The organism is Bartonella sp. ML70XJBT (genome assembly GCF_028618425.1).
Lineage (GTDB): Bacteria > Pseudomonadota > Alphaproteobacteria > Rhizobiales > Rhizobiaceae > Bartonella.
The window spans coordinates 1-57,671 of the sequence record NZ_JAQISX010000008.1 but is presented as its reverse complement, the minus strand read 5'-3'; the positions used below and the strand labels follow the sequence as shown (position 1 = coordinate 57,671).

Sequence of the window (57,671 nt, the reverse complement as noted above, 5' to 3'; positions counted from 1 at the left end):
CCTTCTAATTGCACTTCACGCAATATCATGCCTGCTTTTTTTATTTCATAAAGTCCTTTAACCTCTTCCACTCCCACATTTAGAAGTCCAACACTTGGTTTTTCCGTATGATATAAAGCGCGAAACATCCCCGCTCCCATAACCGCCAAATCGACCAATTGACGAGCAGATGCACCAATCGTTGCTCCAATATCTAAAACGATACTCTCGCTGCGAAGAGTTGGCCAGATACCCGCAATACCAGGACGTTCAGCCTCTGCCAACATTTTTAAACAAAAATAAGACATGGCCATAAGCGCCCCCGTATTACCAGCAGAAACGCAAGCATCAGCTTCACCATTTTTTACTGCTTCAATGGCATACCACATTGATGATTTACCACGTCCATTGCGAAGGGCTTGGCTTGGCTTTTCATCCATGCGCGTATAGCTTTCTGTAGGATAAAAGCACGATACAGAATCTAAACGGGGATATTTTTTTAAAACCGGCCGAACGACCTCTTCTATCCCATAAAATAAAAAATAAACATCTGATAAATATTTTTGGACAATTGCTGCTCCTGCAATAGCTGCTTCTGGACCGTAATCACCACCCATGACATCCACAGAAATTCTAATCACGCTTTCATATCCCACATCTTTTCATTTACATTTTTAAACACATATTATGATTTTGGGTGACTAAACACTCATAAAGCATATCTTGCGAAAAAAGCTCCACAGAAAATACCGTTTTTATCACAGCATACAATAGATAATTTTTTTATGTTTTTACAATCACTTCCAACTTTTCAAAACAGAAAATGGCGAAAACTTTTTCTCTGCTTCTTCTAAATTTTTAACCACATGCATTTTTATCCCCTCTTTACGTGGATAATGATTAATAGACAACTCAAAAAACTCTTCCATGATTACACCAATATCAATTCGATCATTATAAAATACTTCCGGTGTATCAAGCCCTTCCACATCTAAAAACAATTCTCGTGTATCTTCTGATATTTTGGGCTTCGTTAAATTTGAATCTTCGGGAACAAAAATAACCTCAATATTTTCACGAAGAATATTTTCTAATGGCTCTAATGTAACAACACATAACTGTACTATATGCGCTTGCAACAAACCTTTTATACGCACACCGCGTTTTTTCCACGGAAGAATATGGAATTTTCCCTCACAAGATTTTACTTCAACTAAATCATGGTTTTGAGCTAAATGTGTACATTCTTTTTTGTTTGCACAAAGATGAACTTTTATCCCTTTAGCTGGAAGAGAACGGACGGATATTGGATAGGCCAAAGCAAAAGCCATTTGAGAAACGTTTTGAACATCCATTGACAACTCCCAAATATGAAACTCCATAAAACACTGTGCTTTTATTTAGCTTAAGTATATTTCGTTCATTTTTTTCTTTTCTAAAGAAATTCTATATGGCATAATTTGCTTTATAACAGGGAAACTCAATGTAAGCTACGGTAGATTAAGCTAAAATTAGAAAAACTTGAGGTTGCCTTCTTGTCGTACATCTCAGTATAAAAAGGAGATATCATTGTTTCAAACGCCTCACATAATGATCTTAATCAAACGTAAATTGTTGGTTGGTCTATCAATAGCAAGCATCGTAACACTTGCGGGTTGTAGTCTTCTTGATTCTTCAGGCTCAAGCCAAATTTATAGAGAGGGCTATATTCTTGATAAAAATGCTCTAAGTTCTATTTCTATTGGCTCAAGTCAAGAGCAAGTTCTTTTAACTTTAGGAACACCTTCATTAAAAACAAAATATGATAATGAGGTTTTTTATTACATCTCACAAACACGTTATCGTGGGATGCAGTTTATGAAAACAACGATTATTGATCGCAAAGTTTTAGCTATTTACTTCAATAAAAACAATCAGGTTACAAAGGTTGCTCACTATGGTCTACAAGACGGTCAAGTGTTTGATTTCATTACGCAAACAACACCAACTATAACAAAAGAACACCCTTTCTTAATTCAAATTATAAAAGGTCCTGTAAATCCACCAGCTTCTAATTAAAGTATATTATCTATTTACTTTTGCAATCTTATTAGGTCTGATATTGTCAGATCTAATAAAGGAAGGAATTTTAACTCTTAAAAACGAACTTTTTTTGCCATACTGTCGAGAACTGCATTAACAAGTTTTGGCTCATCACCTTCAAAAAATGCTTTGGCTATATCAACATATTCATTCATGACGACCGCAACAGGAACATCTTTACGGTTGATCAGCTCCCATAAAGCGGCTCGTAAAATTGCTCGCAATATAGAATCAAGACGTGAAAGAGACCATTCTGCAGAAAGCTGTTGATGAATCAGAGGATCAAGCTGCTTTTGGTCTTTTACAACGCCCGTTATAATCGCCAAAAACCATTGAAAATCAGCTTCAAGATACTGGTCTCCATCAATGTCTTTTCCTAAACGATAAGCCTCATACTCAGCAGCCGTTTCCATCACTCCCGAACCCACAATATCCATTTGATAGAGAGCCTGAACTGCAGCCAGTCTTGCTGCACCACGTTTATTGGCTGAACGCGGAAAATCTCTGCTTTTTATATCAGCCATAGTTAACAATTATCTCCAAATCTCTTTTTTAGAGCGATCATGCATAAAGCAGCTTCAGCCGCAAAACCACCTTTATTTTTGTCATCTTGTTTTGCACGCACCCATGCTTGCTCTTTATTTTCAACTGTTAAAATACCATTTCCAATAGCTAAGTGCTTATGAACAGCTAAATCCATCAAGGCCCGACAAGAATCATTGGCAACAATTTCAAAATGATATGTTTCACCCCGAATAACACAACCCAGTGCAACATAACCGTCATAAGATATCTTATTTTGTTCAGCAAAAGCTATTGCAGCTGGTATTTCTAAGGCTCCTGGAACTGTTATAATATCATAACTTGCTTCAGCTTTTTGCAAAGCACTTATAGCACCTTTCAAAAGTGCATCAGAAATCTGTTCATAAAAACGTGCTTCAACAATCAATACGTGAGGATTTTTACGTATCTCTTTCATCATAATGGAATTCCACAAAAAACGAATCAAAAAAACTCAAAGCTATAGAGCATAAAATGCTAAAAACGATCAATAGAGTTATAGCTTATTCAACTTCTCTTTTAAAAGCAAAAAGCTTAGCAGCATAACGAGCAAGCTGGTCAATTTCCAAATTAACCCAATCTCCAATTTTAGCTTGTCCCCACGTTGTCATTTCAAGTGTATGGCGAATAATAAGAACATCAAAAACACAATCTTCAACACCATTAACAGTCAAAGATGTTCCATTAAGCGCAAGTGATCCCTTAAAAACAATAAAAGGCATAAATTTTCTTGAAGCTTTTAAATAAAAACGAATTGCATCCCCTTCATTTTTTTGTTCAACAATTTCAGCTAAGCCATCAATATGACCAGAAACAAAATGCCCTCCCATTTCATCACCCAATCTCAGCGAGCGTTCTAAATTAACAAAAGTTCCTTTTTTCCATTGGGCAAGATTTGTTAAACGTAATGTTTCTTCCCACGCCTCAACAATAAACCAATTGGAGTCTCCTTGTTTAAAGCCTCGTTCTACAACTGTCAGACAAATTCCTGAACACGCAATTGACGCACCAATTGCTAAGTTTTGTATAGCATAGCGTGTAGAAATCTTTACACGCATCCCCTGCTTTAAAGGTTGAACATCCTCAACACAACCGATATCCGTTATAATTCCTGTGAACATAATGTCTTACGTCTCCATTTATAAAAACGGTCATTTCCAAACATTTTTGTCTCAACCTCATGAAATTGCGAAAGATAATTTTCAAAATGAGGGGCTTCAATACGTTTTTTTCCTAAAATAACCGGACTATAAAAACATATCAAATGATCAACACAACCAGCATTCAAAAACTTTTCCCCTGTCTTTACACCTCCTTCCAGTAAAACACTATTAATTCCATGTTTATAAAGCATCTGTAAAAGAGCAAAGGGTTCTACAAAACCATTATTCATCTCTACCGAATAAACAGACACACCATATTGTTCCAACGCATTTTTTTTGTTTTTCTTTGAAAGATCCCCATTACAAATAACCCATGTAGGAATTTTAATGGCTGTTTGGATAACTTTCGCATCAAGGGGAATAGATAAATCTGAATCTAAAATAATACGAATTGGCGAACGCATTTCCATTCCTGGCAAGCGGCAATTGAGTTGTGGATCATCGGCTAATATAGTCCCAATACCAACAAGAATAGCGTTGTTTTGAGCCCGTAGAATATGCGTATGGGTATGGGAAAGGGGACCACTAATTTTTATTCCCCCCTCCTCTTTTTTTCCCACACTATTATCAGCAGAAATTGCCATTTTAAAAGTAACAGCACAACGCTGCATCTTCTTTATACACCAATGCGTCCATAAAGCTTCAAAAGCCTCTTCAACTAAAATGCCCTCAACGACTTCAATACCCGCCGCACGCAAAAGAGCAAGACCACGACCAGCCATACGCTTATCACAATCGGTCAGAGCAACAACAACTCGGGAAATACCTGAATCAATAAGTGCACTAACACACGGAGAAGTTTTTCCATAATGTGCGCAGGGTTCTAAAGTAACATAAGCGGTCGCTCCTTGAGCCAGAGAACCAGCCATACGTAAAGCTTGCACTTCCGCATGAGGTCTGCCATGAAGAGCTGTTACACCATAACCAACAATAAATGACCCAGCACCGCCATCATTTTGCACAATTAGCGCACCCACGGAAGGATTCTCACCTGTAAGTCCCACATGACGCTCTGCTAAACGGATAGCGGCAGCCATAAACCGTTCATCTTGCACTTTCTTATTCATCAAAACGAGATTCTGTATCCGCTACACCCTTTGACAACTCATCGATAATATCGTGAAAATCGCTTGCATTACGAAAATCTCGATACACAGAAGCAAAACGGATATAAGCAATATCATCAATCCTTTTTAATGCTTCCATCACAAGATGCCCAATTTTTTCTGAAGCAATCTCTGGTTCTCCCAAACTCTCAAGCTGGCGTACAATGCCAGAGATTGCTCGTTCAATACGATCAGGATCAATATTGCGCTTACGTACTGCCACATCAACTGATCGCATTAATTTATCACGATCAAATGGTTCATATCGTCCACTTTTTTTAGTAACCAAAAGCTCACGCAATTGAACACGTTCAAAAGTTGTAAAACGACCACCGCAGACAGAACACACACGGCGGCGCCGAATCACCGCCCCCTCTTCTGCTGGACGTGAATCTTTTACCTGTGTATCCTCATATTGGCAGTAAGGACAGCGCATCTCTTTTTTACCCTTAACGCGTGCTAAGATAAGAGTAAAGAGGATATTGATTCGTTATATCTTCCACCTTTTTCTTAACTGCCATTTCAACGGCATGATTATCTTCATCACTTTTTGCATTCCGAAGACCATCAAGAACTTCTGCAACCAGATGCGCAACTTGAACAAACTCCTTTTCTGAAAAACCACGCGTTGTGGCAGCAGGTGATCCCAAACGAACTCCCGATGTTATAGATGGTGTTTCAGGATCAAAAGGAATGCCATTTTTATTGCAGGTAATATGAGCACGTCCTAAAGCCAATTCGGCACGTTTTCCTGTAAGATTTTTCGAACGTAAATCAACCAACAATAAATGATTATCTGTACCGCCAGAAACAATATTAAAACCATGACTCTGTAATGTTTTTGCTAAAGCTTTCGCATTAGCGACAACATGAGCACTGTAACTCTTAAAAGATGGATGCAAAGCTTCCGCAAATGCAACAGCCTTTGCCGCAATCACATGCATTAAAGGTCCCCCTTGAAGACCAGGGAAAATAGCAGAATTGATTTTTCTGGATAAACTCTCATCATTTGTCAAGATCAACCCACCACGAGGTCCTCGAAGCGATTTATGTGTTGTTGTCGTTACGATATGCGCATGGGGGACTGGGGAAGGATGTACACCACCAGCAACAAGACCAGCAATATGAGACATATCTACAAGAAAATGAGCACCAATCTCATCTGCAATTTCACGGAAGCGTTCCCAATCCCAGAATCGAGGATAAGATGACCCCCCTGCTATAATAAGTTTTGGCTTACGTTCTTTTGCAAGCCGCTCAACCTCATCCATATCAATAATCTGATCTTCTTGACGTACACCATAGGAAACAACATCAAACCATTTTCCCGACATATTGACAGATGAACCATGTGTAAGGTGACCACCAGCATTTAAATCCAACCCCATAAATGTGTCACCAGGCTGAAGTAACGCCAGAAAGACAGCTTGATTCATTTGGCTACCAGAATTAGGCTGTACATTTGCAAAAGCAGCACCAAAAAGCTGTTTTGCTCTTTCAATAGCTAAATCTTCAACAACATCGACAAATTGACACCCGCCATAATAGCGCTTTCTTGGATAACCTTCTGCATATTTATTGGTTAAAACAGACCCTTGTGCTTCAAGAACCGCTCTTGAAACAATATTCTCTGAAGCAATCAGCTCAATCTCATTTTGTTGCCGCTCAAACTCCCCTCTAATGGCGTTAAAAATTGCACCATCAACTGTCTGTAAATTATCATTAAAAAAGCGCTTTTGTGCGTCATTTTCTTGCTGATTCATAAAACACATCCCTAACATTAAAAAATAAAGTCACTAGACGATAACACAGCAAACTATGCAAACCAAACATTTTAAATCACTTGCACTCAAAAATACTGATACAAATATCTATCTTATTCCTCGTCATGGAAACAGTAAAAAACTTCTCTCGTAAGAAGAATAAAAAATGAAGTTAAGTTTCTTCTTTTGTGTCCTTATTTACACCTTCTACAAAAAAAATCTATAATCTAAAGGAATTCAATAAGTTAATGATTATTATTTAAGTTGGTAATGATTTAAAATAATTTATAATAAAAGACTAGATATCGTAGGAAAAATTAATACAAGGCGTTTAAGAATGGTAACCAAAGTTTTTATTGATGGTGAACACGGTACAACCGGACTACAAATACAAAAACGCTTAGAGAAACGTACAGATTTAAAACTACTCTCTCTTGCTCATAAGGATCGCCATAATGTTCATCTGCGGCATGACTATCTTACTCAAACAGATATTGCTATTTTATGTCTTCCAGATGATGCAGCACGCAAAACTGTTCATTGGCTTAGAAAAAATAAAAACATTAGGGTTATTGATAGCTCAACAGCTCACCGTGTTGCCCCAAACTGGGTTTACGGTTTTCCTGAAATGACAGCAGGGCAAAAAAAACGCATTCAAGCAGCCCATTACGTCTCTAATCCTGGATGTTATCCTACTGGAGCCATTAGCTTGATTCGTCCCCTTCGTGAAGCAGGATTGTTAGACGCCGATTATCCCATCTCGATTCATGCAATCTCCGGCTATACCGGTGGAGGAAGACAACTGATTACACAAATGGAAAATCAATCTCAAGAAAATATTCAGGAAAATTATTTTATCTATGGCCTCAATCTTGAACACAAACATGTACCAGAAATTAAACTCCATGGACAAATTAATCAAACACCACTTTTTATACCCAGTGTTGGTCGTTTTCCTCAAGGAATGATTGTGAATCTTCCACTACACCGCCATTTATTCACAAAATCAGCAAACTGTTCTGATCTGCGCGAAATTCTTGCAAACCATTACGAAGGACAAAACATCATTTCAGTTGCATCACAAGATGAAACAGCTTCTCTTCAAAGACTAAATCCAGAATGTTTTGCCAATAAAGATGGTATGAAATTGCTCGTATTTGGAAATGATCGCGAAGGAATTTTTAATCTCTGTGCTCTCTTCGATAATTTAGGAAAAGGCGCATCAGCTGCCGCTATTCAAAACCTAGATTTAATGCTTTTAGCCAATTAAACGCCATCTGGATACATACTTTTATTCAACAACCTTTTATTCAACAACGTGATACGCCCCTTTTGTTGCTCGCCAGTGTGCAACCGCAAAACATAACACGGCCAATGCCATACTTTGATGAATGAGCCCTAAACTTATCGGAACCTCATGTAACAGTGTCAAGATACCTAAAAGTGCTTGGATAATGATCATAAAGCAGATAAAAAATGCCCGACGAGAATGGGTTGAATTGGGAACATTTTTTTGCACATAGAAAGCATGAATAACTGAGACAATAAATAAAAAATAAGCAAAAAACCGATGAATAAATTGAACAGTTAAGGAATTTTCGAATAAATTGAGCCAAACAGGACGTTGCTGCAACAATCCATCAGGAATGATCTGACCATCCATAAGGGGCCATGTATTATAGACTTTTCCAGCATGAAGCCCTGCAACCAAAGCGCCCAAATAAATCTCTATCAAAACGAAAATAACGAGCCAAGCCGCAAAATATTGCACCTTTTGATTGGCTGGTTTTTCTGAATATTCTGCAAGTCCTCGAGATAAATAAGTAACAAAAATAATAACCAAACATGCCGTTATAAGATGAAATGCTAAACGATATTGGCTCACGCTTGTTAGATTACTTTGGCCAATCCCTGAAGCGACCATCCACCAACCAATAAAGCCTTGAAAGGCGATAAGGATCGGCACAACAATAAGCGGGAGTAAAATATTTTTTTCAATACGCTTCGTCACCCAAAACCAAATTAACCCCAATAAAGCGACAAGACCAACAAGACGCCCGAGAACACGGTGCGCCCATTCCCACCAAAAAATGACCTTAAAAGCACTTAAAGTCATATCAGGATTAAGCAACTTATACTGTGTTATCTGTTGATATTTTAAAAATTCCTCTTGCCATTGCTCTACACCGATCGGTGGAATAACACCATGAATTGGCTTCCATTCCGTTATTGATAATCCTGATCCCGTCAAACGGGTTGCCCCCCCTACTAAAACAATTGCTAAACAAAGCAATAAAATAGAATAAAGCCACACCTGAATTTGCTTCCGATTTCTCTTTTGCACAGGTGTTAAAAGGTTATTGTTTAATCTTTTTACTGCCATCTCTGATTGCCCCACGCTTCTCTCCAACTACAATGCATTTTTAAATTTAAACACAAAATCTTCGTATTTGAGTATGTACTATAACTTTAGCAAAAAACAAGCATACCACTATAACATGCAATACATATTTCTTTTTTTACGAAATTCATAATGCAACAACACGATACACAGTCTTTGGAAAGCGACTGACCATTCGCATCATCCAGTCCTGTTTATTAAGAACAGTATTAGAAATATAATAGTCCGTTAGCTCTGCAAATTGCTCAAATCCATATTTAGGTTCGCTTGCCATCTCTAAAATGATAAAATCATACTCTTTTTTAAATTCTTGTAATATATGAGAAATATTATTTGAAAAATCTTGTGCAGAAACAGCGCTTGTTAATCCTTGAGGGAGAATATCAACCCCCGTATCATAATCACGGTAAATAACGTCATGCAACTGAGCATTACCGGTTAAAATATCACTCAGCCCCCGATGTGGACCAATAACTTTCTCTATTTGTTGGCCAGAGATATCAACCAACAAAATTGTTTTGTTCTCTTTTATAAGATGAAGTGAAAGTTTTGCCGCTGTCCGCGCTGCCTCTGGTCCAATGATTGAAATAACAGTTGAAGCACGCCATTTCAAAACATCAGATAATCCCTCTATCGTAATAAAGGCTTCAAGATTTTTCACTTCTTGAGAAACTAAAATATTCTCATTTTTCTTGAGGGCATTTTCTTTAGACTTCAAATCCTCTTCTGAGAGTTGATTTTTTTTGCTTCTAAAGCATGGATAAAATAATACTATTCCGAGCAAAAGAGTAAGGAAGCTCGCCAATGCACTCACAAGAATATTTTTTCCATAAAGAGCCATAAAAGAAATTGGCGCTAACGTTGTTGGCACAACCACTTGAATCTTTGTATTTTGCAAGAGAAGAGAATCATCATTCACCCCCCGATATAAACCAATAACTTTTTCCTTCCCTTGAGTAGACTTACTCATCGCTTTATTTTGTACATCAATCTCTGCTTTTATTTTATTTTCAAACGCGTTAAAGATTTGATCCAAAGAATGTGATTGATCTTTTACAAAAAAGCTCATCTTTTTTTTGAGCTGTTTTTCTAACTCCGTTGCAATAATTTCATCTGAATGAACTTGGTCAACGATCTGTGAAATTTTATTTTTTAATTGATAAGAAACCGCCTCTAACTCCGCAGTCATGGCCTTAATTTGAGGATGTGTCCACCCTAATTGTGCAGCCATGTGTGCTCTTTGTGCTTCCAAGAGATTACGTTTAGATTCCAGAGATACAATTGCTGAATTGCCTGCAATAAATGATAAAGACAGTAAAGACTGCCCTTTTTCACGCATCATGTTAATTGTTGAATTCAAACTTGTTAAATGAATACGCTTTAAAGTTGCTTGCGTTAATTGCAGTGAAAGATCATGAAGCTCTGTTTGTTTGACACCATGCTGAATAAAAGAATCAATAGAAGCACGAAATTCCTGCATAACATTAACGATCGCAGTATTATCATATCGCTTGTCTTTTAATTTCTCATTTAACAAAGATTGTTTTTGTTTTACGATTACTTGTGAAAATGTAGAAAACCAAGCTTCCACCCCCCATTGAGCTGCTTCAGGTGTTTCAGCTTCGAAAGTAAGATTAATAAGATCACCATGACGCGATAAACGAATATTTTCCTGTTTTTTTTTCTTATAAAAAGCACTTAAAGAAAAATGCGAATCATCTAAAAATATAGGCTGTGAAAACAAAAAGGTGATAATATTGTCTTGTTTTTCAATTGGAAGTGGCTTGCCTACAGAATCAGATAATGAAAATACTAAAGTTGCTTGGTAACCACGAGGTTGAATAAAATAATACAACAAAATAAAAGAGATAGACAGAATTTGTAACAGCAAAACAATCAAAATGTTTCGCCATACTGTGCGTACGAACAGTCTTTTATTGCATTTAAGACTCATCTTTATTTTAACCAGCAAAATACTTCTTCATATCGTTTTATTAAGAGAAAGTAGTAACTATCCTCTTAACTTGCAGCCATATTATTTTGAGATAAGAAAAACATAAAATTTGAGTAAAAAATTTCAACAATAGCTTTTAAAAACTTAATTCATATTTTTTTTGATGCTCTCTAGTTGTTTTTTTGCTTCAGAAGTAAGAACGGCTCTAATGGTAACAGAGCCATCATCATGTCCTTCCTGCTTTATTTCTGCAGAGTTTTCATAAAACCAATCAATAAGTGACATTTCATGAGGTTTTAAAAGATATTCAATGCTTTTCACCTCTCCAAAAATTTGCTTTTCAATAGTTCTTAATAATTGATCGAGTCCGTCCCCTTTAAGAGCTGATACCATGAGAGCAGGGTTTAATCGTGTTTTCGCGCTCGTTTGTAAAACATTCAATGCTTGCTCATCTAACATATCAATCTTATTCCAAACTTCTATGATATGCTCTGTATCATCAATATCGATATCAAGACTTGAAAGCACTTCTAAGACATCTTGGGCATGGGCTCGATGATCAAGATCTGACATATCTCTTACATGCAGAATAAGATCCGCCTCAACCACTTCTTCAAGGGTTGCTCTAAAAGCTGCAATCAAATTTGTTGGCAAATTAGAGATAAAACCTACAGTATCAGACAAAAGAATAGTTTTTCCATGGGGAAGAACAACTTTGCGCAAAGTCGGATCAAGCGTTGCAAATAACATATTCTTTGCTAAAACATCAGCACCGCTTAAACAGTTAAAAAGAGTTGATTTTCCTGTGTTCGTGTATCCAACCAAAGCAACAACAGGATAGGATGTTTTTTTTCTTTTTGCTCTATGAAGTGTACGTGTTTTAATAACCGTTTCCAATTCGCGGCGAATACGAATAATTTTTTCTTGTAAAAGACGCCTGTCTGCTTCAATTTGCGTTTCACCAGGTCCACCTAGGAACCCACGCCCTCCCCGTTGCCGTTCCAAGTGTGTCCAACTCCGCACAAGCCGCCCTTTTTGATAGGACAAATGCGCCAACTCTACTTGCAAAACCCCTTCTTTTGTTCGTGCACGATCACCAAAAATTTCAAGAATTAAAGCTGTTCTATCAATAACTTTACAATTCCATAATTTTTCCAAATTACGCTGCTGCACTGGCGTTAAAAAGTGATCTATAATCGCAAGCTCAATAGAATATTCATCGATATAATCGGCAAGCACATCTGCTTTACCTTTTCCAAAGAGAGTCGCAGGACGGGGTGTTGTAATATTAATTGTTTCATAACTAACAACTTCTAACCTTATAGCACGCGCTAAGCCCAATGCCTCTTGAACGCGAGAAGATATAGAACACTCCCTCAAAGAGTTTTCAATTCTATTCTCTTGAAAAATTGGTATCAAAACAAGTGCGCGCACTTGTTTTATAATTTGCGAAAATACTCCTCCTAATCTCTCATTTTTATTTACCATAGCAATCTAAGTACTTTATAAAATGGGATAAGAGGTTTATCTTAAAATGATGTGTTTATTCAGGACTTTCTCCTTCAAACATCTGTACAGGCTGTCCGGGCATAATTGTAGAAATAGCATGCTTATAAACCAATTGCGCGTGTCCATCTCGGCGCAAAAGGACACAAAAATTATCAAATGAAGTTACAATACCCGTGAGTTTAACGCCATTAACAAGAAAAATGGTAAGGGAAATTTTCTGCTTACGCACCGTATTTAAAAATACATCTTGCAGGTGTTGTGATCGCTCTGCCATTATTCTTACACCTTCATCTCGATTGCATAAAATATTCGTGCATGCATATCGACTGAAAAATATTCAATTGTCAACGTAGAAGCTTCAAATTTCAGCAACAAATAACTGAAATTAGAAAAAAAACGCTCTTTAAAGCAATAACAAAGTACAGCTTATGAAAATCTATCATTAAATTCAAAATTTTTTTCACGTTTACTTTTTTATGAAATTACAGTTAAGAAACAAATTTTTATACATCCTAATCTATTACAGATCTAAATCTATTACAAATGATGCACCCTTTCCTTTAGAATCAGTAAAAGTAAGCAGACAACAATTCGTTATCTAATAATATTTATTATCGAGCATCGATACTCAAAAATGCATTCGCACCGCATGATTTTTTGAACATTAATATATAACTGCCATTAAATTGTCTTTATCTCAAAGAAAATAAGTTAATAAAGTTTTTTATAAACACAAGTTGTAAACAGTATTTTTGTCTTTTTAAAAATCAAATAACAAATTGTTTTTATTATATTTTTTAACCTTCTTAAACGGACTAGAAGATACTGCGTTAACTTTATTTTGATAAGTTTTCAATTTTTTTTCCTGGGCATATTCCTTTCTAAATAATTAACAGCTAGTATGCGGAAATTATGTGGAAGAGCATGTATCCCTTTTTCCGTTTGTAAGAGTACGAGACGAGTATGGCACGCAGAACTAAATTGCAAACATTTGAAGTTGAAGTTGAAGAAGCCCTCACCAAAGCGATGAACTTTGATTTCGATGACACAGCATTTGAAACAATATCATCCAATAACTCTGAAAATATTGTTAATGTTGACGATTTGATTCAAAAAATTGCAATGGCAGAAGAAGAGTTTTTTGCTGAAAATGGTCCTTCAACTTTTGTTTCTAATATTCATGATGATGCTGTTATTGACAAATCCGTTGTTGGACAGCTTTTTGCTCCAAAACCTTCATCTGATATTTCAGGGGGAACGGTTCACAATACGTTATTGTCAACGAAACTTCTTCCTGCAAATGATGATATAACAAGCCCTGTAATTTCTGGACACTTAAGGCAACGTTCTTCCTCTCGAATCTATTGGTATACAACAGCGCTTAGTGCTTTATGGGCAACAGGAGGAGCTTTTATTGCGCATAAGCTCGCCCCTGCCGGACTCAGTTCCTTGTCTAATATCGGCACTTTTTTGACGTCCCCAACAGGACTTGCTGTAGCAGCCGGGACAGTAATTCCTATCCTTATATCTTGGGGCGTTGCTCAATTAACAAAACGTTCGAACGAACTGCATAATATTGCTCTTCTTATGACAAATGCTGCACAACGCCTTAGTGAGCCACAACAATTATCTGAAAAACAAGCTATTGCTATAGGGCAAACCATTCGCGAAGAAGTTGCGGCAATGAATGAAGGTATTGAACGTACCCTCGGACGTGCTGTTGAACTTGAAGCAATCATACAAGGTGAAGTTCACAACCTAGAACAAGCCTATGCTGAGAATGAATCACGCATTCATACACTCATCAAAGAATTGAGTAATGAACGCATAGCCATTTTGAATCACGCCGATCGTGTACAATCAACGATTAAAGGAACTCAAGAACAACTGAGCGATGAATTTGGCTTGGTTTCCTCTAAAATTGTAACCAATGTTGAAAAGCTTGCACAAACTCTTTCTCAAACTTTACAAAAACAAGGTGAAGACCTTGTTGAAAAACTTTCCTATGCTGGTGATAGTGTAACAAATCAACTTGTTGAAAAATTTAATAAAACAACAACACACATTCAGCAGAAAAATACAGAATTTTTCGATGAATTAGGAAAAAACTTTGATAGTTTTGCAAAACAATTTGACCATAATGAAAAACAAATAGAAAAAACCTTTAATGAAACAGCAACAAAAGCAGAAGTGCATGCTGCTAAAATTGCAACACATATACAAACAGTAGCAGATCAAACTTTGCACGTTGTCGATGAAAAGTTTAACGCTTTAGATAAAGCTCTTCTTGATCGCAATAATCAATCTCTACAGAATTTTGATGAGAAGATTTTAAAGCTTGAGGACCAAGCGCATAAACTCTCTTCTGAGTTTGATAATGTAACTTCGCAAGCAATTGGAGCCTTTGAACAACGTTTAGCAACTGTTGATCTTTCTCTTAAAAAACACAGTAACTCCATTATTGATTCCTTCATAGAACGTAGTCAAGCTTTAGAGGATAATGCGGAAGAACTTGGTAAGTTCTTGGAAGCTCATATTTTGAAAATAAATGAAAACCTCCAAGAAAAAACAGCAGACATTACCCATGCATTTATAAATGGACGTGAAACTATTTTATCTGCAATTGATAAAAGTAAAGAAAATCTGAGAGAGGAAATTCAATATGTCGACAATGCCATTGTTGATATTATACAAGAACGTTCACAAGATTTTAAATTGCAGCTTTCTGATCAACGAGCCGTCATGGCAGATATGCTTGATAATGAAAAGAATAAAATCGCTGATGCATTAAGAAATCAAATTGATATCTTGGTCCAAAATACTTCTCATATTGAAAAAGTTTTGACTGACAATGCTCAACTCGTTGATAAACAATCTGAAAATCACATTGAAAATATCCTTCAATGCACTAACAAACTGCAAAAAGTCATTGTACAAAGCTGCAATACAACGCAAGATGCTTTAGAAGCTCAAGCGAGAAATATTGATATCCGTGCCGATGCTCTGCGTGACTCTTTAGCAATTAATAGCTTTTCTCTCAATGAAGTTCTTGCTGATCAAGCACGCACACTCGAGCAACGCATGGAAACAATCCATAACCTTATCGCAAAAAGTGATATACGGGTCGATGTTGCGTTGAAACAACAAATAGATTTAGTTGAGAGTGCAATTATCGCCAATAATAAAAACATTACTGAAACCGTTCAAGGTCATATCAAAAGCCTTGAAAGCCATGCCGAAATTTTAAAGAATACTCTCTCTCAATCGAGTGGTGTTCTCTTTGAAACACTTGAAACACGCATGGAATCATTTGATACAAATTTAGAAGATTGTGCACATAAAATTTTTGAACGGACAACAACGCTAGAGGAAACATTATCTGAAAAATTTAGCCAAGTCTGTGAAGCTATTGATATACAAACATCTGTTATTGAGGAACGTTCTGACACGTTAAAAACGTCTCTCATGCTTAGTAATGAGCAAAGTCAGATAATTCAACAAGCGCTGGAAAGCAGTGTTGACAATTTGCGTGTTAGCTTAGAAGATTCTGTTAATACAGTCACGGATGGTCTGCATAATGAGATTATAAAAGCTTCTGATATTCTTTCTTCTACGGGGGAACAAATTCTCTCTTCTGTTACGAATGTTACCGCACAAGCTGAAAATATTCTTTCAGAGTCGGGCAATCGCATTGTATCAAACGTTAAGAAAACAGTTTATGATACCAGTGAAAAAGTTCTGTCTGTTTTGTCTGAACAAACAGCACATACTGTTGAAGCTTTCACAACAGCCAGCCATAATGCACAAGCATTATTGAATGAAGCAATTCACACATCAACAACCACAATAGAGCAAGTCCTTAATGAACGTTGTGATGTTCTTCATTATTCTATGCAAAGTCTTAAAGATAATTTAGGATATCAGCTTTCTGATGTAACAAGCCGTCTGGAAAATGCGAAGAATCAGACAGCAACACAAATTTCAGAACACGTTGGAAAAATAACAGATCTGACAAATCACTTAAATCAAGCAGCACAAAGCACGACAGAATCTATTGATTCTCTAACACAACATATCGGTGAACAACTCTCTCTCTCTACACAAGATGCAGAACAAAGAATTTATGCACATAATGAATCTTTAGTGAATAGCTTGAACAAAGCGAACTCTGAAACACTTCAAACAGTAACAGCTATGAAGGAAGAGCTTGTTAATAATGTCTCATCCATCTTACAGCAGTTGAATCAATCAATTTACAGCTTCCAAGAGAATAGTAATGTTTTATTATCAGCCGTTCAAAATATTGATGGTCAGTTTAATGAAACTACGAATAATTTTTTCCGCAATACAAATCAAGTAGCGGAACGTTTATCAGCCTCAAATCAAGCTCTTAATAATAATGTTGAAATTCTACAAGGACTTTCAAACAACACCTTTGAACAAATTAATCATATAACGAACAGTTTTGGTGAACATGCGAAAACACTTTCCCAAACTATTCATGTTCTTGAACAGTCTGAAAATTCACTCAGTGCAACACTTGAAGAAAAACATAATACACTTTCTACATTAAGTGATGCTCTTGTTTCAAAGTCTCATGAAATTAATCAAATGATTGAGCATTACGAAAAAATATTCAACTTAGCCCTTGAGCGCTCTGATAAAAATGCGCGTAACGCCACAGATTCATTTCAACAATCCCTTAATGGGCTTATTAGTGAAGCGTCAACGCGTTTTTCAGAAGCAGCAGAAGATATACGTCGCTCCGCGGATGAAGTTCGTTTAGAGCTTTCAAAGATTAATAATGATATTCATGAAAATGCTAAACAGCTTCCTGAAAAAACAAAAGAAACAACGCAAACAATTCGTACAGCTTTGAATGAGCAAATTACAGCATTAAAAGATCTCGTCAGTGTTATACAACATGATCAAAAGGGTGCAAAAGAACAGTTAATATCAGCATTTCCTCCATCATCAATGCTTAATAAGAGAAGTGAGAGTTCCCCTGAGCCTATTAAAAAAATCATACCCCCTAAACCTGTTTTGCAACAAGATCAAAACAAAAAAAGACCCAATAAATGGGTATCAAATCTCTTAGAAAGAGCTTCACGTGAAGAAACATTTTATGATGAAACCTCAAATGATGCTGTTTTAACATCAGTTCAAACAAAACCACGTCCTACAAACAGTTCTCTTAACGCGTTAGCATCAGGTATCGTGCAAGCGATTAATCATAATGCCATTGTTGATCTATGGGATCATTATCAACGTGGCCAAAAAAACATCGTAACAGAGTACCTTTATACCTTGAATGGAAAAACAATATTTGAAATGATTAAGAAAAAATATATGAGCGATTTTGAGTTTAAACGTTCAGTGAATCAATATGTTTCAGATTTCGAAAAGCTCTTACGTGATATATCACGCAGTTCTGGTTCTTCCAACTCAGTTCGCAAATACCTGATATCAGATACAGGAAAAGTTTATACCATGCTTGCTCATGCAAGTGGACGAATCCAATAGAAGATAAGAAGAGTGGAGAAAATATTTTTTTACTTTTCTTTTCCAGTTATCTTAATTGCTCATCATAGAGTGCTTTGCAATCAACTTAGAGCTTTGTACTTCAAAGATTGGTAATTAGCACGCGCGTTTTTCTTTGATAACCTAAGTGATAACACTAAAGAAAGTATAATAACTTATTAAACAGCCTATCATTCTTAAAAATGATAAAACATATTTTCTACTTCTTTATCCTCCATTTAATCCTTTTATTTTTTTATAATTTTATAAAGAAACAAAACCGATAACATTATTTTATTTGCTAATTCTCAAAATTTTTTGTGCTTTTTATTAAAACAGCTCATAAGAAATATCTCTATTTCTTTCTTAAAGGTTTTTTATCCACATATTATTCTCGTTTGAAATATATAAGTAAACATTTTTTATTATATAGACAAATTTGAAATGGATGAATCTTATTGTATCCAAATTTCCCATTCGACATATGAGATATTTCATTCTAAATTATAAAGTAACGTGCTAGACAGAATATATAAATCATGTATAAAATGCGCACCATCAGTTTTTTTAGTGACATCTCCGTTTATTATAACACATGACCTACCAGTATATAAAAAATACAGCTCTAAACGATTAATAATTCAATTGAACAATCAACAACACACTTCCATTTTTTAAGTTCCCATTTTCTTATAAAGAGCTGAACAAACAGTCTATAACTTTCAAATTTCTGTTTTAAAATTCTTCTAGATCCGTATAGAACTTTTTATAAAATATATATTTTATAAAAAGCAAATGAAATGAACAGTAAACACTCTTCTGTTCTTTCCTTATTTTGTGAGCATTGCAAAAACAATAATGGCTTGGTAGTGTAAGCATTATTAAATATTTTATTTGTTTGTAGACTCATCAATTTTTACGCACTTTATTAAGGAAAGAAAACAAACGTGCTGCTGTCGATAAAATTATTTATGCGCACAAATGAAAAAAAACATCAAACTGGTTTTACGATCTGGAAGAATTTTCTCATGCTCGTGCATTTTGGTATTCAGAGAAATGAGGATCTATTAGTGGACAAAACCTTATCGTAGATGGAACACTCATATAAACACACACTAACTTGGATATCATAAAAATGTCTAGAGAACGAAAGAGTAATTTCAGTTTACCAATAGCTGAACTTGACAGTGCTGCACTTTTTTATCACCAACACCCCAAACCTGGGAAATTGGAAATACAAGCAACAAAACCTCTTGATAATCAACGTGATTTAGCTCTTGCTTATTCTCCAGGCGTTGCAGCACCATGTCTTGCAATTCATAAAGATCCCAATCTTGCTGCTCAATATACATCTCGTTCTAATTTAGTCGCTGTTATATCAAATGGAACAGCTGTTCTTGGTTTAGGAAACATTGGCCCACTCGCTTCAAAGCCAGTTATGGAAGGTAAAGCCGTTTTATTCAAAAAATTTGCCAATATTGATGTTTTTGATATTGAAATTGATGCATCCGATATAGAACAAATGGTACAAACGGTATCTACCTTAGAACCTACATTTGGTGGTATTAATCTTGAAGATATTAAGGCTCCTGAATGTTTTGAAATTGAAGAAAAGCTGCGCACTAAGATGAATATTCCAGTTTTTCATGATGATCAACATGGGACGGCTATTATTGTTTCTGCGGCTGTATTAAATGCCTTAAATCTTTCAGGAAAAAAAATTGAAAATGCAAAAATAGTTACCTCAGGTGCAGGTGCTGCTGCCCTTGCTTGCCTTAACCTTTTGGTCCGTCTTGGGGCAAAAGCTGAAAACATTTGGCTTAGCGACTTAGAGGGTGTGGTTTATGAAGGGCGCAAGACTCTCATGGATCGTTGGAAAGTCAATTACGCACAAAAAACTAAAGCGCGAACTTTATCTGATATTATTGATGATGCAGATATTTTTCTAGGCTTATCGGCGGGGGGGGTTTTAAGGCCTGAATATCTTAAAAGAATGGCTAAAAATCCACTCATTTTAGCGCTGGCTAATCCAGTACCAGAAATTATGCCCGAAGAAGCACATTCTATAAGGCCCGATGCGATGATCTGTACAGGGCGCTCTGATTATCCCAATCAAGTTAATAATGTCCTTTGTTTTCCCTATATCTTCCGTGGTGCATTAGACGTAGGTGCGACTGCAATTAATGAAGAAATGAAAATGGCTGCTGTTCATGCGATAGCTGCCCTTGCTCGTGAAGAAACTTCAGATGTTGTAGCACGTGCATACGCAAAAGAATCGCCCAATTTTGGACCAGATTATCTGATCCCCTCTCCTTTTGATCCGCGTTTAATATTACGTATTGCTCCCGCTGTTGCTAAAGCAGCAATGGAAACGGGCATCGCGCTTCGTCCTATTGAAGATATGGAAGCCTACTATGATATCCTCAATCGATTTGTTTTTCTCTCTGGTTTAACAATGAAGCCTGTTTTTGCGGCAGCAAAAACAGCAAAACGTAAACGTGTCATCTATGCCAATGGTGAAGATGAACGCGTCCTTCGCGCAGCACAAGTTGTCATTGAAGAACAAACAGCAACACCTCTCCTTATCGGCCGTCCACATGTCGTAGAAGCAAGATTAAAACGCTTTGGTTTGAAAATTCGCCCTAATATAGATTTTGAATTAACAAACCCTGAGGATGATCCACGTTTTCGTGATTATGTTAATTTATTTTTTCATTATACAGGAAGACGTGGTGTTACGCCTGAAATGGCAAAAACAATAGTGAGAACATCAACAACCGCTATTGCTGCCCTTGCCGTCATGCGTGAAGAAGCAGATGCAATGATTTGCGGCTTAGAGGGGCGTTTTGAACGTCAACTTGAATTGATCGAACAAATTATCGGACTTGATCCTCATGTTCACCGTTTTTCTGCTATGAGTTTGCTGATCTCTCAACAGCGTACTCTTTTTCTCACAGATACTTACGTTAATGAGAATCCTTCTGCAGAAGAAATCGCTGAAATGACTGTATTGGCTGCTCAAGAAGTTGAAGCATTTGGAATAACACCTAAAGCAGCCTTACTATCACACTCAAATTTTGGTTCTAAAAACACAGAAAGTGCCCGTAAAATGCGCCGTGCAACAGAAATTCTTGCCAAAGAACACCCTAATTTAGAGGCAGATGGTGAAATGCATGGCGATGCTGCCCTTTCCAAAGTTTTTCGTGATCGTGTTTTTCCTGATTCTCGTCTCAAAAGTGAAGCAAATTTGCTTGTCTTTCCAACTCTTGATTCAGCCAACATCACGCTCAACACTGTTAAAAGCCTCACAAATGCACTCCATGTTGGTCCTATCTTAATAGGGGCCGCACGTCCCGCTCATATACTAACGCCTTCAGTAACTTCACGAGGTGTTGTTAATATAACAGCCCTTGCCGTCCTTGCAGCAAATAGAAAAAATAAGCTCGTAAAATAAATGTGCAATAAAACTTCAAAGTTTTTTAAATATTGAGATATAGTATTTCACATACTGTAAACGCTCTTTCTTTTCTAGAAAAGACAGTTATATTCTGGATTAAGGCTTTTTTTAAAAGAGAAAAAAGGCTAGAAGAATAATATTAAATATATTTTGAATTTGCTAACTCTATAATAAGGAATCCATACATTGCCTTCCACGTTTGATAAAGTTGCTGATATTATTGCAGAAATCAGTGAAATTGATCGCAATACAATCACACCTGAAAGTCATACAATTGATGATTTGGGAATCGACAGTCTTGATTTTCTTGATATTGTTTTTGCTATTGATAAAGCTTTCGGAATAAAAGTCCCCTTAGAACAATGGACACAAGAAGTTAATGAAGGTACAGTTGCTACAGAAGAATACTTTGTTCTCAAAAATCTTTGTGCAAAAATTGATGATCTCGTTGCCTTGAAAGAGGCGGAGTAATTTTTTCACTATGTATGATCAATCTGTATTCATCACTGGTATAGGTCTCATAAGCTCTCTGGGGGAAGGAACTGATCAACATTGGAAACTCTTAAATGATCCGATCTGTACACCAAACCTAGATTGTTCAACTTTTTCGCCCTACACAGTTCATAAATTGCCTGAAATTGATTGGAATTTACAAATTCCTAAAAAAAGTGATCAACGGCAAATGGGAATATGGCAACGTCTTGGTACCTATGCAGCTGGTCTTGCTCTTGATGATGCCGGCATGAAAAATAATGAACAATTCACGTCAACAATGGACATGATCGTAGCAGCAAGTGGAGGAGAACGCGATATCACTGTTGATACGCAGATTCTTTCTAAAGCACGTGCAGTCACAGATCATGCCTCTATGTTAAATATTGCACTTTCAACCGAACTTCGTCCAACATTATTTTTGGCACAACTTTCAAATCTTCTAGCGGGAAACATTTCAATCGTTCATAAAGTTACTGGATCATCTCGCACATTTATGGGAGAAGAAGGCAGTGGACTTTCTTCACTTCAAATTGCTGTAGCCCGTATTAAATCAGGACAAAGTACCCATGCTCTTGTAGGAAGTTCCTATAATGCACAAAGTTATGATATGTTGTTGGCCCATGAACTTGGTGGTCTTTTAACCCATAATGGATGGAGCTCGGTGTGGGATCGTAAAATTCGCCCAGGTGGTGGTATTATCACCGGTTCTGGCGGTGTCTTTCTAGTTCTTGAAAGTGGTGAACATGCAAAAAAACGTAACGCACGTGCTTATGCTGAAATTAGCCAAATTATTACAGACCAAACAGATAGAACCAAAACGCCGCTTAAGAAATCAATTGCAACAATGTTAAAAACAGTGGGCGCTAAAAGTTCCTTAGTCATTTCAGCAGCATCAGGTGCTCACGAAGCGACAAAAGCAGAGCAAAATGCTCTTGATGATGCCGATCTCTCTTACCGAGGTATTACAACATTATTCGGTTATATGCGAGAAGCACAGCTTCCTTTAGCACTTGCCCTTGCAGCACTTTCAATTGAAAAGAAACACTGTTTTCCAGCGTTAAGTCCTCATGAAAAACCTTTTTCTAAGGAAGTCCATGAAATATTTGTTACAACTATTGGTATAAAAAGAGCTGAAGGTGTTGTACGTCTTACGGCTGTTTGAAGGGGAATTTCTATTGTGAAATATCATGATCATTTTGGACGTCCACTTGTAGCCATAACTGGAACTGGCGTTGTTACATCACTAGGACAAGGAAAACATGAAAATTGGCAAAAATTAACAAATGGTGTAAGCGGCATCCATAAAATAACGCGTTTTCCTGTTGAAGGATTAAATACATATATTGCTGGGACAATTGATTTTCTCAAAGAAAGTACGCTTGGCGCTTCGGCTCTTTCTGAAAAGCTTGCACATCTTTCTGCTGAAGAGGCTTTAGAACAAGCTGCTCTTGATAAAACAAATTTTAATGGGCCACTCTTTTTAGCTGCACCTCCTGTTGAGCTTGAATGGCAAGCACGTTTTAGTCTTGATCAAGAGGAAGAATTCAATAATGAGCCTTCTTATGCACATCTTCTTAGAATTTGTAAGCATAAACAGCATGAAGCACTTTTTGAAACCACACAATTTGGTGCCATTGCAGAAAAACTGCAAAAAACGTTTGGCACAAAGGGACTTCCTGTTACACTTTCCACGGCTTGTGCATCTGGTGCGACAGCAATTCAATTAGGTGTTGAAGCTATTCGACGAGGCGAAACAAATCGGGCTCTTACCATTGCGACAGATGGATCCGTTTCAGCAGAATCTCTTATTCGCTTTTCATTACTTTCTGCTCTTTCCACTCAAAATGAACCTGCAGAAAAAGCAGCAAAACCCTTCAGCCGAGATCGAGACGGATTTGTTATGGCAGAAGGCTCAGGTGCTCTTGTTCTTGAATCTCTTCAAAGTGCACTAAACCGGAATGCTACAATTTTAGGAATTGTAGCAGGCTGTGGAGAAACGGCCGATGATTTTCACCGTACACGTTCAAAACCCGATGCATCACCAGCCATTGGATCCGTTCGCAAAGCCTTAAATGATGCACAAATAACCATCCATGAAATTGACTATATTAATGCTCATGGAACCTCAACACCTGAAAATGAAAAAATGGAATATCTTGCGTTATCGACAGTCTTCGGTGATATTCTAGAGCATATTCCAGTTTCTTCTAATAAATCAATGATTGGACATACTTTAACGGCTGCTGGAGCTATAGAAGCTGTTTTTTCGCTCTTAACCATTCAATCGGGGATACTTCCACCTACAATAAATTACGATAACCCTGACCCTTCTATCCCTTTAGACGTTGTTCCTCATCATAGCCGTAAAGCCAAGGTCAATGCGGTTTTGTCAAACTCATTTGGATTTGGTGGTCAAAATACGAGTCTTGTTCTCACAGCCTATAAAGGATAATCTTTTCCATACTGACCAAAGTCAATCATACTGAAGCAATAGCAATTATCAATTGAAGGGGAATAATAATGCGTGCGCTACAATTGCTAAATGAACGTCAGCTTGAAATCACCAATATTTCCTCACCACCTTCACCTAGACCAGATGAAGTAACAGTACGGATCAAAGCTGTTGCTCTTAATCATATTGATGTATGGGGCTGGCGTGGGATGGCTTTCGCGAAAAGAAAAATGCCCCTCATCATTGGTGCAGAAGCTTCCGGTGAGGTTATACAAGTAGGAGATAACATTGAAAATCTTCAACTTGGACAGATTGTCTCAATTTATGGAGCACAAACCTGTGGGGTATGTCAAGCTTGTCGTGAAGGACGGGATAATCTTTGCACGGATGTAAAAGGAGTCTATGGTTTTCATCTTGATGGATTTGCTTGTGAGCTTGTCAATTTACCCGCGCGTTTATTGGTTCCAGCACCTCCCCAATGTGATGAACTCCAAGCTGCTGTCGCTCCAATTACTTTTGGTACCGTAGAGCATATGCTTTTCGATAATGCAAAACTACAAGCAGGAGAAACAATCCTGATACAAGCTGGTGGTTCCGGTATTGGCTCTGCTGCCATTCAACTTGCAAAACATATGGGATGTACCATTATCACGACGGTAGGTTCAGATGAAAAAATTGCAAAAGCACAGTCTCTTGGAGCAGATCATGTGATTAATTATCGTAAAGATCGTTTTGAAGGTGTAGTGCGCAAATTAACCCAAAAAAAAGGTGTTGACGTCGTTTTTGAGCATGTTGGGGTCGATACATGGAACGGTTCTTTGTTGTGTATGAAAAAAGGAGCACGTTTAGTAACTTGCGGTTCTACCTCTGGTGTTTCAGCATCAATAAATCTCATGCAATTATTTCAACAACAACTGAAAATATTTGGTTCATTTGGCTGCCGTATGGAAAATATGAAAAATGCCATGCAAAAAATGGCACAAAAAGCTGTACACCCTGTCATTGATACAATTGTTGGTCTTGATGAAATTGATACAGCTTTAAAACGAATGGAGAGCCGTGATATTTTTGGTAAAATTATTCTTAAAATCAATTAAATCATGATGAAACTTTCTCTTAAAAATCTCATCTATAGTATTAAAGTTATAGCTAAAAAGATATCCTACTTGTTATGGGCTTATCTGCTTTTTGGTTCTTTATTTATTCTAAAATGCTTTCCAGCCAAAATGGGAATTTCTCTTTTTTCTTGGTTGGCAAAAAAAATTGGTCCCCTCGTACATCGTCATCAAATAACACTTGCAAACCTTAGGAAGGCATATCCAGAAAAAACAGAGCAAGAACGCTACGAGATTGCAATCGAAATGTGGGAAAATATAGGACGCTTCCTAGCCGAATATATTTTTCTTGATAAAATTTTTGATTTTGATCCTCATGCGGATGAGCCAGGTTTTATTGAAGTTAAAGGAGCTGAAATCTTTGAACGATTAAAAAATGAAAAAAGGCCACACATTTTTTTCACAGCGCATACTGGAAATTTTGAACTTCTGCCTATTTGTGCACAAAGTTTTGATCTGAATGTTACGGTCTTATTTAGACCACCCAATAATCCTTATGTTGCCAAACGAGTTCTTAAAGCCCGACAAACTTCTATGGGACATCTTGTTCCATCAAAAGCTGGTGCAGCATGGGCATTAGCAGGTAAATTAGCAGAAGGTGAAAATGTTGGTATGCTCGTTGATCAAAAATTTCACCGCGGTATCATGGGAACATTTTTTAACAGACCTCTTAAAACAAATCCCTTAATTATAAAGCTTGCACGACAATATAACTGTGATATTTACCCAGCACGTTGTATTCGTCTGCCTAGAGGACGTCATCGTTTAGAATTATATGAACGTGTAGAACTTCCATGTGATGAAAATAATGATATCGATATCGCTGCTTCTACGCAAAAATTAAATGATATTGTTGAAAATTGGGTTCGTGAATATCCCGGACAATGGATGTGGTTACATAGACGTTGGGACATCTAACATAAGCTCTATTGCTTACAGAGGAAGTACAAATGTTAGCCTCAAAAAATATAAAAGATCTCACCGCAATTATCACTGCTTTACGCAATCCTGATAATGGTTGTCTCTGGCATAAAAAACAAACTTCTAAATCTCTCATACCTTATATGCTGGAAGAAGTTTACGAAGTCATCGACGCCATTGAACGAAAAAACCAAAAAGATCTCTGTGAAGAACTTGGGGACCTTCTTTTACAGGTTGTTTATCATGCTACCATTGCACAAGAAGAAGGTAGCTTTACTTTTGAAGATGTTGTTTATGCAATTACGGAAAAAATGATTCGCCGCCATCCTCACGTTTTTGGAAATAACGAACAAAAAAAACGAGGGTTTATGAAAGAAGAGTGGGAATATATAAAAAAAGAAGAACGGGCTGAACGAGAGAAATTGAGCAAAGAAAAAAACAACAATTCAAGTATTCTTGCAAAAATAAAACCGATCCAGCCAGCAGACCAAGAGGCTTTTGCTTTACAAGAAGAAGCAGCTAGAGTGGGTTTTGATTGGCAAGAAAGTGATAAAGTTTTTGCAAAAATAGAAGAAGAACTGGAAGAACTCAAAGAAGCCATCAAAAATAAAAAAAAATTAGAAATAGAGGCAGAATTTGGAGATCTCTACTTTATTCTTGTTAATCTCGCACGTCACTTAGCAATTGATTCACAAAAAGCATTAAAAAAGACAAATACAAAATTCCGAAATCGTTTTGCCTATATTGAAGAAAAGTTATCCACTCAATCTAAAACACTCACTGACGCCTCCTTAAATGAAATGGAAGCACTTTGGAAGCAAGCTAAAAATGAACAATAAAAAAATATCAGATCTCTTATCTCCAAAAGAACAAGACACCTAAAATTTCTCAATAATAATTTCTTTAAGCTTGGATAATTTCATGAAGCTCGATTCGTTTTATATTGATCTTGAGGAACAGCACGGAGTTCTACCGACTCGCCACACCCACATGCTGAAACTTGATTAGGATTTTTAAAAACAAAACCAGAACGAAGTGTTGTTACTTCATAATCCATCTGTGTTCCTAACAAAAATAACACCGCATCATGCGCGATAAAAACACGAGCACCATTCACTTCAACAACATCCGCATCTATCCCCTCTTCTTTGACGAGAGTAATTGTATATTCCATCCCTGCACAACCGCCTTTTTTGATCCCAACAAGAATACCTCGTGCATCTTTTGCATCCATAATCGCTTTAATACGATTCACAGCGGCTTGTGTTAAACTTATTACCGAAAAACGACTCATCGTTTGCTCTTTTCTTGGCTCAATAGACATTTTAAACGTTTTTTTTCTACCATATTCTATCTGGTATTTTAGAAGAAAAACAACAAGACATAAATTAAAACACCCTACCCTTTTTATTGAGATAAAAATTTATTAGGATAGAAATACATCTTCATAAAATAAGATTTTTGATTGTATAATCTAGAATTTACAATTTTTTGTCCTCATAAAACACAAAAACACCTCTACCATAAAAACTTTAAACGAAAAAAAACGTTTCAATACCATACATTCAATTCCAACGTTTTAAAAATATTTATTTTTTTATGACCTATAAGATAAAAAAATAGATCTTCTGTACTTATGGGCGTTCCTTTCCTACCCCGATACCCCTAAAATTACAAATCTTCTCTCGTCTCAATCTGCAAAAAGAATTAAATGCATAAATCTATTAATTATAGAACTCCAATTTGAACAGTAACAAAAACTTTACAGATTTTTGACTTATCTTGAACGAATAACAATCTATTGGTAGGCGAAATTTTTTACTTTCAAAAATTGCAAGTGTAAGAGCATTTTAGATTTTGTTCTATTTATTTTTCTCTTGCCTTTAAAGAAACAGTCATTTAATCGTTTCACACGGATTCGGAGCGTAGCGCAGCTTGGTAGCGCACTTGACTGGGGGTCAAGGGGTCGTGGGTTCAAATCCCGCCGCTCCGACCATTTTTAAACGCTATAAAATAAGCTTATTTTAAAATCTTTTATTTCAATTACACAACCATGATTTTTTCTTCAACATGATAAGATATTGATTTATAATGATAATCTAGCGTTATTCATATTGAGTTAGACCTTCGAATAATCTAAGTTCTCTCATTTCAAATCTCTCTATCTTGAATCAATCAAAACCACTCATTTGCACATAACAAGCGGGATGAGTGTGTGGATCAAATTTGTATAAGAAAGGAGTAAAAATGCTCCTTATGAACCGTCTTAATGCAAGGTCTGTCGCAACATTGGGGGCTGGCAAATAGTGTGATGGTGCCGGCTTGCTTCTTCATAAGCGTAAAGATGGTGGTGCTCAATGGATTTATCCTTCATGGACGCCACCGCGAAATGGGCTTGGGTGCTTTAAGAGATGTTTCTTTAAAACAAGCCCGTGAATTGGCAACGGGGTGCCGTTCTATTCTTCGTGAGGATCGTGACCCCATTAAGGAACGTGAGAAACAAAAGCGTGAGGCAATAAGCAATCTTCATTATTTAAAAGATATTGCCATAGATGCTTTTGAAAGTCGTAAAACTGAATTAAAAGGTGATGGTAAAAATGGTAAATGGTTTACACCTTTACGCCTTTATATTCTTCCCAAATTAGGCTGTTTACCGGTTTCAGAAATTACGCAAACAGAGATACGCAATACCCTTGCCCCTATTTGGCATACAAAAGCTATAACAGCAGAAAAAGCACTCATCCGCCTTAATATTTTTCTCAAACATGCGGCGGCCTTGGGATTGGATGTTGACTTACAGGCAACACAAAAAGCACGCGCGCTCTTAGGTAAACAACTCCATAAAACACAAAATTTTCCAGCCATGGATTGGAAAAATGTTCCTGTTTTTATAAAACGCTTTGTCAAAAAACAACCATGACAAATTTAGCTTTACGTTTGCTTATTTTGACAGGTGTTCGTGCTTTTCCTTTATGTCATATTCGTGAAGATCAAATTGATGGGGATATATGGACTATTCCTGCTGAAAATATGAAAGGAAGGCGTGATGCTGCAACAGAATTTCGTATGCCTCTATCATCTGAAGCATTAGAAATTTTGAAACAAGCGCGCCTGCTTTCTCGTAATGATTTCTTCTTTTCTGCAACCGGTCACGGTCCCCTCGCTGAGAAATGTATGGCTCAATATATGAGAGATAATAAACTTGATGCCTGCCCCCATGGTTTTCGCTCTAGTTTACGCGATTGGCTTGCTGAAACAACCGATGCCCCCTATGAGGTCGCTGAAACTATTCTAAGTCATACAGTGGGGGGTAAAGTAGAACGTGCCTATCGTCGTACTGATTATTTAGAACAGCGCCGTGTCTATATGGATAAATGGGCGGCTTATGTTACAGGTCAAGCTTAAGATATGGGGTGTAATACCCCATTATCTGTGGATAACTTTCTCTCTCTCTTCTCTCATTCTTTCTCAATTAGATTCATAAATTATCACATCAGAAAAACTATTATAAAACACTGTTTTTTATAGACTAAATACCTTTCCAATGATTCAAAAATATGGTTAATAAATACTTATGATTTGTTCCCATTTTTTACTCTTGAAAGAAAATTATAATGACAGAAAACGATATTCTTTTAACAGACCGTGAAAGTGCAAAATTGCTTCATATGAGTGTCTCAACATAGAACGGTATGCAATAATATTTTTATCATCAATTTGAAGAGAACGTTTTTATGAGAATCATCTTCATTCTCACGAGAACATACAGGAAACGCGAGACCTTTGCCTCGCGTTACATTATTTTTAAAAACTTATAATTATTTATTTTTCATATTTTCTAAGTTTTCTTTATGCGACAATGCCGTTATTATCATTTTTTGTAATGGATGGTGACGTTTGCACAGTTATTTTTTTGGGTTTTAATTCAGCTGGCATTTCCCTTTTAAGCTGAATATGAAGGAGCCCATCCCCAAGCTCTGCCCCAATAACCTTTACATGATCAGCTAAATGAAAACGTCGTTCAAAAGCACGCGAAGCAATGCCTCGATAAAGAAATTCTCGTCCTTCATCATCCTTTTCATGTTTTTTATCTCCCTTAACGATCAGCTGATTACAATGCGTTTCAATATCAATTTCATCTTGAGAAAAACCTGCAACAGCCATAGAAATTCTATAAGAATCTTCGGTTAAACGTTCAATATTATAAGGGGGATAAGAAGAAACTTCTTCTGGTTGTGTTCTTGAATCAAACCAGTTAAAAAGATGATCAAAACCTACTGTGGAACGATAAAATGGTGAAAAGTCTACTTGACGCATGATACTGCCCTCCTCTAGAGCGACTACAATTTATAATTGATTCACAAAGTTCCCAAATGGCAAACTTAATTGTAAATCCGTGGACCCATCATGGCGACCACATTGTATTATTTGGTAATCGTTTTCTCTTATTTCAACTCTTTTATACCTGAATTGACAAAAACTATCTAAAAAACAACTTACCCCTTTCTTAATCCTTCTTCATCATTACATAAATATCACAAAGCCCTCTCATTATCTCATGTTGAACTCAGCGGCAAATACACTTAAAGGATTTCAATTGAAAACACCTCTTCATCCAATAGACTGGAGTTCCACTCCTCCTAATATCCATTATGGTACCCTTAAAATATCAATAGATCGCGAAATTCGTTTTGCAACAACATATCCTGAGGTAAAACAATCCAAGGGAACAATTGTTATTCTTGAAAACAATACAAATGCTTTAGAAACATATTTTTTACCCATAAATGAAATTTCTAAACGCGGTTTTCATACAGCAATATTTGACTGGTTTGATCAAAAAAAAATATCCCTCACAACAACAAAAAAAAGCCGTCATTATTACTTTGATATAAATAATGATATTAATGACTTATATGAATTTCTTAAAAATATTGTTTATCCTACTTGTCCCCCCCCTTACTCTATGCTCGCCTATGGTATGGGAGGATTGATAGCCCTTAGCGGCTTAGATCTCATTAATCATAAGTTTAGCAGATTGCTCTGTATTTCCCCCCTTTTTGCTCCATTCGGCAATAAAACGAATGGTTTACAACATAAATTAACACAATTTCTTTCTGATATAGGTCTTGGTTTTATACCATTGAAAGAAGGAAAAAAATTAAAAAAAACAAATATAAAAAATATACAGTTAAGGCATATACATCAAGGGCTATTCCATTCCATTAAGCCTCCAACATCCCAATGGATGGCTTCGGTATTTAATGCGATTGATTTTGTGAAGAAAAATATAGGCCACGGACATTTACAAATTCCAACACTCTTTATTCTCGCTAATCAAAACAATCTTGCCAACAACATTGAAGTACGGGAATTATGCCAACACACCCGTTTGACAGAGAGTATTACTATTACAGGCGCTGAACTTGATACAATTATGTATAACGAAGATTATAAAAAACAATTTTGGGCGGCATTTGATGCATTTATCTGCGATAATACATCAATGAAATAATACAAAACCTTAACTTCCATTTCTTTTCAACAAAAGCAAAAAATCCCATGAGCAACATCGTTCTATAATGGATTTCATTTTCTAACCACTTATATGATTCGTTTTATAGACTTTATAAGCAACCTATGAAATAAATATTCATCATAACTCATAACTCATAACTCATAACTCATAACTCATAACAAAAATAACAAATATACAAATTACGTTATCATATCAAACGATAATAATATTATTACCATTATAAGTAACTAAATAAAATAAACATAAAAAAATTATTTTAATACATCATTATAAATCTTTTATAAATAAGACATCAAAATACTATTCTTGATATATAAAAAATTTAAAAAATAAAAATTATTTATAACATTTATTTGCTAGTTTCTATAAAAACAAATAATTATAAGAATTATATTTTTTTAGAATAATCTTTTAAAAACAATAAATTAACATAAAATTCTTCTAATTTTCTAATATTAAAGAATCCCTACAGCAACGGTTTTTATAATTTTTTTTAATGGAGTTCTGGTAAAAAATAGATAATTTTAAAAAAATAGCAATGAATCATTTTAAAAGTTTTAAATCATCTCTTCTTTTTTTAATCACATATATTCTGAATTTAACCAACTCACAACGAATATGTTGTATTTTGAATAAGAATAAAGAATTAACCATTTTGCCATTCATTTCAATTATGAGTATTTTTCCATCTTTTTTATAAATACTCTATATTGTATAATCGGTGTGGCAAAAACTCTTACAAATGGAGCCATTGGAACACAATCATGAAACGAATCCTGCTCGCAGAAGATGATAACGATATGCGTCGCTTTCTCGTAAAAGCCCTAGAACGTGCAGGCTATGAAGTTGCCGATTTCGATAATGGTATTAGCGCATACGAACGTTTACAAGAAGAACCATTTTCTCTTCTCCTGACTGACATTGTGATGCCAGAAATGGATGGAATCGAACTGGCACGACGCGCTACTGAGATTGACCCTGATTTACGAGTCATGTTCATTACAGGTTTTGCAGCGGTTGCACTCAATTCAAATAGTGATGCTCCTCCCGATGCAAAAGTTCTCTCTAAGCCATTTCACTTACGTGAACTTGTCAATGAAGTTGAAAAGATCCTTATTGCTGCTTAAAAGACGTCTTTCTAAATTATTTGTATCTGTTTTTAAGAGAAAATGAAATTAAACATTGACGTTTGTCATTCTATATGGTGTATGCAACATCGATGAATGGGCGTGTAGCTCAGCGGGAGAGCACTACGTTGACATCGTAGGGGTCACAGGTTCAATCCCTGTCACGCCCACCATTCAGCCTTTATAACATCAATAACTCAGTGGTCTGTCGTATCCTCTTCAAGGTACGGGATGTGTGAATAAAAGTTTTAAGGAATAAGATTTTGCAACATGCCTCTCCAAAAAGCATACTTTACGGCGTATTTCTAATTTTTTTGAATTTTTACAATGCCTCAGATAAGTTGAAAGTATCATAAATACGACAGCAGTTTTAGTTGCTATAGATAGAAGGTTTTACTGTAAAATTCTTTCGATAAACTTCGACTACTTTTCTAAAGGGCGTTATTTATCTTCTGATCTATTATCTATTTTTTTGATTCTTTTTTCTCTATTAACAGAACACCTGTTATCAAAAATAGTTAGATATAACAATAGTCTCTTCAGTGCGTACAACACTTGCTTTTTAGAACAGCATTTTAAGCTTATCAATGACAAGTTATCATGAAATATTAATATTAAAAAGAGTAAAAAACACGATAAAAGCAATTTTTTATTTGTTCAACTCGTTATTTATAATCAATGATTTGACATGTTGAATAAGAAATCCAAATCTTACAAAGTTCTCTCATTTCAAGCTTCTCCCATACTCAATCAATCAAAACCGTTCCTCTTGTACATCACAAGGAGGATTGGCATGTAGATAAAAATCATACAGGAAAGCACTAAAATACCTATAACGATCTAAAAAGCTAAGATTTATAACAATATTGATAGCTAACAAACAGGCAAAATATACGATGTGCTAGCTTGTTATTTCATCAGCGTAAAGATGATAGTGCTTAATGGATTCAGCCATTACATTATTCGCGAGCGTTAGCGTGAAATAGGACTTTTAAGAGTTTTAAAAGCTATTTTTTAAAGCAATCGCATAAATTGCAATACAATAACACTCTATTCTTTGCACGATCTTTCTATTAAAAGAGTATCTTTATCTGTGCAGGCATACACGGCCTTTTTTATATAAAAGGAACTCTAAAGTCGTAACACATTATAAGGCACAGCTTTCAAGACAAGAAGACTCCCTTTATCACCAAGAGTATATTTCTAAACTCTCATCATAAACAGATCTATTTTTATGCTTCAGTGTTTCATAAAACATTTTAAACGGAATAATCTATTATGCCTTGAAAACCAATATGTTACCCAAATATCATACTGAAAAACTTAGTAATATTATTCATAAAAAATTTAAATTAGGCATTTTTTGCAATTTTACCGACATTAGACGTAATGTTTAAGACACAACTAAGAAATAACAGATTCATTTTTAGAAAAATGGAAAGAAGCGCCTAAAAGAAGGTTTTAGAAAACTGTTTTCTAAAGCATGTAATGCAGCTGTATTAAAAGAGAATCAGCAATGGGCAAAAAAATAATCAACAATACGTGGCAAGAAAATGGGAAAACAGGTGTAGTCAACATTCAGGGAAGCACTTTGCGCAAGAAATGATTTTGCATCGTTACGGTTCGCATTCCGGTTTATTTTTATATTTTTGGCAATAAGCGCTCTTTAAACGTCTCTCGACACTTCGCTTCGGAATAACAGCACCAGGAACACAGATAGGAAGATCTTCAGCATTATAATTATGACACCTGTCTCTCAAGACAACCTGAAAAAGTTTATGATAAAAGCCTGACTTCACAAGACACATACGAACCGCAGCATTTGCATTCATGCTTAAATCTTTTGAGTCCATACTATCATTGTAAGGGCTTGGCATCCCACATTCTAACAGCGCTTTTTTTACCTCAAGTTGATCTGCTCCTGGCTTTGCCCACATATCCAAAGCCAATTGCTCATCGAAAGCATAACATCCCGCCATAATAAGCAGAGCTATGCCGCTCAATAGTTTTAAGATTTTCTTCATTCTTCCCCTCTTTCAATGGATTATTTGAAGGAACAACCCCCATAGACATGCGAACACATGGCTGTGGGGGTTGTTTTCATCAACAGCAAGACTTAAGGTTTGCATTCAGGTTGTTCTGGATGCTTTTTACAAAACGGGCTGTTTAAGCGTCTCTTGACACTGCGCTGTGGTATGACAGCACCTGGACGACAAATCGGAAGGTTTTCGGCTCTAAAAGTATAACATGGCCCTCCCGCTCTCGCTACTTCTTCATCTTTATAGCGGAATCCTGATTGTAGCATGCAAGCATAAGTTGTTGCTTTAGCATTAATGCTCTGCTGTTGGTTTTCTGGATCGATATCATAAGGGGTTGGCATACCACATTCTAACAAAGCTTTTCCTACCTCAGTAAAATCAGTAACACTATTTTTTTCCCACATACTCAAGTACCCTGGAGCAGGCTTATCAATGTTACATCCAGCAATATTTAACAAAATGAAACCGCTTAATAATTTCAAGATTTTCTTCATTTTTTCCTCCCTGAATATTTTGAATAAATTGGCGTACGATTAGGTGAACCGTAGCGCCATGTACACGCATCACCGGCATTACCATAACAAGCATGGACACTGGGGTAGCCCTTAAATATTTGCCCTCTCTCTTTCCAAGGACCACTTCCAGGAGGTATTTGCTCAAAGGTATAAGGATTTTTGCCAATCTTTGTACCCACAAAGTCATATCTATTCCCATCAAAACCAATAGTGGTTTGTTTGCTATCACTCACATAACCTAACAGACTGGATGCAACTAAAACATTAAAGGCTGGTCCATAGAAATTGATATCCGTGTTTTTGTTGGCTATCCCGTGCACACCTTCTTGTTTGAAAGAATTCAGCATATTCCCCAATGTCATGGTCCCACGACTATGGCCATAAAGTTCTAACCCTGTAAGTCCATAACCATACATCAGATCTTTTGCTTCTTGTGTGGAATTGGTCAATCCCCAAAAGTTATTTTCCATAAACTTCTGATAACCTGCTACCAGAAGTTCTGAAATGGCAGAATCGGCTTCTGGGAACACAACAAAATAAAGCGGTGCATTTTTATCCTTTGCATGTTGCTCTGCATAAACAGCAACCTCCTCTGGTGGAGTAAAGATGCCATTGAGGGACACATGCACCTTGCCATCAGCCCCTTCCTGCAAATGCTGCTTTTCTTCCTCCGTTAAATAATGAAACTTAGGGATAGATATTTTGTCCACGAGCGTCTCTTATAGGTACCCCATTTGCATCTGTTTGATAGATTATATTTCCGTCTTTATCACGGTCAACCACAGCGAGAGGATGTTCTTTAATAAACATGGTTTTATAGGACTCATCGCTGTATTTAAACCCTTCCTCCAGCAATTGCGTGGCCATTTCACGGTTTTCATGGACGATTTGTTCCAGCTTGGTGACATCTATTTGTTGTACACCCTTATGGGCTGTCGCAGTATCACGGTTAAGAGAAGCAATGGCTTGTGCCCCATTTTGCCCCGTCAATGCTTTCTGCCCTGCTTCATCGGTTAAGACAATGATGCCATCACTGATGGCGGATTTGGTATAGCCTTCCTTTTCATCATGGGCTTTTGCATGATCTAAGATATTTGTGGCAATGTTTTTTGCAACGCCATATTTGCCTTGATCCATCGGACCACCCGCAGAAATGCTTAAACCTTGGCTGCTGGCTGTGGCATGGGCACTGTTGGCAATATCACTCGTCGTGATGGTTCATGTGGTCAGGATGTTTTTGTCCGCCGAGGCTGTGCTGGCAATGATGCCTCCGGTTAGGGTTGTTTTGTCTTTAACGTTGATCTTAAAGCCGCCATCACCCGCTTTAATGCCTGATTGTTCCACAACACTGTGATAATCACTAGAGGTTTTATCCTTGTTCAAAGATATATTGGTTGAGGCTGCTCCATCCTGTTTTCCACCATTATAGCCAACAGAAACAGAATTTTGCTTGCTAGAGCTTTTTCCGGTATCGCTCTGGCTGGTAATGGTGAGATCACCACCAACACCCATCTCTACACGGTTTGCAGAAAATACCGCACCATTCAATGTAGTATCCCCTCCACTGCTGGTATGAACTGTTCCGGTACCCACAACATGGCTGTTCTTGTGGTGTACTTCCTCACTAGAGCCATTTCCTTTCCCAAAGGAAGCATTCCCCATCCATCCAGAACCATTCGTGCCATAGGTATAGCCAACATTCAGGGAAGCACTTTGCGAATGATTGTGCGTGCTTTGCGTATTTTGTGCACTTTCAAAGGTGATATTTTGTCCTGCACTCAAGTTAATGTTCCCACTCCCTTCATCATTGATCAGAGGGTTTGTGCCAGCAATAATATCAGTACCAACACCATGGATGTTGCCTTTGTGAGCGTTCATGTTGACAGCATTCCCCCTTGTATGGTCGTTGTTGTCGCATTGGTGCCTTGAGAAGAGGCTTCTGCCTTATGAGACTGAAACCCTGCTGTAATGCTAGCTGAAGCATCAAGACCATTAAAAAGAGTATCCTTGGTTACTCCCCCCTTCATCCCATTATAAAGACCTGTTCCTTTGTTATAGAGATCATAGCCTTTCAAGCTAACAATCAAACCATTGCCGATTTTGTGTTTTGTATCCCCATGACCAAAACGTTTTGCCGCATCCTTTACGTCTTTTACAGTACCAATAATGCCAACATTGACAGAACCTGTCACACCGGCAAAAAACTTTTCATGCTTTTCTTGTGTATTAGTGGTATCATAGCTTTCCGACAGTGTGATATTATTGCCTGCATCAATATTGACATCACGATTTGCCGAAACATTTGTCGCTTGAAAATTCGCATCATTGCCGGCATTAAAATTCGCATCATTGCCCGCATAGAAATTAGATGCTGTATTAGTCTTTTCCCATTGATCGCCCCTATCTTTATTGCTCTCAACCCCAACACCAATAGAGCCACCACTGTTGCTCTTTTCAAATTGAATGCCAAAGCCTGTGCGTTTTTCCTTTGAGTTTGCGCTATGACTATTGTGACCAGGTGAAACGTTCACATTATGAGCTGCCGAGACATTAATATTTTCCTCTGCATTAAAGTCAGAACCCACCACGTTCACATCTTCTTTTATAGCGGTGATGGTAATATTTTTCCCATTGAGAGAAGAACCTTGATGTTCAAAGCTTTCCTCATTTTCTGTCTTGGATTCACTTTCATATATCGACACAAAGCCCTTGCCAGATCCCACACCAAAACCCGTTTCAGACTTTTCTGAATGGCTCTTATGATGGTCTGTCATGCCATTAATCGTTACATTTTCTGCTGTAACATTGATATTTTCATTGGCAATCATATGAGAAACCGTAATTGTGGCATTTTTTTTTGCTTGCAAATCAATATTGCCTGTCGCAAAAAAAATGGAGGAAACCGTTGTGGTATGGGATTCAGCTGTATTAGAAGATTCCTCATGCAAAAAACCACTTTTTGAGGATTGTGCTTGCTGATCATACTTCTCTTACACCCTTGTGATGGTAATGTCACGTAATTTTGCATCTAAATACACTTACAAAATGCATTTTATCCTCTTCCCCTTGTGATAAAAATTGACCTTGTATCGATATTATTGACATTATAACAAAAATTCACAAAAAACAGTCAATAAAACATAACCTTATAAAAAAATAATCTTGCTCCATGCTTTTTTGATAGCAATAATAGAATCATAAAAAATGGTCACACGCTCATGTTTTTTAGATTGACTCTTCATAAGATTTTATTGTGATGCCTTTCTGCTTCTTTATTAAAGCTTTTGCAAACACAATGCCCCAATGGCTCTATTATCTGCTATTTTCTACCAGCGCCAATTCTTTTTGAAAAAATGATAATAAAAATTAAAAATTCCTCCTCTTTACCCCATAATAATCGCAATATACTTTTAGAATGTGTACTCTTCTTTACAAGGGAATGCATAAAAATTTCACCTTCGCTTCTAAAAAGTTAGCGATTTTTTTAATAACAAAACTTAAAAACTCAATTTTTTAAAAAGCTTATAAAATAATTTATTTGGCTTAATTGAGTATCGATAAAAAACATAAATCAAAATATAGAAACAATTCTTACAATAACGTCTCTTATGAAAGAGCACTTAACTTAATCAGTTTAGAAAAAAATATTTTCTTATAGCCTTGTATCTAGTAAAATCTCTTCACATTTTTGGGCATTTTAATTATAAAATCATTTTAACGTGAAGTACTTATATTGCGGGGCAGCTTACCACCAAAAAATATCTGATACTTATATGATGGAGTTATTATCATAGGTAATGGCTAAAAAAATATTCCAAAGAAAAATGCTAACGAGCAGATTATTTTCAATCTAGATTGTCCCAACCTTTGGAGGGAAACGATTAAATACCCGTTCTTCTAAAGACATCAACTATTTCTTTTTAGTTTAATCTTTATTTTATTGCAGTTTCTTCTGCTCAAAATTATAAAGTTTAAGGCTATAAAAACAAATAATAAGCCAAGCAATCCAACTAATACCGACAATTAAAACTGGTCGCGTCTCATCGAAGTACCATAAGAGAATAAAAATAAAAGCCATAAATAAAATAGAAAAAATTGATCCTATTGGCCAAAGTGGAATGGGAAAGCTTAACCCCTTCTGTGTTTCTTTAGGCATCTTAATTCGCATAAAAATTTGCGAAAGTAGAATCATCATCCAAACGAAAACCGTCGCAAATGTTGCCATTGATGCAATAAGAAAAAAAAGCTTTTCATGATAAAAATAATTAAGAACAGCACCAAGAAGAAAAATAGCAAAGACCATCAAAATAACAAAAACTGGTATGCCATTTTTTGATAAATATTGGAACTTCTTTAAAGCATAACCTTCCTGCGATAAACCATGGACCATACGACAAGCACCATACATTCCGCTATTCATTGCCGAAATAGCCGCTGTAACAACAACAATATTTAAAATATTTGCTGCATATGAAATCCCAAGATTTTCAAAAATAGACACAAAAGGACTATCCATAAGACCAATCTCATTCCAAGGATAAAGAGACATTAAAATAGCTAACGTCATAACATAAAAAAGTAAAATACGAACTGGAGTGGAATTAATTGCCTTTGAAATCGTTTGATGAGGGTTTTGAACTTCCATGACTGCCATGCCAATGATTTCTATGCCACCAAAAGCAAAAACAACAACACTAAAACAAGCTAAAAAACCAAACCAACCATTAGGAAAAATACCTCCATTCTTCCATAAATTATGAACAGTAACAGTGGAAGAATCTGTACCTTCACCCCATCCCCCAAAAATAATTGCTATTCCTAAAATAATCATCGCAATGATAGCAATAACTTTAATAGAAGACAGCCAAAACTCTAGTTCACCATAGACTTCTACAGCAGCTAAATTAATACCCGTGATGATGAATGTAATACTCAGTGCCCATACCCAAGGAGCAACATCAGGATACCAGAAACCCATATAAGTCGCAAAAGCTGTAATATCAGCCAAACCCACAAGAATCATCTCAAACACATATGTCCATCCGGTTAAAAAACCTGCTAATGGCGATATGTAATTTGCCGCATAACGAGCAAAAGAACCAGGCAATGGATTATAAAGGATCATCTCTCCTAAAGCCCGCATAACCATAAAAATAGCTAAACCAGCAATACAATAGGCAATCAAAACACTGGGACCCGCAAGCTTAATTGCTTGGGCTGACCCATAAAAAAGACCTGTTCCAATAGCAGAGCCAAGAGCTAAAAAAATAACTTGACGTTTACTCATCCCCCTCTTCAGTTCATTTATTGCCATTTCTTTCCTTTTTTATTGAAATGCTGATAAAATACACAACAATAACGGCTTTATGATAAATAAAGCTCCATGTTTCTTTCACAAATATATTTCAAAAACATCGAAGACCAGCCAGCTCAACACTTTGCTCTAAACAATGAAAAAATACTTTTATAGCGAATTATTCAGCTTTTATAGCCTGCAATTTCGTTAAATAAAGTGATAATGAATTTTTTTATAATTGTCATTTAATTCATTTCGTATTCTAGAGTTTTTTACAAAGAAAATTAGCTTTAATGTAGTGTAAACTTTTAGACTTCTATTTCAGTGCACTGAAATAGAAGTCTAAAAATTCATAACAAGAGCATTAACTATGCGTACAATTAATTTTTTTGTTACTTTTAGAAAAATTTCTTTTGGTCCATAAAACAAACCTTTTGCACCAATTAATGAACTCAATCAGTGATAAAGCGAAACTCGCCAATTTTTAAAAGTATGAGAAAGTGCATCCACAGCCCATCCTCTAAGGGCTCCAACAACTTTAACAACAAGTTTTCCGATAAAAAAATATACGGTAAAAATAGCATCTTTGACTGTTTGTCCAATAATAGCTCTCTCCTTTCCTCTAGGAGTTTTCCCTGAGATATTAATAAAACCTTTGTTTTTTGCCGAAACGAGAGGCTCTTTCTCTTGAGCAGCCATCATAACAAAAGTTTTCTCTGAAAAGCTACCTCTCCTAAAACTTGCATGAACCTCAAGAGTTTGTGAAAAACAAAAAAGTATTGTTGTTAAAATACATAATCTAGCATTTTTAAACATTTACTTCTCCTTTTTTAATTAAAATACAAAAAATGAACTATAAAACTCATAAAGTATTAACAAACAAGAAGAATATAAAATAAAATATCTAGTTGGTTACAAGTAGCAGATATATACATAATTAATTAAATAATTTAAATATAGTATTGATCTTCTATATTTTTACATGAGGAAGTTTCAAAATTCAATATCTAGCCTTCCTCATTCGCCTTAAAACAAATATTATTGAAAACTTAAGGAAGGAAAAATTGTTTCTGGTAAAACAGATAATAAGCGCCCTTCACGTACAAGTACATGTGCTTGATGAAGATCTGGAGCCAGATAGCGATCTTCCTTAAGAGAAGCAATATTTTTGCGTAAAAATCCCATAACAGACTGTAAAAGAGTACTTGTTTTTAAAGGTGCACGATATTCAATTCCTTGTGCTGCAATAAGCGTTTCAATGCCAATAATTGTAAAAAGGTTTTCGCTCATTACCAATAACCGACGAGCACCATGGCAAGCCATTGAAACATGATCTTCTTGATTAGCTGAAGTTGGTGTTGAATCAACGCAAGCAGGATGAGCCATTTGCTTATTTTCAGACATTAAAGCTGCTGCTGTTACTTCAGCGATCATAAAACCTGAATTTAGTCCAGCATTGTGCGCTAAAAAAGCCGGCAGACCATAAGAAACTGCTGGATCAACCATCAGAGCAATACGCCGTTGAGAAATAGATCCTATTTCACACAAAGCAAGAGCAATTTGATCAGCAGCAAACGCTACAGGCTCAGCATGAAAATTCCCACCGGATACAACCTCACCATTTCTTAAAATCAACGGATTATCTGTAACAGCATTTGCTTCAATAATCAGTGTTTTTGCTGCTGCTTGCAAAATATCAAAACATGCCCCCATAACCTGTGGCTGACAACGTATACAATAAGGATCTTGTACACGCTCATCACCCCGTAAATGTGCTGCACGAATTTCTGAATCCTCTACAAGCTTTTCTAATGTTTTTGATACGGCAATCTGCCCATAATGGCCTCGTAAAATATGGATATCAGGATGAAATGGTGCTGTTGATCCCATGGTAGCATCTGTCGTTAAAGCCCCAGCCAACAATCCACCACACAATGCCCGATAAGCTCGAAAAAGGCCGGCAAGTGCAAGTGCTGTTGATGTTTGAGTCCCATTAATAAGAGCTAGACCTTCCTTTGCCTCTAAAATAATAGGAGACAACCCTGCTTTTTCTAACGCAACCGCTCCACTCATACGAACATTCTGAAAAAACGCTTCTCCTTCTCCCATCATAACAGCCGCCATATGAGCAAGTGGCGCAAGATCACCTGAAGCGCCAACTGATCCTTTTTCTGGGATGACAGGAATAACACCCTTTACAAGCATATTTTCCAGCAAATTGACTAACTCTAAACGAACTCCTGAGGCCCCTCTTCCCAAAGAGATCAGCTTTAAGCTCATCATCAAACGCACGATATTTTCAGAAAGAGGATCTCCTACCCCACAACAATGAGACAAAATAAGATTTCTCTGCAACACAGTGACTTTATCTGCATCAATTTTAATGGAAGCCAACTTCCCAAAACCAGTATTAATACCATATACAGGCTCACTTCCTGCAACAATTTCAGCAATGCGCTGCGCTCCTTTCTCGATAGCTAAATGCGTATCATGATGAAGCTTAGTGATTGCACCATCAAAATAAATAGCTTCAAGTTCGCTAAGTGTTACCTCACCTGGGTTTAGTATAATCGTCATAATTTTCTTTCTTTTTTAATTAAAGTACACCCCTTAACATTATTGATCCTTCTATAAAACCTATAAAATAAAAAAATATAATCACTCTTTAAATGAAAATACTTTTTTAAAAGTCATTTCTTAGGATAAAAATGCATAATATTGGTGCTATTCCTTAACATCTTAACAATTTTCTCTCATCAATGCCTACATCCATGATGGACAAATGCTTTTTATTCTTAAAAGGAAAAAAAAACATGAACTTCAATAAAGTAAGGGGAAATGAGGACGATAGCGATCATAATCATCAGCTAATCCATTAAATCTTTTACTTTGCAGTTAAACGTTTTTCAATGTAGCATTTTTCCCCTTTTTCATAATTGTTGATATCTATAATCTAAAAACCTTTTTATCCAATAGGTTAAGCACGACTTCTAAAGAAGGAAAAAATGGGAACTTCCTCTTCTTTTTATAAACTTAATACCTATATTCTTCTTTTTCCCAATTGTTATTTGCTACGTTCTGAAACAGAAAAAATCCTACGGAAATAATATAATTTTATAATCTTTTATAAGAATAATTGATAGGAATAGTGTTGATCTTTCACAAGATAACATCTATATTCTCATTAGTGTTTTTATATCAAAAAGTCACTTAAAGCACGCTGAAAGCGCACAGAGATGTCGATCTATTAATAATAATAGCTATTTATAAACTTAAAAATACTTTCCACAAGTGAGATAAACCCTATATGATACTAAAATATCTATGGAGACATCTTTATGTTAAATGTACAAACTTCTTCAATATTTAAAATATTAAAACAATTTTCAATTGTTATTTTTTTGGCAGGGTTAATCCCATTTTTAAGTGGTTGCGGATTTAATACGATACCAACAAATGAAGAAAAAGCACACGCAGCATGGAGTGAAGTGCTTAATCAATATCAACGCCGTACAGATCTCATCCCCAATCTTGTAGAAACAGTTAAAGCTTACGCAGCCCATGAACAAAGCGTTTTCACAAATGTCATTGAAGCACGTGCCAAAGCAACACAAGTCAACATTAATGCAGATATGTTGAATAATCCGGAAATTATGCAGCAATATCTCAAAAATCAAGCAAATTTATCAAGTGCACTTTCGCGGCTTATGGCAGTTGTTGAAAACTATCCGGATCTTAAAGCAAACCAGAACTTTCTTGCTCTTCAATCACAACTAGAAGGAACTGAAAACCGTATCTCCGTTGCGCGCCGCGATTATATCGAAACAGTTCGTGCCTACAATACAGCACTCAAAACAATGCCGACAATGATTTGGGCAAAATTATGGTTTCGTGATGCTAAACCGATGCCAACTTTTACCATCGATACGGATAGCCAAAAAACTCCAAAGGTTAATTTTAATTAATGAAATCATTTCAACACACTATAAAACGTCGTTTTTTTCAACGTTTATGGATTCCTTTGAGCATTCTATACTTAATCATTGCATGGGGGAATGTCTCTTACGCATATACTAAGTTTCCTCCCTTAACCGGCTATATCAACGATATAGCTCATTTACTTGACCATGCAACAAAGAGAAATTTAACGGAAAAACTTGCTACACTCGAAGAGAAAACAGGAGATCAAATTGTTCTTGTAACGCTCCCTACTCTTTCGGGCAATGATATAGAAACTTACAGCAATTCTCTTTTTCGTACATGGAAGTTAGGCCAAAAAAAAATCAATAACGGCGTATTAATCGTCATTGCACCCAATGAACGTGAAGCACGTATTGAAGTGGGCTATGGTCTGGAGGGGGAACTAACAGATGCTATTTCCTCTGTCATCATTAATAGCTTCATGATTCCTAATTTTCGTGAAGGAAATTATCAAAAAGGAATTGTTGAATCTGTTCATGCAATTATCAAAGTGATCACACAAAGTGATGCTGATTTTTCTTATCGAATCAAACAAAAAGCTAAAGCTGTTGAAGAACAACGTAAACAAACCGCAAAAGAAGAAATGATTATAAATACAATCATGTTTTTCATTCTTTTTATAGCAATGGGTTTACCCATTCTTGCCATGATTTTTGGTCAGAAAGTAGGTCCACAAAAGTATCTTTGGATGGGTATTGTTTTCACACCTTGGTTTTTAAACTTAAATACGAGGGGTAGAGACTCTGGTGGAATATTTGGTGGACATTCATCAGGAAGAGGAGGATTCAGAGGCGGTGGTGGATCATCAGGTGGTGGTGGTGCAACAGGAAGATGGTAAAAGAAACATAACACTTTTTAAAATAAAATTCATTGCATTTCTCATAAAATGTCTCTTAATCTTACGTTTTTGTTATTTTTCTAATACAATACAAACTCAAACATTAAGATAAATATTGCCAATGACATTTGAATTGAAACATAGAGATCGTAGTCACTTATCGCATCATTTTAATGCAATTCTCGGAAGTTCACCCGTTGAATGGAAAATAAGTGATCATTTGGTTGAATATCCTGAAGCGCTGCGTTATATGCAGGAGCGTGTGGAAAAAATTCTTGCAAAAACTGCCCATGAGCAGGTTTGGCTTCTTGAACACCCTTCCCTTTATACAGCAGGTACGAGTGCAGATAAAAAGGATCTTTTAGCGCCTCATTTATTTCCTGTTTATGAAGCAGGACGTGGAGGTGAATTTACTTACCACGGTCCAGGGCAGCGTATTGCTTATATTATGCTTGATCTTAAACGCCGAAAACAAGACATTCGTGCTTTCATTAGTGCATTAGAAGAATGGATCATACAGATGCTTGCAAGCTTTAATATTAAAGGCGAACGCAGAGAAGATCGCGTTGGTGTCTGGGTTAAACAGTCTCATGGCCCATCAAAACAAAATGATCTTTCTTCCGAAGATAAAATTGCGGCGATTGGCATTCGAGTTCGCAAATGGATAAGTTTTCATGGTGTTTCTATCAATGTTAATCCTAATTTAGCTCATTACTCAGGAATTGTTCCTTGTGGAATTACAAACCACGGTGTAACAAGCTTTCTTGATCTAGGGTGTCCTGTAACAATGCATGATATTGATATTGCTCTCAAACAGGCTTTTGAACAAATTTTTGGTCCAACAATTGATGTTTCCTAACTGCATTGATTTTTAAATAAAAAACGGGCATAAAATTTACTTTAGTAAATATTTTATTTTATGAGGTAAATAGTTAAACGCTATGAGCGATAACAACAAGGATCTTTTTAGTGTTTTTAATAAAGCCCAACCTAGGGTAAATACAAAAGAAAGCACTCTGCAATCTCCAATGAAATTAAAAGAAATGATTTCAAAAAAAAGTGCAAAAAATACGCAAGAGGACGACTATAATGCCCTCTCTATTCGAGTGCTTGAGGGTTTAGAACCTGTACGTTTACGTCCTGGAATGTATATTGGTGGAACAGACAGTAAAGCACTTCACCATTTATTTGCCGAAATTATTGATAATGCGATGGATGAAGCTGTTGCTGGTTATGCAGACTCTATTGAAGTCTCATTAGATAGGAATGGTTATATAACCGTTACAGATAACGGACGCGGTATTCCTGTCGAAAATCATCCTCAAATGCCTGACAAATCAACTCTAGAAGTTATTATGACACAACTCCACTCCGGAGGAAAATTTGATGGAAAAGCATATAAAACCGCGGGCGGGCTTCATGGAGTAGGAATTTCTGTCGTCAATGCTCTGTCAGATGATATGGAAGTTGAAGTTGCACGAGAACGAAAACTTTACCGCCAACGCTTCTCACGCGGTATTCCTCAATCTGGATTGGAAGATTTGGGAGATGTTTATAATCGCCGTGGTACACGTGTTCGTTTTCATCCTGATCTTGAAATTTTTGGTGAAAAAGCAGCTTTTGATCCGGAAAAAATTTACCAGATAGCACGCTCTAAAGCCTATCTTTTTGGCGGTGTAAAAATTCGCTGGACTTGTGATCCCGTCATACTTGAAGGCATAAAAAATATTCCTGAAAAGGCTGTTTTTCATTTTCCCAATGGGCTTAAAGACTATTTACTTGCGTCATTAAAAGATGAATATCGCGTCACATCAGAAATTTTTTCTGGAAAAATACAACAAAATAATGGTCATGGTTGTGTTGAATGGGCCATCGCTTGGCATGGCGGAGATCCTTGTGTGCAATCTTATTGCAATACTATTCCTACCGGAGAAGGTGGAACACACGAAACAGGACTGCGTCAAGCTCTTTTGCGTGGCTTAAAATCTTACGCTGAGTTAATAGGAAACAAGCGCGCAGCAATCATTACATCAGACGATATTATGATTTCAACAGTGGCAATACTTTCACTTTTCATCAAAAATCCTGAGTTCGTTGGACAAACAAAAGATCGATTAGCAACAATCGAAGCGCAACGTATCGTTGAAAATGCAATCCGCGATCCTTTTGATCATTGGTTAGCAAACTCCCCCCAAGAAGCAACGAAACTTCTTGATTGGGTTATTGAACGTGCTGAAGAACGTGTTAAACGACGTCAAGATAGAGAAATAAGTCGAAAAACAGCTGTCCGTAAATTACGTCTTCCTGGTAAGCTTGCAGATTGTAGCCAAAACCATGCTACGGGTGCTGAATTATTCATTGTTGAGGGGGATTCTGCAGGGGGATCTGCTAAACAAGCAAGAAATAGAGCAAACCAAGCAATTTTACCTCTTCGTGGTAAAATCCTCAACGTTGCCAGTGCAGCCCATGAAAAAATGAATTCAAGCCAAACAATTAGTGATCTTATCCTAGCTCTTGGATGTGGAACACGCTCTAAATATCGTGAAAAAGATCTCAGATATGAACGTATTATCATTATGACAGATGCAGATGTTGACGGTGCTCATATTGCGTCACTGCTCATTACCTTCTTTTTTCAAGAAATGCCTGACCTTATTCATCAGGGACATTTATATCTTGCCGTCCCTCCCCTTTATAGAATATCGCAAGGAGGAAAAGTTGCTTATGCACGTGATGACATCCATAAGGATGAGCTACTTAAGACTGAATTTACAGGAAAAGCTAAAATTGAAATCGGGCGTTTTAAAGGGCTGGGTGAGATGCGTGCGGAACAACTTAAAGAAACAACGATGCATCCTCAAAAACGTACATTGCTTCGTGTTTCTATTAATGCCGTTGAAATACAAGAAACAAAAAAGACCGTAGATAATCTCATGGGAACAAAACCAGAAGCACGATTTCGTTTCATACAAGAAAACTCTACTTTTGCTTCTAATTTAGATATCTAATGTAAAAAAATATCTCTTTTAAACTACTGCAGCAGCATCAATCACACGCAGTTGTGGATTGATCGTTCCATTCCAATAATTCAAACTAAGATGACCAGCTAAATGAATCATCTCACCAATATTTTTCGACAAAAAATCACCAAGCGCTGTCCCTACAGCACGAAAAGCTATTCCTTGCAGTTTCTTACCTTCCACATTAGATACAATGAGGCGAAGATGTCCTTTACCAACTTCAGATAGGTTCATTAATCGATGAGAGGGAAGAACAAAAACAGGTGTTGCATTCCCTGTCCCAAAAGGCCCAGCCTTTTCAAGCAACTCAAATAGTGCTTGATTAACACCAGAAGCAGAAAGAGAACCATCTATACTAAGAGACTTTTTTGCATGTAATTGTGAAACCATGACAGAAACTTTTTCTTCTAGCCATTTTCGAAAGCTTTCAATTTTTGTTGATTGAATTGTAATGCCCGCTGCCATACTATGTCCCCCTCCTTTTTCTAATAAATTGAGTGTAACAGCCTCACGAACAAGTTCCCCTAAATCTATGCCACTAATTGAGCGTCCCGATCCTACGCCATTTCCATCTTCTTTCAATGCAATAGCAAAAACAGGACAAAAAAAACGCTCTTTGAGACGGGAAGCAAGAATACCGATAATCCCCGGATGCCATTCTTTATGGGAAATGACAAGTGATAATGGTGTTTCTTGATCTTGATAAATAGAAGCAATATAAGATTCCGCCTGTGCTAATTGAATGTTCTCCATTTCTTGGCGTTCTTGATTAAGTTGATTTAATTGTTCTGCTATTCTGTCCGCCTCATCTTTATCCTCACAACTGAGTAAACGTGCCCCTAAAGCTTGGTCGCCAATACGTCCTCCTGCATTAATTCTAGGGCCTAACAAAAAACCTAAATGAAAACTATTAAGCGGCTCACCTATCCGTGCAACCTTTGTTAAAGCTGCTATCCCAGGATTATGCATAGAACGAGCAACTTGAAGTCCTTTCATCACAAAAGCGCGGTTAACCCTCTGTAATGGAACAACATCACATATGGTTGCCAAAGCAACAAGATCAAGCATACTGAGAAGATCAGGCAACGGCCCTTCGAATTGTTTTTTCCGCAGTAAACGATGAACCCAAGCTAACGTAACAAAGACAACACCTGCCGCACATAAATGCCCTTGTCCAGAAAAATCATCAGGGCGATTAGGATTGACAAGAGCAACGGCTTCTTGATGAACCTCTGACATTTGATGATGATCTAAAATGATAACATCAGCACCTGCAAGCCTTGCTGCTTTGACGGATTCTGAACTGTTCGCTCCACAATCAACAGTAATAATTAAACGGGCACCTTCTTGCACAAGCATCCTCATTGCTTGTTCATTTGGCCCATAGCCTTCAATAATACGATCAGGAATATAAATTTTGACTTCAATCCCAAAATAGCGAAAAAAACGTGCTATGAGTGCTGATGCGCAAGCGCCATCAACATCATAATCACCAAAAACAGCAACCTGTTCTTGATTAAGAAGAGCCTTAATAATACGCTCTGCTGCGCATTGCATATCAACAAAACTTTCTGGATCAGGCATGAGCGTACGCAATGTTGGATTAATAAAAGCAACAGCTTCAGTTTCATCCACATCTCTTGCCGAGAGAACACGGGACAATTGATCTGGAAAACCAAATTTTTGAGAAATAGCACGCGCATTATTGATCCCTTGAATATCAAGGGCATCTAACCAAGCCTGACCACAAGCAGAAGATTCAACATTGAGAAAATAACGAGAGCGCTGCATTACTGCTTATGTTATAATGAAGGCGAATAAAATACAATCACGCGTTCAAGATAAAACAGTCTTTTACCACATTCATCCGCAATAAAGTGCACATAAGTACTTCCCTAATATAAGGTATTAAAATACCTCACTTATAACGCACTGTTTTATAAAGTTTTTATTTTCTCTTGACGTAAATCAAAAGACATTATATCAGAGCAGATAATATGCGTTAAATACTTCGCTGTGCTAACAATTTTCAACGCAAACAATGAAAATGCCCTCATACTACAGGGGCTGTAATTAAAGGATACTTCTATGGCAACTTTTTCACAAAAGCCAACTGAAGTGGTGAAAAAATGGGTTATTATTGACGCAGAAAACCTTGTTTTAGGTCGTCTTGCCACATTTGTTGCGAACCGCTTACGTGGCAAACATAAAGCTACATTTACGCCACATGTTGATGATGGAGACAACGTCATCGTCATCAATGCCGATAAAATAGCTCTTACCGGTAAAAAATATACAGATAAAAAATATTATTGGCATACTGGCTATATTGGTGGAATCAAAGAACGTACAGCACGTCAGCTTCTTGAAGGACGTTTTCCCGAACGCGTTATTGAAAAAGCTGTAGAACGTATGATTCCGCGTGGTCCCCTTGGGCGCCGTCAATTGAAGAATCTCCGTGTCTATGCTGGAAATCAACATCCACATGAAGCACAACAGCCCGAGTCTCTTGACGTTAGTGCTTTAAACCGCAAAAACAAAAGGATTGCTTGATTATGGCTGAAATTAATTCTCTTGCTGAGCTCAGTGTCGTAACAAATACTGTAGAAGCTCATGAAAATGTCGCTCCCATCCACGTACAAAAGCTTGATTCACAAGGGCGTGCTTATGCAACAGGAAAACGTAAAGATGCTGTTGCTCGCGTATGGATTAAACCAGGTTCTGGAAAAATTACCATTAACAACAAAGAATTTGACAAATATTTTGCTCGTCCTGTTTTGAGAATGATTCTTCGTCAACCAATTGTTGCAACAAATAGAGATACCCAATTTGATATTATTGCAACCGTTGCAGGTGGTGGTCTTTCTGGACAAGCTGGTGCAGTACGCCATGGTATTTCAAAAGCTTTAACTTATTACGAACCAGAACTTCGTCCAATTTTGAAAAAAGGGGGGTTCCTTACCCGCGATAGCCGTGTTGTTGAACGTAAAAAATACGGTAAAGCAAAAGCGCGTCGTTCTTTCCAGTTTTCGAAACGTTAATTCCAATATTTGTCTAATATTTCGTATAATATATAGAGCCCCGTTTTTATCGGGGCTTTTTTCGCTCTGTTAAAACAGATTTTTAGATGAATGTAGGAATAAATCTATACCACTTAGAAGAAAACAAGAGCGAAAAACGACCACTTCTCTTAAGAGAAAAACTAAGAGACATAAACTAAAAAAATCAAAATTTCCTTTCAATTTTTCAAGTCTGTTTTGATAACTTTAATATATCCACCTGCTAAAGTACAAAAATACTTGCATGATAACTTTAGCAATCTCATACACATTTCCAATGTCTTTTTTTATCATCACTTAACAAAACTTTAGTCCACAAAATGCTTTACCATTGTGATAAAATGGGGGACAGAAATAGGCTTTGACATATATTCTTCACATCCACTGGCACGAATTCGTTCCTCGTCTCCCTTCATAGCAAAAGCTGTTACAGCAACAACAGGGATTGATCTCAGTTCCTCATCTCCTTTTAATTGTTTAATAACATCTATTCCAGAGACCTCTGGTAACTGAATATCCACAAGGATAAGAGACGGCATCGATGAACGCGCCAAATCTAATGCCATAAGACCATTACGTGTTTCAACCGTTTCATAGCCACTCGCTTCTACAAGATCACGAAATAACTTCATATTAAGTTCATTATCTTCCACGATCATGACTTTCTTTGACATTCGTATAACTCCGCCCTTCTCAGATAAAATAAAGAAATAGAAATGAATCCACATTCTCTTTGTTTAAGATAAAATGATAAAAAAAATTGTAAACTACAAAGAGACAAAAAGCCTCCAATAAAAGAATTTTTACGAATATTTGTAAGACGCATCACTATAATTTTTCAGTTCATCAGAATGAAAATTCACAATAACCATGATTGTATTACTCTATATTTTTTAGTAGATATATAAAGTTTATGGATATCTCAATTAAAGCAGATGATAACCCTGTTACTTTTGTAAAAAGATATATATTTTCATCATAGAAAAGATATTAACTACAAACTTAGTTCAAATGCATATTTTGAAGAGAAAAAATTAATTAGCTTTTAAAAGCAGCTGATTATTTAAATTTAATCCCCTCTACACTGCTATCGTACAAACAATATCTTAATGATATAAAAGGATAAATTTATCAATATCATTAAAAGTAAAAAACAAATAAACCGTGATTAAATATCACGGTTTATTTAATATAAACATTTAATAACAAAATAATTTAAAGTTCATCAAGGATTAAGAGCCCATGCACTATGAGCAACAGCATCAAACGTTCTTCCACCTGTCGCTCTGTTAGGACTCGGTGGCTTTCTCGTAAAGAAATATACAAGATATGCGATTAAACCAAAAAACGCGGTCTCTAGTCCCATTAAAGCTACAACCTTTTGGACATTTTCCTCAGCACCTTGTCCTCCAAATTGGCTCATAATCATATTAACAGCTTTAGTAACCCCATTTTCTTGTGTCATTACAGAAATGAAACCAGTATTTTGAAATCGATCATTTAAAGAATCGGCATTAGCACCCAAAACCTGTGAAAAGAAAATAGCCATTGCAACAACATACACTATACAATGCTTAAATATTTTCATTACAACCACCTATATAATATTGAATAAAATAATTTATATTTACTGTATCCTCTAAACAAAAATATCGCATCATCTATCGATAATTTCTATTTATATTCTTAGAATAATAATATAACACAAAATTTTAATTAATAAATTTATTTTAATTATCCTTTTATATTATATGATATTTATTATTAATACAATGCATATTTAATTTACGTTGTCAATTATTTACTTTGTGTTTTTGTAGTGATATAACTAATTTATTGTTTTGTTATAATTTTATTTTTAAAATATATAATTAAAATATTATATTGTTATTTTTAGTTACACATAATGTTTTTAATGTAGAACAATAAATTTTTTATAAAAAGTATATTATTGAAATATTCTAATACAATAATTTTTCTTATTATAGATTGAAAATAAATAGCGAACCGCGTAAAACTTAGCGCACACACAAGCTTAGCTCTTTGATTGGAAAAACTTAAGTAACTTTGATATACATAGATTTTTTTTATTTGTAAACAATCTGTAGTTTATATGCCCAATCAAAATTTGTTTTTGTGTTCTTATGTTGTCTAAAACGCTTTTATTATACATCAATATAGCTATATAATAATAAATCAAAAAATCTTACCTATATAATTTAAAAGAAAAATTTAGAATAAATCATACGTTATTAAAAGAAATAAGTAGTCATAATACTGAAAAATAGAAGACTCTTTATAAATACTCATACTGCTACGGTATTTATTTTTTTCTTATATAATTTTTTAAAATTTTAGTAAAAAAATGTAAATGATACGCGAAAAATTCTCAATCTTTTCAAGATTTATATCTCAAATCACACCATTTTAATACTAACCATCAAAATTATATGATAATTTATTTTACAACATAACATTCAAGCATTATTTTTGTTTATTAAAAAAGAAACTGTCTAGATTTATTTTTCTATTTATTTCTTTAGCAAAAAATTAAAAACATAATTTTATTATTTATTACTGTAATCTATATATTAATAATAATAAATAAATTAATATACTACAAAATAACGATAATGATTGAATGAAATGCTTTTATAATAACTGTAACAAAATACGTCTATATTAATAATATCAACCATATAAATTAAAAACTAAATTAAATAATAATTATATTTAAACATAAGTTATATATTTATATGAAGTAATATAATAATATTAAACTTACTAAGATATAAGTAATAATTAAATTTTCTGAATTAAAACATAGAAAATTATAATTGACAAACATCCTAATAATATTTGTAAATATGTTTTTTTATTAACATATCTACAAAATTATTATGTTTTAGAGATATATTGCAGATATTCTATAAATTACCAACATTGATAAGAGTGATACACAGATCCAAAGTCCCACCGACTAAAGCACCGTTTATACTACCATCCACTGTACCTAGTGCTACACTGCTGCAGCTGAGGCATCACCTGTTACAGCTAACGCAGCTGCTCCTATGATTCCTCCAAGAGCTCTGGCCTCTACCGCTCCAATAGGCACCACTATTGCTGCCCCTATTTGCTCTGCTATTTTTTCGTCCCACTACATGAAACACCAGAATCATATGATAGGTTCAAACTTCCCATTTCTAATCTCTTTATATATTTAACATTTTATCACAATATTAAATCTCAAATAATTATTATATTTTTTAGAAAAATAAAATATTATTATAATATAAAATACAAAGTTTTCTTACCAAAATCATGAAATGATGACTCACCTCAATAATTTTTTATCCTTTTCTTGGTTTACAAAAAACACTAGAAATACATTTTTATGACGTTATTGAATCAATCTTGTTACTATTCATCGTCTTACCATTCGTTTTTGGCATCAAACTGCCATCTAACTCAAATAAAACTGATCTGAAATCAAGCCATTATCTCTGGTTTCTGTTCTCCCTTACTAACAGCTGTGAGAACATGCCAATATTACTCATCAATATATTTAACAAAAAACACCGCTGTATAAATTTTATATGCCTTTAGCGTCGGCGTAAATAACAATATTCTACAGCACAATAAAATTATTCACTCAATTTTTTTATTTTTATACATCAGGCAGACTTTTACATTATCCCCCTAATCCATTAAATTTACGCATTGTTTTCTTATAGACCATAAAAGTCATGGCAATAGAAAGAAAAGTGCTCAACAGAAGATATCCGATATTCCATTCATTTTTACCAAGCAGGAATGATACAGGGAGGGAAGCAGAAAAAGCTAAAGGCAGCAAAAACAGCAGCCATTTCACAAGATTTAAGGGATAGATTGCTATGGGGATAAAGGAAAGTTGGTAAAGCATGGCATGAAAATAAGCGACAGGCATCTTACGGTTGGTCATGAATGTTATAAAGTTAAACATCATGAAAAAACACATGTTTACGATAAAGGCACAACCAATTGCAATGATAAAGGAAAACCATTTCAGCTTTATTTCCGACATATCTGGTAGAGAGACAAATGAATAAGCACTCACACCAACAAGCAAAAATTTAATCAGATAAAGAGGTCTGCACCAGCCAAGCAAGATTAACAGCCAAATTGAAACAGGCTTTGTCAAATAGCCCTCAATTTTACCTTCTGCTACTTTTTCAAAAAATGTTTCAATAGAACTGGTAAAAATATTTAAAAATATTCCAAGTAAAATGAAGACAACAAAGATAAAATGAATTTCATCTCTGCTATAGCTCCCAATATTTCCTGAAAAGCAAGAAATTCTGTCAATAAAGGTGAATTGAATAAAATAATAGCACAGAGAAAGAATAAATTCTCCAAAGAAGTTTTTACCATAAACAAGTTGTCAGCGCATATTCATACCGATAAAATAAAGAATTATTTTCATCTCATCCCCCCGCTCCATGATACGCTTTCATTCCTTTTTTCCAGACAAGATGAATAAAAAATAAAAGACACAAAATATAAAAAATACTCCCCAACATCAATTGTTGAAACACCGCTAAGTTTTTTGTGGAGAGGAATTCGGCAGGGGCTGATATGATGAAACGATAAGGATTAAACTGCATCAATGGAATAAGCCATGTTGGCCAAAAAGAGGGAGGTAAAAGAGTACCGCCAAGAAGTGCTGAACTGAGAATACTAAAAGAGAGCAAGATATTGTATTCAATCACCCAGAAACTCAATAAGGCAATGGCAAAGGAGAGGAAAAAACACAACAATTGCGAGAGAACAAAAATAAGAAAAAATAATAAAAAAGCTATGATCAATCCTAAAATATTTTCGTATGATAAAATAAGCTTTACAGTAAAAAGAGCGATTAAGGGAATGGCATAGAGCACACTTTCACCCAAAAAGGGTAACAACATTTGTGTCATGTAACTGAATGGTTTGGTGAGATAGACTTCTAATTGCCCTTCTTTCACATGCTTAGAGAAAGATTGAATGATGCCGTAACCATTATTTAAGCGTGAGAAAACTAAGGCAAAGGCATAATAATACATCATATCATGAAAACCAAAACCGTTTATGTTGTCGCCCATATCAGAAAAAAGCGCATTCCACAACAGAAGTTGAATCATGAAAGGCGAGAGCGTCCCCATGACAAAATCAGTAAAAAACATGGCTCTGTCACTGAGGATGGTGAGCAGTCCGTTTTTGGCGAAGAGAAACAGAGCAAAGCAATGGTTAGATAAATTCTTTAAATTTAACACGGAGTATCTCTTCAAGTGAGGGAGTGGATACAGAAAACGGACAGTTAAGTTCTGTTGCGATTTCTCTTATGAAACGTGGAACATCTTCACGCAACAGTGAAATATCGAGTGTACATTTTTCATTGTTAAAGTGTTTCTCTTGTAAAGGAGCAGACAATTTTATGGCGAGTTCATCAATGTTTTTTATAAGGGTTGAGGGTGTTGGCAAATGTTCACAAAAAACAGTTATTCTCACACAAGAAGGGATCATCTCTTTAAACCTATCCATAGTGCCATGAAACTGCTTCTTTCCTTTATGCAAAAGAATAATATCATCAACATAGCCATCAATATCTCCCATATCATGACTGGTGATGATATATCCTTGTAGCTTGTCAGCGGGTTTTGTATATTTTGACACCAGGTTTTGTACCAATTTATTTTCTTTTAAAGGGTTTTTAAGGTGTTTTCAAAGGGTCTTCAAAGACCTTTCAAAGATCATTTAGAGCCTC

Annotated in this window: 42 protein-coding genes, 2 tRNA genes and 5 pseudogenes (1 of these 49 running past the window's edge); 22 read left to right on the top strand and 27 right to left on the bottom strand. The window is 36.0% G+C overall.

Annotated features, from left to right (window positions below; translation table 11 throughout):
- Both plsX and PVV65_RS04810 read right to left on the bottom strand, forming a co-directional pair.
- Window positions 1-620 carry the 5' portion of a phosphate acyltransferase PlsX gene (plsX, locus tag PVV65_RS04815; protein WP_273789388.1) on the bottom strand. 451 nt of this gene lie to the left of the window's left edge, so the window shows 620 of its 1,071 coding nt (coding positions 1-620); the start codon lies at window positions 618-620; the stop codon falls past the left edge of the window.
- A 156-nt stretch (window positions 621-776) separates the two neighbouring features.
- Entirely contained in the window at window positions 777-1,334 is a 558-nt protein-coding gene (locus tag PVV65_RS04810; RefSeq protein WP_273789387.1) for a DUF177 domain-containing protein, read from the bottom strand.
- A gap of 235 nt (window positions 1,335-1,569) precedes the next feature.
- Here PVV65_RS04810 and PVV65_RS04805 point away from each other — a divergent pair, with 235 nt between their 5' ends.
- Window positions 1,570-2,037: an outer membrane protein assembly factor BamE gene (locus PVV65_RS04805; protein WP_273789396.1), complete on the top strand. Its 468-nt coding sequence runs from the start codon at window positions 1,570-1,572 to the stop codon at window positions 2,035-2,037.
- Between the two features lie 77 nt (window positions 2,038-2,114).
- On the opposite strand, the gene nusB is transcribed toward PVV65_RS04805, so the two are convergent.
- The 6 genes from nusB to glyA form a co-directional block, all read right to left on the bottom strand.
- On the bottom strand, window positions 2,115-2,585 hold the full coding sequence (gene nusB, locus PVV65_RS04800; RefSeq protein WP_273789386.1) for a transcription antitermination factor NusB: 471 nt from the start codon (window positions 2,583-2,585) through the stop codon (window positions 2,115-2,117).
- 2 nt (window positions 2,586-2,587) lie between these two features.
- Window positions 2,588-3,043, bottom strand: coding sequence for a 6,7-dimethyl-8-ribityllumazine synthase (locus tag PVV65_RS04795; RefSeq protein ID WP_273789385.1), 456 nt, complete (start codon window positions 3,041-3,043; stop codon window positions 2,588-2,590).
- An 82-nt stretch (window positions 3,044-3,125) separates the two neighbouring features.
- Complete coding sequence (locus PVV65_RS04790) at window positions 3,126-3,743, bottom strand: riboflavin synthase (RefSeq protein WP_273754312.1); 618 nt, start codon at window positions 3,741-3,743, stop codon at window positions 3,126-3,128.
- On the bottom strand, window positions 3,725-4,852 hold the full coding sequence (gene ribD, locus PVV65_RS04785; RefSeq protein ID WP_273754314.1) for a bifunctional diaminohydroxyphosphoribosylaminopyrimidine deaminase/5-amino-6-(5-phosphoribosylamino)uracil reductase RibD: 1,128 nt from the start codon (window positions 4,850-4,852) through the stop codon (window positions 3,725-3,727). The genes PVV65_RS04790 and ribD overlap by 19 nt, the downstream gene beginning before the upstream one ends.
- On the bottom strand, window positions 4,845-5,327 hold the full coding sequence (gene nrdR, locus PVV65_RS04780; RefSeq protein ID WP_273754316.1) for a transcriptional regulator NrdR: 483 nt from the start codon (window positions 5,325-5,327) through the stop codon (window positions 4,845-4,847). The genes ribD and nrdR overlap by 8 nt, the downstream gene beginning before the upstream one ends.
- A gap of 13 nt (window positions 5,328-5,340) precedes the next feature.
- On the bottom strand, window positions 5,341-6,654 hold the full coding sequence (glyA, locus tag PVV65_RS04775; protein WP_273789384.1) for a serine hydroxymethyltransferase: 1,314 nt from the start codon (window positions 6,652-6,654) through the stop codon (window positions 5,341-5,343).
- Between the two features lie 337 nt (window positions 6,655-6,991).
- Between glyA and argC the strand changes: the two genes are divergently transcribed.
- Entirely contained in the window at window positions 6,992-7,924 is a 933-nt protein-coding gene (argC, locus tag PVV65_RS04770) for an N-acetyl-gamma-glutamyl-phosphate reductase (protein WP_273789383.1), read from the top strand.
- A 36-nt stretch (window positions 7,925-7,960) separates the two neighbouring features.
- Here the strand turns inward: argC and PVV65_RS04765 are convergent, their stop codons facing one another.
- The 4 genes from PVV65_RS04765 to hfq form a co-directional block, all read right to left on the bottom strand.
- Window positions 7,961-9,052: a COX15/CtaA family protein gene (locus tag PVV65_RS04765; protein WP_273789382.1), complete on the bottom strand. Its 1,092-nt coding sequence runs from the start codon at window positions 9,050-9,052 to the stop codon at window positions 7,961-7,963.
- Window positions 9,053-9,182: 130 nt separating this feature from the next.
- Window positions 9,183-11,009, bottom strand: coding sequence for a hypothetical protein (locus tag PVV65_RS04760; RefSeq protein WP_273789381.1), 1,827 nt, complete (start codon window positions 11,007-11,009; stop codon window positions 9,183-9,185).
- Window positions 11,010-11,153: 144 nt separating this feature from the next.
- Entirely contained in the window at window positions 11,154-12,497 is a 1,344-nt protein-coding gene (gene hflX, locus PVV65_RS04755) for a GTPase HflX (protein ID WP_273789380.1), read from the bottom strand.
- A 55-nt stretch (window positions 12,498-12,552) separates the two neighbouring features.
- Window positions 12,553-12,792, bottom strand: coding sequence for an RNA chaperone Hfq (gene hfq / locus PVV65_RS04750; RefSeq protein ID WP_005773461.1), 240 nt, complete (start codon window positions 12,790-12,792; stop codon window positions 12,553-12,555).
- 689 nt (window positions 12,793-13,481) lie between these two features.
- Between hfq and PVV65_RS04745 the strand changes: the two genes are divergently transcribed.
- The 8 genes from PVV65_RS04745 (at window position 13,482) to mazG (ending at window position 27,317) form a co-directional block, all read left to right on the top strand.
- A complete protein-coding gene (locus PVV65_RS04745; RefSeq protein WP_273789379.1) occupies window positions 13,482-18,041 on the top strand; it encodes a hypothetical protein in 4,560 nt (1,519 codons plus the stop codon).
- Window positions 18,042-19,173: 1,132 nt separating this feature from the next.
- The gene (locus PVV65_RS04740; protein WP_273789378.1) at window positions 19,174-21,492 is read left to right on the top strand and encodes an NADP-dependent malic enzyme; all 2,319 of its coding nucleotides are present in this window, start codon (window positions 19,174-19,176) and stop codon (window positions 21,490-21,492) included.
- Window positions 21,493-21,681: 189 nt separating this feature from the next.
- Window positions 21,682-21,966 carry an acyl carrier protein gene (locus tag PVV65_RS04735; protein WP_273754326.1) on the top strand — a complete coding sequence of 95 codons (285 nt, stop codon included), beginning with the start codon at window positions 21,682-21,684 and terminating at the stop codon, window positions 21,964-21,966.
- Between the two features lie 10 nt (window positions 21,967-21,976).
- On the top strand, window positions 21,977-23,152 hold the full coding sequence (locus tag PVV65_RS04730) for a beta-ketoacyl-ACP synthase (RefSeq protein WP_273789377.1): 1,176 nt from the start codon (window positions 21,977-21,979) through the stop codon (window positions 23,150-23,152).
- Between the two features lie 15 nt (window positions 23,153-23,167).
- Window positions 23,168-24,442, top strand: a complete 1,275-nt coding sequence (locus tag PVV65_RS04725) for a beta-ketoacyl-ACP synthase (protein WP_273754328.1) — start codon at window positions 23,168-23,170, stop codon at window positions 24,440-24,442.
- 68 nt (window positions 24,443-24,510) lie between these two features.
- Window positions 24,511-25,539: a zinc-binding dehydrogenase gene (locus tag PVV65_RS04720; RefSeq protein ID WP_273754329.1), complete on the top strand. Its 1,029-nt coding sequence runs from the start codon at window positions 24,511-24,513 to the stop codon at window positions 25,537-25,539.
- Between the two features lie 6 nt (window positions 25,540-25,545).
- Entirely contained in the window at window positions 25,546-26,475 is a 930-nt protein-coding gene (locus PVV65_RS04715) for a lipid A biosynthesis lauroyl acyltransferase (RefSeq protein ID WP_273789395.1), read from the top strand.
- Between the two features lie 32 nt (window positions 26,476-26,507).
- Window positions 26,508-27,317, top strand: coding sequence for a nucleoside triphosphate pyrophosphohydrolase (gene mazG, locus PVV65_RS04710; RefSeq protein ID WP_273754330.1), 810 nt, complete (start codon window positions 26,508-26,510; stop codon window positions 27,315-27,317).
- 80 nt (window positions 27,318-27,397) lie between these two features.
- Here the strand turns inward: mazG and PVV65_RS04705 are convergent, their stop codons facing one another.
- Window positions 27,398-27,772, bottom strand: a complete 375-nt coding sequence (locus PVV65_RS04705; RefSeq protein ID WP_273754331.1) for an iron-sulfur cluster assembly accessory protein — start codon at window positions 27,770-27,772, stop codon at window positions 27,398-27,400.
- 625 nt (window positions 27,773-28,397) lie between these two features.
- Here PVV65_RS04705 and PVV65_RS04700 point away from each other — a divergent pair.
- The 3 genes and pseudogenes from PVV65_RS04700 to PVV65_RS04690 all read left to right on the top strand — a co-directional run.
- Window positions 28,398-28,474: transfer RNA gene (locus tag PVV65_RS04700), tRNA-Pro, on the top strand.
- A gap of 326 nt (window positions 28,475-28,800) precedes the next feature.
- Window positions 28,801-29,883, top strand: a pseudogene (locus PVV65_RS04695) (tyrosine-type recombinase/integrase).
- A 209-nt stretch (window positions 29,884-30,092) separates the two neighbouring features.
- A pseudogene (locus PVV65_RS04690) lies at window positions 30,093-30,161 on the top strand (DNA-binding protein); the annotation flags it as partial.
- 166 nt (window positions 30,162-30,327) lie between these two features.
- Here the strand turns inward: PVV65_RS04690 and PVV65_RS04685 are convergent.
- Window positions 30,328-30,795 (bottom strand): Hsp20 family protein, encoded by a 468-nt coding sequence (locus tag PVV65_RS04685; RefSeq protein ID WP_273754332.1) that lies wholly within the window; start codon window positions 30,793-30,795, stop codon window positions 30,328-30,330.
- 280 nt (window positions 30,796-31,075) lie between these two features.
- Between PVV65_RS04685 and PVV65_RS04680 the strand changes: the two genes are divergently transcribed.
- From PVV65_RS04680 to PVV65_RS04670, 3 genes are all read left to right on the top strand, one after another.
- Entirely contained in the window at window positions 31,076-31,993 is a 918-nt protein-coding gene (locus PVV65_RS04680) for a serine aminopeptidase domain-containing protein (RefSeq protein WP_273789376.1), read from the top strand.
- Between the two features lie 788 nt (window positions 31,994-32,781).
- Window positions 32,782-33,144, top strand: a complete 363-nt coding sequence (cpdR, locus tag PVV65_RS04675) for a cell cycle two-component system response regulator CpdR (protein ID WP_005773448.1) — start codon at window positions 32,782-32,784, stop codon at window positions 33,142-33,144.
- 98 nt (window positions 33,145-33,242) lie between these two features.
- Window positions 33,243-33,317: transfer RNA gene (locus PVV65_RS04670), tRNA-Val, on the top strand.
- Window positions 33,318-34,760: 1,443 nt separating this feature from the next.
- Here PVV65_RS04670 and PVV65_RS04665 read toward each other — a convergent pair.
- From PVV65_RS04665 to PVV65_RS10010, 7 genes and pseudogenes are all read right to left on the bottom strand, one after another.
- Window positions 34,761-35,168 carry a hypothetical protein gene (locus PVV65_RS04665; RefSeq protein WP_273789375.1) on the bottom strand — a complete coding sequence of 136 codons (408 nt, stop codon included), beginning with the start codon at window positions 35,166-35,168 and terminating at the stop codon, window positions 34,761-34,763.
- A gap of 92 nt (window positions 35,169-35,260) precedes the next feature.
- Window positions 35,261-35,677, bottom strand: a complete 417-nt coding sequence (locus PVV65_RS04660; RefSeq protein ID WP_273789374.1) for a hypothetical protein — start codon at window positions 35,675-35,677, stop codon at window positions 35,261-35,263.
- A pseudogene (locus PVV65_RS10015) lies at window positions 35,674-38,688 on the bottom strand (hemagglutinin repeat-containing protein); the annotation flags it as partial. The pseudogene PVV65_RS10015 and the gene PVV65_RS04660, both read right to left, overlap by 4 nt.
- Before the next feature lie 947 nt (window positions 38,689-39,635).
- Window positions 39,636-41,012, bottom strand: a complete 1,377-nt coding sequence (locus tag PVV65_RS04650; RefSeq protein ID WP_273755534.1) for an amino acid permease — start codon at window positions 41,010-41,012, stop codon at window positions 39,636-39,638.
- Window positions 41,013-41,450: 438 nt separating this feature from the next.
- On the bottom strand, window positions 41,451-41,810 hold the full coding sequence (locus PVV65_RS04645; RefSeq protein WP_273755533.1) for a hypothetical protein: 360 nt from the start codon (window positions 41,808-41,810) through the stop codon (window positions 41,451-41,453).
- A gap of 222 nt (window positions 41,811-42,032) precedes the next feature.
- Window positions 42,033-43,571 (bottom strand): histidine ammonia-lyase, encoded by a 1,539-nt coding sequence (gene hutH, locus PVV65_RS04640; RefSeq protein WP_273789373.1) that lies wholly within the window; start codon window positions 43,569-43,571, stop codon window positions 42,033-42,035.
- Window positions 43,572-43,755: 184 nt separating this feature from the next.
- Window positions 43,756-43,889, bottom strand: a pseudogene (locus PVV65_RS10010) (class I SAM-dependent methyltransferase); the annotation flags it as partial.
- Between the two features lie 443 nt (window positions 43,890-44,332).
- Between PVV65_RS10010 and PVV65_RS04635 the strand changes: the two are divergent.
- From PVV65_RS04635 to parE, 4 genes are all read left to right on the top strand, one after another.
- Window positions 44,333-44,959 carry a LemA family protein gene (locus PVV65_RS04635; RefSeq protein WP_273789372.1) on the top strand — a complete coding sequence of 209 codons (627 nt, stop codon included), beginning with the start codon at window positions 44,333-44,335 and terminating at the stop codon, window positions 44,957-44,959.
- Window positions 44,959-45,813, top strand: a complete 855-nt coding sequence (locus tag PVV65_RS04630; protein WP_273755530.1) for a YgcG family protein — start codon at window positions 44,959-44,961, stop codon at window positions 45,811-45,813. Before PVV65_RS04635 ends, PVV65_RS04630 begins: the two co-directional genes overlap by 1 nt.
- A 121-nt stretch (window positions 45,814-45,934) precedes the next feature.
- Window positions 45,935-46,672, top strand: a complete 738-nt coding sequence (gene lipB, locus PVV65_RS04625; protein ID WP_273789371.1) for a lipoyl(octanoyl) transferase LipB — start codon at window positions 45,935-45,937, stop codon at window positions 46,670-46,672.
- A gap of 82 nt (window positions 46,673-46,754) precedes the next feature.
- Window positions 46,755-48,821 (top strand): DNA topoisomerase IV subunit B, encoded by a 2,067-nt coding sequence (gene parE, locus PVV65_RS04620; protein ID WP_273789370.1) that lies wholly within the window; start codon window positions 46,755-46,757, stop codon window positions 48,819-48,821.
- 18 nt (window positions 48,822-48,839) lie between these two features.
- Here parE and recJ read toward each other — a convergent pair whose 3' ends face one another.
- Window positions 48,840-50,624 (bottom strand): single-stranded-DNA-specific exonuclease RecJ, encoded by a 1,785-nt coding sequence (gene recJ / locus PVV65_RS04615; protein WP_273789369.1) that lies wholly within the window; start codon window positions 50,622-50,624, stop codon window positions 48,840-48,842.
- A gap of 297 nt (window positions 50,625-50,921) precedes the next feature.
- Here recJ and rplM point away from each other — a divergent pair, with 297 nt between their 5' ends.
- Window positions 50,922-51,386, top strand: coding sequence for a 50S ribosomal protein L13 (gene rplM, locus PVV65_RS04610; protein ID WP_273789368.1), 465 nt, complete (start codon window positions 50,922-50,924; stop codon window positions 51,384-51,386).
- A 2-nt stretch (window positions 51,387-51,388) separates the two neighbouring features.
- Window positions 51,389-51,874, top strand: coding sequence for a 30S ribosomal protein S9 (rpsI, locus tag PVV65_RS04605; protein ID WP_273789367.1), 486 nt, complete (start codon window positions 51,389-51,391; stop codon window positions 51,872-51,874).
- A gap of 326 nt (window positions 51,875-52,200) precedes the next feature.
- Here rpsI and PVV65_RS04600 read toward each other — a convergent pair whose 3' ends face one another.
- From PVV65_RS04600 to PVV65_RS04580, 5 genes and pseudogenes are all read right to left on the bottom strand, one after another.
- Window positions 52,201-52,566 (bottom strand): response regulator, encoded by a 366-nt coding sequence (locus PVV65_RS04600; RefSeq protein WP_273755524.1) that lies wholly within the window; start codon window positions 52,564-52,566, stop codon window positions 52,201-52,203.
- Between the two features lie 551 nt (window positions 52,567-53,117).
- Window positions 53,118-53,480 carry a hypothetical protein gene (locus tag PVV65_RS04595; protein ID WP_273789366.1) on the bottom strand — a complete coding sequence of 121 codons (363 nt, stop codon included), beginning with the start codon at window positions 53,478-53,480 and terminating at the stop codon, window positions 53,118-53,120.
- A 2,103-nt stretch (window positions 53,481-55,583) separates the two neighbouring features.
- A pseudogene (locus PVV65_RS04590) lies at window positions 55,584-56,372 on the bottom strand (ABC-2 family transporter protein).
- Window positions 56,356-57,090 carry an ABC-2 family transporter protein gene (locus PVV65_RS04585; RefSeq protein ID WP_273789365.1) on the bottom strand — a complete coding sequence of 245 codons (735 nt, stop codon included), beginning with the start codon at window positions 57,088-57,090 and terminating at the stop codon, window positions 56,356-56,358. Before PVV65_RS04585 ends, PVV65_RS04590 begins: the two are co-directional and overlap by 17 nt.
- A 64-nt stretch (window positions 57,091-57,154) precedes the next feature.
- On the bottom strand, window positions 57,155-57,580 hold the full coding sequence (locus tag PVV65_RS04580; protein WP_273789364.1) for a hypothetical protein: 426 nt from the start codon (window positions 57,578-57,580) through the stop codon (window positions 57,155-57,157).
- Window positions 57,581-57,671: the final 91 nt, after the last annotated feature.

Bases quoted from the DNA above. Each gene is read 5' to 3' on its own strand.
- PVV65_RS04810 (WP_273789387.1), bottom strand. From the start codon at position 1,334: ATGGATGTTCAAAACGTTTCTCAAATGGCTTTTGCTTTGGCCTATCCA.
- PVV65_RS04805 (WP_273789396.1), top strand. From the start codon at position 1,570: ATGATCTTAATCAAACGTAAATTGTTGGTTGGTCTATCAATAGCAAGC.
- nusB (WP_273789386.1), bottom strand. From the start codon at position 2,585: ATGGCTGATATAAAAAGCAGAGATTTTCCGCGTTCAGCCAATAAACGT.
- PVV65_RS04795 (WP_273789385.1), bottom strand. From the start codon at position 3,043: ATGATGAAAGAGATACGTAAAAATCCTCACGTATTGATTGTTGAAGCA.
- PVV65_RS04790 (WP_273754312.1), bottom strand. From the start codon at position 3,743: ATGTTCACAGGAATTATAACGGATATCGGTTGTGTTGAGGATGTTCAA.
- ribD (WP_273754314.1), bottom strand. From the start codon at position 4,852: ATGAATAAGAAAGTGCAAGATGAACGGTTTATGGCTGCCGCTATCCGT.
- nrdR (WP_273754316.1), bottom strand. From the start codon at position 5,327: ATGCGCTGTCCTTACTGCCAATATGAGGATACACAGGTAAAAGATTCA.
- glyA (WP_273789384.1), bottom strand. From the start codon at position 6,654: ATGAATCAGCAAGAAAATGACGCACAAAAGCGCTTTTTTAATGATAAT.
- argC (WP_273789383.1), top strand. From the start codon at position 6,992: ATGGTAACCAAAGTTTTTATTGATGGTGAACACGGTACAACCGGACTA.
- PVV65_RS04760 (WP_273789381.1), bottom strand. From the start codon at position 11,009: ATGAGTCTTAAATGCAATAAAAGACTGTTCGTACGCACAGTATGGCGA.
- hflX (WP_273789380.1), bottom strand. From the start codon at position 12,497: ATGGTAAATAAAAATGAGAGATTAGGAGGAGTATTTTCGCAAATTATA.
- hfq (WP_005773461.1), bottom strand. From the start codon at position 12,792: ATGGCAGAGCGATCACAACACCTGCAAGATGTATTTTTAAATACGGTG.
- PVV65_RS04745 (WP_273789379.1), top strand. From the start codon at position 13,482: ATGGCACGCAGAACTAAATTGCAAACATTTGAAGTTGAAGTTGAAGAA.
- PVV65_RS04740 (WP_273789378.1), top strand. From the start codon at position 19,174: ATGTCTAGAGAACGAAAGAGTAATTTCAGTTTACCAATAGCTGAACTT.
- PVV65_RS04730 (WP_273789377.1), top strand. From the start codon at position 21,977: ATGTATGATCAATCTGTATTCATCACTGGTATAGGTCTCATAAGCTCT.
- PVV65_RS04720 (WP_273754329.1), top strand. From the start codon at position 24,511: ATGCGTGCGCTACAATTGCTAAATGAACGTCAGCTTGAAATCACCAAT.
- PVV65_RS04715 (WP_273789395.1), top strand. From the start codon at position 25,546: ATGAAACTTTCTCTTAAAAATCTCATCTATAGTATTAAAGTTATAGCT.
- mazG (WP_273754330.1), top strand. From the start codon at position 26,508: ATGTTAGCCTCAAAAAATATAAAAGATCTCACCGCAATTATCACTGCT.
- PVV65_RS04705 (WP_273754331.1), bottom strand. From the start codon at position 27,772: ATGAGTCGTTTTTCGGTAATAAGTTTAACACAAGCCGCTGTGAATCGT.
- PVV65_RS04685 (WP_273754332.1), bottom strand. From the start codon at position 30,795: ATGCGTCAAGTAGACTTTTCACCATTTTATCGTTCCACAGTAGGTTTT.
- cpdR (WP_005773448.1), top strand. From the start codon at position 32,782: ATGAAACGAATCCTGCTCGCAGAAGATGATAACGATATGCGTCGCTTT.
- PVV65_RS04665 (WP_273789375.1), bottom strand. From the start codon at position 35,168: ATGAAGAAAATCTTAAAACTATTGAGCGGCATAGCTCTGCTTATTATG.
- PVV65_RS04660 (WP_273789374.1), bottom strand. From the start codon at position 35,677: ATGAAGAAAATCTTGAAATTATTAAGCGGTTTCATTTTGTTAAATATT.
- PVV65_RS04650 (WP_273755534.1), bottom strand. From the start codon at position 41,012: ATGGCAATAAATGAACTGAAGAGGGGGATGAGTAAACGTCAAGTTATT.
- PVV65_RS04645 (WP_273755533.1), bottom strand. From the start codon at position 41,810: ATGTTTAAAAATGCTAGATTATGTATTTTAACAACAATACTTTTTTGT.
- hutH (WP_273789373.1), bottom strand. From the start codon at position 43,571: ATGACGATTATACTAAACCCAGGTGAGGTAACACTTAGCGAACTTGAA.
- PVV65_RS04635 (WP_273789372.1), top strand. From the start codon at position 44,333: ATGTTAAATGTACAAACTTCTTCAATATTTAAAATATTAAAACAATTT.
- PVV65_RS04630 (WP_273755530.1), top strand. From the start codon at position 44,959: ATGAAATCATTTCAACACACTATAAAACGTCGTTTTTTTCAACGTTTA.
- lipB (WP_273789371.1), top strand. From the start codon at position 45,935: ATGACATTTGAATTGAAACATAGAGATCGTAGTCACTTATCGCATCAT.
- parE (WP_273789370.1), top strand. From the start codon at position 46,755: ATGAGCGATAACAACAAGGATCTTTTTAGTGTTTTTAATAAAGCCCAA.
- recJ (WP_273789369.1), bottom strand. From the start codon at position 50,624: ATGCAGCGCTCTCGTTATTTTCTCAATGTTGAATCTTCTGCTTGTGGT.
- rplM (WP_273789368.1), top strand. From the start codon at position 50,922: ATGGCAACTTTTTCACAAAAGCCAACTGAAGTGGTGAAAAAATGGGTT.
- rpsI (WP_273789367.1), top strand. From the start codon at position 51,389: ATGGCTGAAATTAATTCTCTTGCTGAGCTCAGTGTCGTAACAAATACT.
- PVV65_RS04600 (WP_273755524.1), bottom strand. From the start codon at position 52,566: ATGTCAAAGAAAGTCATGATCGTGGAAGATAATGAACTTAATATGAAG.
- PVV65_RS04595 (WP_273789366.1), bottom strand. From the start codon at position 53,480: ATGAAAATATTTAAGCATTGTATAGTGTATGTTGTTGCAATGGCTATT.
- PVV65_RS04585 (WP_273789365.1), bottom strand. From the start codon at position 57,090: ATGTTTTTTACTGATTTTGTCATGGGGACGCTCTCGCCTTTCATGATT.